Origin of the sequence: Duganella sp. 3397 (assembly GCF_031456625.1) — a bacterium.
Taxonomy (GTDB): domain Bacteria; phylum Pseudomonadota; class Gammaproteobacteria; order Burkholderiales; family Burkholderiaceae_D; genus Rugamonas; species Rugamonas phyllosphaerae.
Genome location: NZ_JAVDVB010000005.1, coordinates 626534 through 683162 on the forward strand (window position 1 = coordinate 626534; position 56629 = coordinate 683162).

52 protein-coding genes (2 of these 52 cut by a window edge) are annotated in these 56629 nt (G+C 64.6%); 15 read left to right on the top strand and 37 right to left on the bottom strand.

Annotated elements, in window-relative coordinates; genetic code table 11:
- Positions 1 to 838 carry the 5' portion of an aldo/keto reductase gene (locus tag J2X54_RS19135; RefSeq protein ID WP_310182665.1) on the bottom strand. It extends 263 nt beyond the left edge of the window, so 838 of the gene's 1101 nt are visible here — the first part of the coding sequence; its start codon is at positions 836 to 838; its stop codon lies beyond the left edge, outside the window.
- Between the two features lie 87 nt (positions 839 to 925).
- On the opposite strand from J2X54_RS19135, the gene J2X54_RS19140 reads away from it, so the two are divergent.
- Positions 926 to 1546, top strand: coding sequence for a TetR/AcrR family transcriptional regulator (locus J2X54_RS19140; RefSeq protein ID WP_310182666.1), 621 nt, complete (start codon positions 926 to 928; stop codon positions 1544 to 1546).
- Here the strand turns inward: J2X54_RS19140 and J2X54_RS19145 are convergent.
- The 8 genes from J2X54_RS19145 to J2X54_RS19180 all read right to left on the bottom strand — a co-directional run bounded on the left by J2X54_RS19145 (position 1543) and on the right by J2X54_RS19180 (position 11908).
- Positions 1543 to 2436, bottom strand: coding sequence for an NAD-dependent epimerase/dehydratase family protein (locus tag J2X54_RS19145; RefSeq protein WP_310182667.1), 894 nt, complete (start codon positions 2434 to 2436; stop codon positions 1543 to 1545). The genes J2X54_RS19140 and J2X54_RS19145 overlap by 4 nt on opposite strands.
- A 106-nt stretch (positions 2437 to 2542) precedes the next feature.
- Positions 2543 to 3304, bottom strand: a complete 762-nt coding sequence (locus tag J2X54_RS19150) for a GDSL-type esterase/lipase family protein (protein ID WP_310182669.1) — start codon at positions 3302 to 3304, stop codon at positions 2543 to 2545.
- Positions 3301 to 4590: an MFS transporter gene (locus J2X54_RS19155; protein ID WP_310182671.1), complete on the bottom strand. Its 1290-nt coding sequence runs from the start codon at positions 4588 to 4590 to the stop codon at positions 3301 to 3303. Before J2X54_RS19155 ends, J2X54_RS19150 begins: the two co-directional genes overlap by 4 nt.
- Before the next feature lie 41 nt (positions 4591 to 4631).
- Positions 4632 to 5618, bottom strand: a complete 987-nt coding sequence (locus J2X54_RS19160) for a sugar kinase (RefSeq protein WP_310182673.1) — start codon at positions 5616 to 5618, stop codon at positions 4632 to 4634.
- Positions 5611 to 7614 (bottom strand): DUF4962 domain-containing protein, encoded by a 2004-nt coding sequence (locus J2X54_RS19165; RefSeq protein ID WP_310182674.1) that lies wholly within the window; start codon positions 7612 to 7614, stop codon positions 5611 to 5613. The genes J2X54_RS19160 and J2X54_RS19165 overlap by 8 nt, the downstream gene beginning before the upstream one ends.
- A gap of 20 nt (positions 7615 to 7634) precedes the next feature.
- On the bottom strand, positions 7635 to 8408 hold the full coding sequence (locus J2X54_RS19170) for an SDR family oxidoreductase (protein ID WP_310182675.1): 774 nt from the start codon (positions 8406 to 8408) through the stop codon (positions 7635 to 7637).
- Positions 8409 to 8434: 26 nt separating this feature from the next.
- Positions 8435 to 9472: a LacI family DNA-binding transcriptional regulator gene (locus tag J2X54_RS19175; protein WP_310182676.1), complete on the bottom strand. Its 1038-nt coding sequence runs from the start codon at positions 9470 to 9472 to the stop codon at positions 8435 to 8437.
- 24 nt (positions 9473 to 9496) lie between these two features.
- Positions 9497 to 11908 (bottom strand): TonB-dependent receptor domain-containing protein, encoded by a 2412-nt coding sequence (locus J2X54_RS19180; RefSeq protein ID WP_310182677.1) that lies wholly within the window; start codon positions 11906 to 11908, stop codon positions 9497 to 9499.
- Positions 11909 to 12194: 286 nt separating this feature from the next.
- Between J2X54_RS19180 and J2X54_RS19185 the strand changes: the two genes are divergently transcribed.
- From J2X54_RS19185 to J2X54_RS19220, 8 genes are all read left to right on the top strand, one after another.
- On the top strand, positions 12195 to 13088 hold the full coding sequence (locus J2X54_RS19185) for an urease accessory protein UreD (RefSeq protein ID WP_310182678.1): 894 nt from the start codon (positions 12195 to 12197) through the stop codon (positions 13086 to 13088).
- 28 nt (positions 13089 to 13116) lie between these two features.
- Positions 13117 to 13419 carry an urease subunit gamma gene (locus J2X54_RS19190; protein ID WP_070246542.1) on the top strand — a complete coding sequence of 101 codons (303 nt, stop codon included), beginning with the start codon at positions 13117 to 13119 and terminating at the stop codon, positions 13417 to 13419.
- 14 nt (positions 13420 to 13433) lie between these two features.
- Complete coding sequence (locus tag J2X54_RS19195) at positions 13434 to 13760, top strand: urease subunit beta (protein WP_070246543.1); 327 nt, start codon at positions 13434 to 13436, stop codon at positions 13758 to 13760.
- Between the two features lie 11 nt (positions 13761 to 13771).
- Complete coding sequence (gene ureC, locus J2X54_RS19200; protein WP_310182680.1) at positions 13772 to 15478, top strand: urease subunit alpha; 1707 nt, start codon at positions 13772 to 13774, stop codon at positions 15476 to 15478.
- A 20-nt stretch (positions 15479 to 15498) separates the two neighbouring features.
- Positions 15499 to 16008 carry an urease accessory protein UreE gene (gene ureE, locus J2X54_RS19205; RefSeq protein ID WP_310182681.1) on the top strand — a complete coding sequence of 170 codons (510 nt, stop codon included), beginning with the start codon at positions 15499 to 15501 and terminating at the stop codon, positions 16006 to 16008.
- A 160-nt stretch (positions 16009 to 16168) separates the two neighbouring features.
- On the top strand, positions 16169 to 16849 hold the full coding sequence (locus J2X54_RS19210) for an urease accessory protein UreF (RefSeq protein ID WP_310182682.1): 681 nt from the start codon (positions 16169 to 16171) through the stop codon (positions 16847 to 16849).
- Between the two features lie 23 nt (positions 16850 to 16872).
- A complete protein-coding gene (gene ureG, locus J2X54_RS19215) occupies positions 16873 to 17520 on the top strand; it encodes an urease accessory protein UreG (protein ID WP_070246547.1) in 648 nt (215 codons plus the stop codon).
- Positions 17517 to 18077 (top strand): HupE/UreJ family protein, encoded by a 561-nt coding sequence (locus J2X54_RS19220; protein WP_310182683.1) that lies wholly within the window; start codon positions 17517 to 17519, stop codon positions 18075 to 18077. Before ureG ends, J2X54_RS19220 begins: the two co-directional genes overlap by 4 nt.
- A 346-nt stretch (positions 18078 to 18423) precedes the next feature.
- Here J2X54_RS19220 and J2X54_RS19225 read toward each other — a convergent pair whose 3' ends face one another.
- Complete coding sequence (locus J2X54_RS19225; protein ID WP_310182684.1) at positions 18424 to 19041, bottom strand: 1-acyl-sn-glycerol-3-phosphate acyltransferase; 618 nt, start codon at positions 19039 to 19041, stop codon at positions 18424 to 18426.
- A gap of 182 nt (positions 19042 to 19223) precedes the next feature.
- Here J2X54_RS19225 and J2X54_RS19230 point away from each other — a divergent pair, with 182 nt between their 5' ends.
- Positions 19224 to 20204 (top strand): MBL fold metallo-hydrolase, encoded by a 981-nt coding sequence (locus tag J2X54_RS19230; protein WP_310182685.1) that lies wholly within the window; start codon positions 19224 to 19226, stop codon positions 20202 to 20204.
- Positions 20205 to 20402: 198 nt separating this feature from the next.
- Here J2X54_RS19230 and J2X54_RS19235 read toward each other — a convergent pair whose 3' ends face one another.
- The 9 genes from J2X54_RS19235 to J2X54_RS19275 all read right to left on the bottom strand — a co-directional run bounded on the left by J2X54_RS19235 (position 20403) and on the right by J2X54_RS19275 (position 27323).
- Positions 20403 to 21461: an alkene reductase gene (locus tag J2X54_RS19235; protein WP_310182686.1), complete on the bottom strand. Its 1059-nt coding sequence runs from the start codon at positions 21459 to 21461 to the stop codon at positions 20403 to 20405.
- Positions 21462 to 21470: 9 nt separating this feature from the next.
- Positions 21471 to 21761 carry a helix-turn-helix transcriptional regulator gene (locus tag J2X54_RS19240; protein ID WP_070246420.1) on the bottom strand — a complete coding sequence of 97 codons (291 nt, stop codon included), beginning with the start codon at positions 21759 to 21761 and terminating at the stop codon, positions 21471 to 21473.
- Between the two features lie 98 nt (positions 21762 to 21859).
- The gene (locus tag J2X54_RS19245; RefSeq protein WP_310182687.1) at positions 21860 to 22819 is read right to left on the bottom strand and encodes a hypothetical protein; all 960 of its coding nucleotides are present in this window, start codon (positions 22817 to 22819) and stop codon (positions 21860 to 21862) included.
- Positions 22820 to 22843: 24 nt separating this feature from the next.
- Positions 22844 to 23740, bottom strand: a complete 897-nt coding sequence (locus J2X54_RS19250) for a hypothetical protein (protein ID WP_310182689.1) — start codon at positions 23738 to 23740, stop codon at positions 22844 to 22846.
- A 19-nt stretch (positions 23741 to 23759) separates the two neighbouring features.
- Positions 23760 to 24485, bottom strand: a complete 726-nt coding sequence (locus J2X54_RS19255; protein WP_310182691.1) for a hypothetical protein — start codon at positions 24483 to 24485, stop codon at positions 23760 to 23762.
- Between the two features lie 71 nt (positions 24486 to 24556).
- Entirely contained in the window at positions 24557 to 25525 is a 969-nt protein-coding gene (locus J2X54_RS19260) for a hypothetical protein (RefSeq protein WP_310182692.1), read from the bottom strand.
- 26 nt (positions 25526 to 25551) lie between these two features.
- The gene (locus J2X54_RS19265) at positions 25552 to 26469 is read right to left on the bottom strand and encodes a CsgG/HfaB family protein (RefSeq protein WP_310182694.1); all 918 of its coding nucleotides are present in this window, start codon (positions 26467 to 26469) and stop codon (positions 25552 to 25554) included.
- Positions 26466 to 26900, bottom strand: a complete 435-nt coding sequence (locus J2X54_RS19270; RefSeq protein WP_229255224.1) for a curli assembly protein CsgF — start codon at positions 26898 to 26900, stop codon at positions 26466 to 26468. Before J2X54_RS19270 ends, J2X54_RS19265 begins: the two co-directional genes overlap by 4 nt.
- Positions 26901 to 26921: 21 nt before the next feature.
- A complete protein-coding gene (locus J2X54_RS19275) occupies positions 26922 to 27323 on the bottom strand; it encodes a CsgE family curli-type amyloid fiber assembly protein (protein ID WP_310182695.1) in 402 nt (133 codons plus the stop codon).
- Between the two features lie 193 nt (positions 27324 to 27516).
- Between J2X54_RS19275 and J2X54_RS19280 the strand changes: the two genes are divergently transcribed.
- Complete coding sequence (locus J2X54_RS19280; RefSeq protein WP_310182696.1) at positions 27517 to 28557, top strand: hypothetical protein; 1041 nt, start codon at positions 27517 to 27519, stop codon at positions 28555 to 28557.
- Positions 28558 to 28571: 14 nt separating this feature from the next.
- Here the strand turns inward: J2X54_RS19280 and J2X54_RS19285 are convergent, their stop codons facing one another.
- The 4 genes from J2X54_RS19285 to J2X54_RS19300 all read right to left on the bottom strand — a co-directional run bounded on the left by J2X54_RS19285 (position 28572) and on the right by J2X54_RS19300 (position 32105).
- On the bottom strand, positions 28572 to 29723 hold the full coding sequence (locus J2X54_RS19285) for a HAMP domain-containing sensor histidine kinase (RefSeq protein WP_310182697.1): 1152 nt from the start codon (positions 29721 to 29723) through the stop codon (positions 28572 to 28574).
- A complete protein-coding gene (locus tag J2X54_RS19290; protein WP_310182698.1) occupies positions 29720 to 30106 on the bottom strand; it encodes a response regulator in 387 nt (128 codons plus the stop codon). Before J2X54_RS19290 ends, J2X54_RS19285 begins: the two co-directional genes overlap by 4 nt.
- A gap of 161 nt (positions 30107 to 30267) precedes the next feature.
- The gene (locus J2X54_RS19295) at positions 30268 to 31608 is read right to left on the bottom strand and encodes an MFS transporter (protein ID WP_310182699.1); all 1341 of its coding nucleotides are present in this window, start codon (positions 31606 to 31608) and stop codon (positions 30268 to 30270) included.
- A 128-nt stretch (positions 31609 to 31736) separates the two neighbouring features.
- Positions 31737 to 32105, bottom strand: a complete 369-nt coding sequence (locus tag J2X54_RS19300) for a DUF1304 domain-containing protein (protein WP_310182700.1) — start codon at positions 32103 to 32105, stop codon at positions 31737 to 31739.
- Positions 32106 to 32217: 112 nt separating this feature from the next.
- Here J2X54_RS19300 and sugE point away from each other — a divergent pair, with 112 nt between their 5' ends.
- On the top strand, positions 32218 to 32535 hold the full coding sequence (gene sugE / locus J2X54_RS19305) for a quaternary ammonium compound efflux SMR transporter SugE (protein WP_070246399.1): 318 nt from the start codon (positions 32218 to 32220) through the stop codon (positions 32533 to 32535).
- Here sugE and J2X54_RS19310 read toward each other — a convergent pair.
- The 3 genes from J2X54_RS19310 to J2X54_RS19320 all read right to left on the bottom strand — a co-directional run bounded on the left by J2X54_RS19310 (position 32532) and on the right by J2X54_RS19320 (position 37233).
- Positions 32532 to 33461, bottom strand: coding sequence for a succinylglutamate desuccinylase/aspartoacylase family protein (locus J2X54_RS19310; protein ID WP_310182701.1), 930 nt, complete (start codon positions 33459 to 33461; stop codon positions 32532 to 32534). The genes sugE and J2X54_RS19310 overlap by 4 nt on opposite strands.
- 137 nt (positions 33462 to 33598) lie before the next feature.
- Entirely contained in the window at positions 33599 to 33970 is a 372-nt protein-coding gene (locus tag J2X54_RS19315) for a hypothetical protein (RefSeq protein WP_310182702.1), read from the bottom strand.
- Entirely contained in the window at positions 33967 to 37233 is a 3267-nt protein-coding gene (locus J2X54_RS19320; protein ID WP_310182703.1) for a winged helix-turn-helix domain-containing protein, read from the bottom strand. The genes J2X54_RS19315 and J2X54_RS19320 overlap by 4 nt, the downstream gene beginning before the upstream one ends.
- A 180-nt stretch (positions 37234 to 37413) precedes the next feature.
- On the opposite strand from J2X54_RS19320, the gene J2X54_RS19325 reads away from it, so the two are divergent.
- Positions 37414 to 38502, top strand: coding sequence for a DUF1906 domain-containing protein (locus J2X54_RS19325; protein WP_310182705.1), 1089 nt, complete (start codon positions 37414 to 37416; stop codon positions 38500 to 38502).
- A gap of 10 nt (positions 38503 to 38512) precedes the next feature.
- Here J2X54_RS19325 and J2X54_RS19330 read toward each other — a convergent pair whose 3' ends face one another.
- From J2X54_RS19330 to J2X54_RS19340, 3 genes are all read right to left on the bottom strand, one after another.
- Positions 38513 to 38980, bottom strand: a complete 468-nt coding sequence (locus J2X54_RS19330) for a hypothetical protein (RefSeq protein WP_070246395.1) — start codon at positions 38978 to 38980, stop codon at positions 38513 to 38515.
- Positions 38981 to 39098: 118 nt separating this feature from the next.
- Positions 39099 to 39980 carry a pirin family protein gene (locus tag J2X54_RS19335; protein ID WP_310182708.1) on the bottom strand — a complete coding sequence of 294 codons (882 nt, stop codon included), beginning with the start codon at positions 39978 to 39980 and terminating at the stop codon, positions 39099 to 39101.
- Between the two features lie 19 nt (positions 39981 to 39999).
- Positions 40000 to 40599: an NAD(P)H-dependent oxidoreductase gene (locus J2X54_RS19340; RefSeq protein WP_310182710.1), complete on the bottom strand. Its 600-nt coding sequence runs from the start codon at positions 40597 to 40599 to the stop codon at positions 40000 to 40002.
- 113 nt (positions 40600 to 40712) lie between these two features.
- Here J2X54_RS19340 and J2X54_RS19345 point away from each other — a divergent pair, with 113 nt between their 5' ends.
- Positions 40713 to 41609, top strand: coding sequence for a LysR family transcriptional regulator (locus tag J2X54_RS19345; protein WP_310182711.1), 897 nt, complete (start codon positions 40713 to 40715; stop codon positions 41607 to 41609).
- On the opposite strand, the gene J2X54_RS19350 is transcribed toward J2X54_RS19345, so the two are convergent.
- Both J2X54_RS19350 and J2X54_RS19355 read right to left on the bottom strand, forming a co-directional pair.
- A complete protein-coding gene (locus J2X54_RS19350; protein WP_310182713.1) occupies positions 41606 to 42994 on the bottom strand; it encodes an MFS transporter in 1389 nt (462 codons plus the stop codon). The two genes, J2X54_RS19345 and J2X54_RS19350, sit on opposite strands and share 4 nt — an antisense overlap.
- A gap of 70 nt (positions 42995 to 43064) precedes the next feature.
- Complete coding sequence (locus tag J2X54_RS19355) at positions 43065 to 45878, bottom strand: ATP-binding protein (RefSeq protein WP_310182715.1); 2814 nt, start codon at positions 45876 to 45878, stop codon at positions 43065 to 43067.
- A 232-nt stretch (positions 45879 to 46110) separates the two neighbouring features.
- On the opposite strand from J2X54_RS19355, the gene J2X54_RS19360 reads away from it, so the two are divergent.
- On the top strand, positions 46111 to 46740 hold the full coding sequence (locus J2X54_RS19360) for a LysE family translocator (RefSeq protein WP_310182717.1): 630 nt from the start codon (positions 46111 to 46113) through the stop codon (positions 46738 to 46740).
- Between the two features lie 124 nt (positions 46741 to 46864).
- On the opposite strand, the gene J2X54_RS19365 is transcribed toward J2X54_RS19360, so the two are convergent.
- The 6 genes from J2X54_RS19365 to bcsE all read right to left on the bottom strand — a co-directional run.
- Positions 46865 to 47569 (bottom strand): YceI family protein, encoded by a 705-nt coding sequence (locus J2X54_RS19365; protein ID WP_310182719.1) that lies wholly within the window; start codon positions 47567 to 47569, stop codon positions 46865 to 46867.
- A gap of 427 nt (positions 47570 to 47996) precedes the next feature.
- Positions 47997 to 50660 (bottom strand): M1 family metallopeptidase, encoded by a 2664-nt coding sequence (locus J2X54_RS19370; protein ID WP_310182721.1) that lies wholly within the window; start codon positions 50658 to 50660, stop codon positions 47997 to 47999.
- A 32-nt stretch (positions 50661 to 50692) separates the two neighbouring features.
- Positions 50693 to 53161, bottom strand: a complete 2469-nt coding sequence (locus tag J2X54_RS19375) for a response regulator (protein WP_310182722.1) — start codon at positions 53159 to 53161, stop codon at positions 50693 to 50695.
- Between the two features lie 66 nt (positions 53162 to 53227).
- Complete coding sequence (gene bcsG / locus J2X54_RS19380) at positions 53228 to 54853, bottom strand: cellulose biosynthesis protein BcsG (protein WP_310182724.1); 1626 nt, start codon at positions 54851 to 54853, stop codon at positions 53228 to 53230.
- Positions 54850 to 55023, bottom strand: a complete 174-nt coding sequence (locus J2X54_RS19385) for a hypothetical protein (RefSeq protein ID WP_167359022.1) — start codon at positions 55021 to 55023, stop codon at positions 54850 to 54852. Before J2X54_RS19385 ends, bcsG begins: the two co-directional genes overlap by 4 nt.
- A 36-nt stretch (positions 55024 to 55059) precedes the next feature.
- Positions 55060 to 56629, bottom strand: the 3' portion of a protein-coding gene (gene bcsE / locus J2X54_RS19390; RefSeq protein ID WP_310182728.1) for a cellulose biosynthesis protein BcsE. It continues 89 nt past the right edge of the window; the window shows 1570 of its 1659 coding nt (coding positions 90-1659); the start codon falls outside the window, past its right edge; the stop codon is at positions 55060 to 55062.

A 56629-nucleotide genomic window follows, 5' to 3' on the forward strand; every position in this document is an offset into this window, starting at 1 on the left:
TTTGGAGCGTCCCCAGGATGCTCCAGTTCTTTTCGGTAAACAAGGTGTCGCCAAACGGGTTGGCGCCGTCGAGCCGTTTGTCTCCGGGTGAGCGCTGCTCGCCGTCCCGCGCGGCATCGCGGGGCAAGCCGGCGCTGCGCGGGTTGCTGCGCTCCACCGTGGCGCGGTCGTATTTTCCGGTCAGCAAACCGAAGGCCAACGGGCTCCATGGCACGATACCCATGCCAAATTCCGCCGCCAGCGGTACGAATTCATCTTCGATATCGCGATTGGCCAGCGAATAAAAGTATTGCAGGGCAATGGGGCCGGGCAGGCCGCGCACCGACGCCAGTGTTGCCAGTTTGGCCACGTACCAGGCCGGGGTATTGGAGACGCCCCAGTAGCGGATCTTCCCGGTCCGGACCAGCGCGGACATGGTTTCGAGCAATTCCTCTGCCGGCGTGACAGCATCCCAGACGTGGATCCAGTACAGGTCGATGCAGTCGGTTTGCAGGCGGCGCAGCGAACCTTCCAGTGCGGCGTGAAGATGCTTGGCGCCGTTGCCGCCTGCGTGCGGCCCCTGGCCGTCGGCAAAGCCCGACTTGGTAGCCAGCACGATGCTGTCGCGTAAGCCCCGTTCGGCGATAAAGGCGCCGAGCATTTCTTCGCTGCGCCCGCTGCCGTAGACGTCGGCGGTGTCGACAAAATTGCCGCCTGCAGCGACGTAGGCATCGAACACTGCGCGCGAGGCGTCGGTATCCGACCCCCAGCGCGCAGTGCCGAAGGTCATGGTGCCGAGGCAGAACGGGCTGACCGCCAGTCCAGAGCGTCCCAGCGTGCGATAGTCAGTGAGCGACATGTCTTTACTTTCCGAGTGATTGATAGGAAAATAGTACCCGACATCAGCGGGCTATACAATTAATTTCCTATCGATCACTAGAAATAAATGACTGACACCACACGTAAAAAGGGCCGGCCGCTGTCGTTCGACCGCAACGCAGCGCTGCGCAAGGCCATGCTGCTGTTCTGGGAACATGGCTACGAGGCGACGTCGCTGAACGACCTCACGACTGCGCTGGACGTCAAACCGTCGAGTATTTACTCCGCCTTCGGTGACAAGAAGGGACTGTTTTTCGATGCCATCGGCCTGTACCTGTCAGGGCCCGTGACGGCGGACACCATCATCGCGCAGGCCCCATCGGCGCACGCGGCGGCCAGCGAGTTGCTGCGGGTTTCGGCCATCGGTTTTACCGGCGCTACTACGCCTGCCGGGTGCTTGCTGGCCAGTTCCGCCATCAGCTGCTCGCACGCTGCGCGCGAGGTACGGCAGGCGCTGGGTGCGATCCGGGGCGCCATCGAGGACCGTTTGCGGTTGAAGATCGTGCAGTCGATCGAAGACCGGCAGCTACCGCACGAAACCGACGCCGCTGCGCTGGCCGCGCTGACCATGGCCGTAATCCAGGGCATGTCCACGCTGGCGCGCGATGGGGCGCCGCGCGAGAAGCTGCTGCTGGTGGCAGAGGTAGCAATGCTCGGCTGGCCCAAGCCAGCTGCGGTTGCGGCTTAGCGCAGCATATCGCGGGCAATCCAGTCGATCACCGAGGGACCATGCGGCTGCCATCCGAGCACCTCGCGCGCCTTCTTGCCGCGCACGCGGCTGTTGGAGCCCAGGCCGTACGACGCCATCTCGTAGCCCCATTCTTCCTTCGCTTGTTCCAGCGGCCAGTCCTGCGGCGCACCGAGGCCCAGCGCCCTGGCCATCGCTGCGGTCATGTCGCGAAACGCCGCTTCGCCGCTTTCCACGAAATAGAACGCGCCTGCCGGGGTCTTTTCCAGTGCCAGCAGGTACAGGTCCACCACGTCGTCGATATGAACGTTGGACCAGATGTTCTGGCCCGGCCCGACGTGGCGCACGACGCCGCTCTTTTGCGCTTGCTTGAGCAGGCGTGGCAGCTGCACGCTGTCGCGCGGCAGGGCGCCGTGGCCGTAGATCAGGGTGTTGCACAGCACGGCCGAACGGACACCCTGACCGGCGGCGGCCAGCACCAGCTTGTCAATGGCCACGCGCGCGGCCTTGTCGGCGGTCGGTGCCGGCAGCTGGTCTTCGTAATAGATCTTGTCGGTGCCCAGGCCGCCCGAGGCGTCGCCAACGATGCTCGAGCCGCTGGTGTGCAGGAATGGCTTGCCCGAACCGGCCAGGCCTTCGATGATCGCTTCGACGGCGGCGCGGTTGTCGCTGCTGGCGGCGTTGACAACGGCATCGGCGGCCTGGCTTTGGGCCACCAGCAGGTCGTGGTCATCGAGCGTGCCGACGATGCCGGCTACGCCGATCCTTGCCACTTCCGCCACCTGGTCCGGGCTGCGCACCAGGCCAACCACCTGGTGGCTAGCCTTGACCAGCCCCGCTGCGATCGAACCGCCGATAAAACCTGCCGCGCCTGTAACGAATACTTTCATGCCGTGCTCCCGTTGAATGAGGTGAAGCACCAAGTATGGGAGCGATCATCACGCACACCAAGACGCGCGCGGGCAAAGCTGTTTTGACGGCGGCGCAAGAATGCCGTTACGGCGCGGTCATCATCTGCTCCAGCAGCGGCTGCATCGCATCGGCCCACAGCTGGTAGCCGGCGGCGTTGGGGTGCAGCTGGTCGGGCATCACCGCGTCCGGAATCTTGCCGTCCTGGTCGAGGAACACGCCGGTGATATCGAGGAAGCGCACCGTCTTGCCGTCGTCCAGCTGCGCCAGTTCCTTGTTGACGGCGCGGATGGTGTCCATGCGCTTTGCCGCTTCGGCCACAAAGGCCGGCGTCACCGGGCCGCCAAAGCGGTCCCGCGGTCCGCGCGGGAACACGCCCAGCAGCAGCACCTTGGTGCCCGGCAGCCTGGCGCGCACCATGTCGACGATCTTGCGATTGGCTGCCGCGATATCGGCCGCGCTGTAATCGAGGCTGTTGTTGGTGCCGATCATGAGCACCGTGACCTTGGGCGCGATGCCATCGAGCTCGCCGTGCTCGATGCGCCAGATCACGTGCTGGGTGCGGTCGCCGCCGATGCCGAAGTTGGCCGGCTGGTACTTGCCATAGTATTTATCCCAGATCTCGGGCGCCTTGCGCCAGTTGTCGGTGATCGAGTCACCGAGGAACAGCAGGCCCACCGGCCCGCTTTTGGCGCGCGCCAGGTTGATCTCGTGCTTCTTGAGGAACTTGCCGTCGTCCTTCTTGGGCGAGGCAATGGAGGCGCTTTCGTGCGGATTGGTTTGCGCAAACGCCGGGTTGGCCAGCAGGGCCGCCGTGAGCAGCAGGGTACGGAAAATGGGTGACATCATGGAGTCTCCTTAACTTGGATGGCGTGAGGGCGCACCGGTTCGACGGCGCCGCCGAGCCAGATCGACAGGTACACCAGCGGCACCAGCGCGGCGCCGAGGACAAAGAACAGCGTGTAGTTGCCGCCAGCGGTGAGCACCGGCACCAGCTGCATGCAGCCGATCACGCCCAGCACGGCAGCCGTACCACTGACACCGGCCAGCGAACCGACCGTGCGGCCCGAAAAGAAGTCGCTGGGCAGGGTCTGGATATTGGTGATCGCCGCCTGGAAGCCGAACAGGATCACGGCAATCGACAGCACGGCGGCCAGCGGCGTGGCTGCTATGGCGGTGAGCAGCAGGGCCGGGAACATCACGATCAAGCCGAGGGCGATGACGAATTTGCGGGCGCGGTTGACCGACCAGCCGCGCGCCAGCAGGCGACCGCAAAACCAGCCCCCGGCCAAGGCGCCGATGCCGGCGCCCACGTACGGCACCCAGCCGAACAGACCGATCTGCTTGACGTCGAAGCCGAATTTTTCGTTCAGGTACAGCGGCAGCCAGCCCACGAACAGCCACCATACGGGATCGATGAAAAAGCGTGCAGCGATCACGCCCCAGCTCTGGCGGTGGCGCAGCAGTTCGCCCATGGTCGGTACATATTCGTCTGCGACCGCTTGCGTGGTCTTCTGGCCGCCGAGGATGTAGGCGCGTTCGTCGGCGGTAATCCATGGATGCGAGTCGGGGCCGGATTTGTACACGATCAGCCACGGCACGATCCAGATGAAGCCGAGTGCGCCGATCAGGATGAACGTGGTTTTCCAGCCCACGTACGCATACAGAAAGGCGACCAGCGGCGGCGCGATGATCGAGCCGACCGAGGCGCCCGCGCCGAAGATGCCCTGGCCCAGCGCCCGTTCGCGTACCGGAAACCATTCGGCAATCGCCTTGGTGGCGCCGGGCCAGTTGCCAGCCTCGCCCACGCCGAGCAAAGCGCGGAACAGAGCGAACGACAAGGCGCTGCGGGCGACGAAGTGCAGGCCGATCGACACCGACCACACCACGATCGACAGCAGGAAGCCGATGCGGGTGCCGAGCGCGTCGAAAATTTTGCCGAACAGCGACTGGCCGATCGCGTAACCGATCAGGAACACCGTGATGATGTTGGCGTAGTCGCGCTTGTCCAGCCCCAGCTCGGCGGCGATGCCGGGCCACATGACCGCCAGCGCCGAGCGGTCGATGTAATTGATGATGGTGGCGGCGGCGACCAGTGTGATCACCAGCCAGCGCAGCCCTTTTTTGGTTGTCATGCCCTTGTCTCCTTATTGGTTTATTTACGGGCGATGGTGGCTCATGGCGCAGGCGGCGCCATGGCCTCGGCCAGCTCCTCGCGCGTGGGCAGGCCGTCGCAGTCGCCACGGAACTGCACCTGGCGCGCACCGATGGCGTTGCCGCGCGCGGCGGCGTCGCGCAGCGAAAGACCCTCGAGCAGGGCGCTCAACACGCCCACCGCGAAGCCGTCGCCGGCGCCCACCGTGTCCACCACCTTTGCCACCGGCTGGCCGGGTACCGTGCCCCGGTTGGCGCCGTCGGCGTAGTAGGCGCCGTCCGGCCCCAGCTTGACCACCACCTGGCGCGCGCCGCGCTCCAGGTAAAAGTCGGCGATGCCGGCGGCGTCAGCGCGGCCGGTGAGCAGCTTGCCCTCGGACAGGCCCGGCATCACCACGTCGCTAAGTCCCGCCAGTTCGTTGATGATGTCGACCATCGCCGCTTCGGACGGCCACAGGCGCGGTCGCAGGTTGGGGTCGAACGTGACCAGGCGGCCAGCCGCGCGGGCCTGGCGCGCCATGGCGAACACCAGTTCGCGGCAGCCGTTCGACAGCGCCGGCGAGATGCCGGTCACGTGCAGCAGGCGCGCCTCGCGCCAAGGATCGGGCTCACGCAGGTCGGCCGGTGACAGCCGGCTGGCGGCCGAACCGCGCCGGAAGTATTCCACTTGCGGGTCGCTGCCGTCGTCGGTCATGGCCTTGAGCATGAAGCCGGTGGGGTAGTCGTGGTCGATGCGCACGTGGCTGCGGTCGATGCCTTCGGCGTCCATGAAGGCAAGCAGGTTGGCGCCCAGGCTGTCGTTGCCCAGCGCGGACAGGTAGCCCACGCGAAAGCCGAGCCGCGACAGGCCGACCGATACATTGAGTTCGGCGCCGGCGGTGGCGCGCTCGAAGTCGCGCACGTCAGCCAACGGTTTTGCTTCGCGGGCGATGAACAGGGCCATCGCCTCGCCTATGGTGACTACATCGGGCTTATGTTCGTCCTTGCGTTCATCCTTGCGTTCATCCATTAACAGGCCTCATGGTGGTGATGATTGACGTTTCGCGCGCAGCCGGCATCGAGATGCGCAGCACGGAGCCGCGCTCCTCGCGCGGGCCCTTGTCCACGTTGCCCGGCGGGCCGGCAGCGGTCACCACACCTTTTTCGACGACTGCCTTGGCGCCGGCGGTCTTGATGTCCACTTGCAGCGCGGCTGGTTTGCCGGCTACAAGATAGCGCTGCTGGCCTCTGGATGCAATCGTCGTGTCGCCGTGCACCTGCGCGGTGAGCACCACCGGGCGCGATGCGCGCAGGCGGTCGGTCGTGGTCCAGGCGCCGTCTTCGTACGTAAAACGGCGTTCCAGCTTGTCCACGCCCAGCTCCTGCCGGAACGCGCCGGTGAGGTCGGCCACGATTTCGGCGCGGTCGGCCGCCAGGTTGACGGTGGTGAGGCGGATCGTGTCGAGCCGCGCATACGGGTAGTCGGCAAACGCATCGTGGCCATGGCCTTCGTTGGCCTGGCCCTGGCCGTCGATCAGCACCGTGTTACTGAGGTTGCTGCGCGGGATGCCTGCGTATCCCATCGGGCCCGATAAATAGGTGCCGTTGGCGTACAGGATAAAGCTGCCGGCGTCCGGGTGCGAGTGGCCCATCGACAGGTGCCAGTCGGGCAGCTTGTCGAACAAGGTGGCTGCGTGGTGACCCTCGGGCGGGCCCGCGCGGAAGGCGAACGCGGTGGCCTTGTCGGTCCAGTCGCTGCGCCAGTACACGGTGCCCAGGTCGTCGAAGTGGTGGTGCGGCGCCAGCGCCGTGATCGGTGCGGGCGTAATCGACGCGTCGCGCCATTGCAGGGTCCAGAAGTCTTCCGCGCACACGTGGCCCAGGGACTTCATCCAGTCCGCCACGCCCTGCGCTTCGGCGCTCTTGAAGCGCGCAGCGAGGCGGTAGATCAGGTTGTAGTTGGAATGCAGCTTGCCGTTCGGGTGGGTGCGCGCCGCCTCGTCGCCGTGGCGCGAGCGCGTGAGCGGTCCCTCGAAGGCATCGCCGAAGTCGAAGATGTCCTGGCCATTGGGCGTGAGCGAGTGGGCCATGTACAGGTGGGCTTTTTGCAGCGCCGGGTGGTCGTACAGGTCGTCGCCGGCGGCGTGGGCAAAGGCGTCGAGCGCGTGGATAATCCACGGCATCGAGAACACCCAGTATTCCACGCCTTCGTAGAAATAGCCGTCGGGCGAGGCCACGTCCAGCACGCGCGAGAAGATTGCCCGCGACTGCGCAGCCCAGGTGGCAGCTTCCGGCACTTCGTCCCAGATCGCGTACGCGGCAATGGCCAGGCCGGCGATCGGGATGAAGCAGTGGTTCTGGCTGTACGAAAAGGTCTTGCCCGGCTTGGGCGCGAAGTGTGCAGCGAGCAGGCGCGCCTGGTGCGCCAGCTTGTCGCGGTAGCGTTTGCGCTCGTCTTCGGTCAGCACGTCGAACAGCAGATCGTAGCCCATGCCCAGGCCGTAGAGCAGGTGGCCGGCGGCCAGGTCCACGTTCGGCTTGCTGTAGGTGTAGCCCCAGACCGGGTAGCTGACCGCCGCTTCCATGTACTTGCGGGCAGCGGCCAGGTAACGCTCGTCGCCCTCGATGCGGTACGCCATGGCGGCGCCGGCGATGCCGATGGCCACCGTGTTCTGGGCGCGGCGCTTTTGCGCAGGCGAGGGCGCCGGGTCCTGCTTCATCGCTACCAGGCCGGCCAGGGCCTGCTGCCATTCGGCTTTATGGGTGGTAGTGGCCCGTTGTTTGAGGTCGGCCAGGCCGGCGCTGGTGATGAATACGCGTGGATGCACGCCGCGCAGTTCGGCGCGCAGCGGCGCCGGCCTGGCCTGCATCAGCGCCTGCAGCGGGTGCGGGCCGCCCTTGGCCTTGCCCTGCTTGGGGCCCAGCGCTTCGCGCGCATCTTGCGCCATCAGCTGGCCCGACGAAAGCACGGGCAAAGCAAGGGCTGCGGCGCCCAGAAAACGGCGTCGTGTGATCGATGGATTCATGGGGGTTCCTGGTTAGTCGCTTAGTAGAGTGCGAGGCCGCCGTTGACCTGGATGATTTCGCCGGCCAGGAAGGCGGCGCGTTCCGACGCCAGGAACACCACCACGTTGGCGACGTCTGCCGGCTGGCCTTCGCGCTTGGCCGGCGTGCGCTCGGCGATCGCCAGGCGGTTGGCGGGCGTATTGAAGGTATCGTGGAAGCGGGTGGCGATCAGGCCCGGCGCCACGCCGTTGACGCGGATGCCCAGCGGGCCTACTTCCTTGGCCAGCGCGCGGGTGAACGTGGCCACCGCTGCCTTCGATGCCGCGTAGTGCGACGAACCGGGGCCGCCGCCGTCGAAGGCGGCCAGCGACGACATGGTGACGATGGTGCCGCGACCGCGCGGCTCCATGCGCTTGAGCGCGGCCTGGCAGATCAAGAAGGTGCTGGTGAGGTTGAGGTTCATCGACTCGTTCCACAACGACAGCGGCATGTCGACCACGCGGCAGCGCTGGATCAGGCCACCGATGTTGGCGAACAGGGTGTCGATCTCGCCAATGGCGTGCTCCGCCTGGGCAAATACCTGTTCGGCCACGTCGGCATCGGCAACGTCGGCGCGGATGGCGTGGGCCTGGCGGCCCAGGGTGCGGATTTGCGTGACCACCTGCTCGGCTTCTTCTGCGCTGCTCCAGTAGGTGAGGACCACGTCGGCGCCGGCGGCGGCCAGTGCCAGCGACGTGGCCTTGCCGATGCCCGAGGCGCCGCCCATGACGAGGGCTTTTTTGCCGGTGAGTTCAGTGCTTTGCTTGAGTTCCATGTTTGTCTCCGTATAGATATGCAAGGTCAGGATTGCGGTGGTGTGGCGGTGGATGAACGGACGATCAGCTCGGGCGCGAACAGCGCGCCGTCAGCGGGTTCGTCCGGCGTCAGGATGCGTTGCAGCGCGGCGTCGGCCATGGCCTGGATCGGCTGGCGCAGCGTGGTCAATGGCGGATCGTGTGCGGCGCAGAAGAAAATATCGTCGATGCCGATCAGCGAGATATCGGCCGGAATGCGCCGTCCCATTTGTTTCAGGCCTACGCCCACGCCGATGGCCATCATGTCGTTGATCGCAATCGCCGCCGTGGGCCGCGCCGACGACGTGACGATGCGCGACGCCGCGCTGCGGCCAAGTTCGAACAGCCGGGTGTCGCCGTGCAGGTCGGTGGGACCGTCGGTGGCGTCGGCAATGATCAGCTCACCGACGATGCCGGCGGCGGCGGCCGCCTGCTGGAAACCGCGGATACGCTCCTGGCGGTTCAGCGTGTACGGCGGCGGCGTCACCAGCGCGATGGCGCGGTGGCCCAGCATGGCCAGGTGTTCCACCGCCAGCGTGGTGGCGGCGGCGTTGTCCATCGAGACGGTGGCGATGCGCTGGTCCGAATCCTGGTCGCGCTTGATGTCGAAGGCGACCACCGGGCAGCGCGAGGTGATCGCCGCCAGGTGCTCGGTATCGCTGAGTGCCGAGCCGGTGATGATGCCTTTCACCCCGTACGCCAGCAGGTCGGCCATCACGCCGCGTTCGCGCTCGGGATCGCGGAAGGTGCTGAAGGTCATCACGTGGCAGTGGTGGCGGGCGGCGGCCGCCTCCACGGCGCACGCCAGCGCACCGAAGAACTGGTTGGCCAGCGACGGCACCAGCAGGCCGACCATCGAGGCCACGCCGGTCTTGAGCTGGCGCGCGGCGTTGTTGGGCCGGTAGCCCAGCTGCTCGATGGCCTGCTGGATCTTGGCCTGCGTGTCCGGCCGCATCTGGCCCATGCGGTTGTTGAGGAAATTCGAGATGCTGGACGGGGAAACCCCCGCCAGGCGCGCGACATCCTGAATTTTTGGTTCGCTCATGGTGTCCTTGAGTTGAGCGGCTGGTCAGAAATTGACGTCCAGCCGGGCGGTGTAATAGCGGAATGCGTCGCGCGCTGGCTGCCAGCCATACGAGCGTATATCGGGGCCCGACGTCTGCTTGAAGTTCAGGAAGCTGCCGCCGTTGCCCACCGAGTAGTGGTGGTCGAACAGGTTCTTGATACCGACCGACAGCTTGTATTTTCCACTGCGGCCGGCGATCGAGGCGCCCAGGTCAACGATAGCATGGCCGGGCCGTTTCAGGCTCGGGTCCTGGCTGATCGCGCCCTGCACCTTGGACTGCGCGCGCACGTTGGCGTTGATCGCAGTCTTGAAGCTTTTGATCGGCAGCGTGTACTCGCCGCCGACATTGGTTTTCCACTTGGGCGAGTTGGGCATCAGGCCGCCGCTGGCGTCGCGCAGGAAAGCGCCCGGCACCAGTTCGTTGGGCACGGTGCAATCCTTGGCGCCGCTGTAGCAGGGGCCCTGGCGCCAGTTCACTACCGTGGCGCGGGTAAAGGCGAGGTTGGCCGACAGCAGGAAGTCGCGCGTGAGCAGGGCCGAGGCGTCGGCCTCGAAACCCTGGGTCTGGATCTTTGGAATGCTGTACAACACGCTGGCCTGGCTGCCGTCCGAGAAGCGCTCGGTGGCCGACGTCTGGTAGTCGCGGAAGCGGGTCTTGAATACGGCCAGGTTGAGCGTGGCGCGGTTGTTCCACAGGTTGGCCTTGAAGCCGGCTTCGTAGCTGGTGGCTTCCTCGGGCGCCAGCGGCAGGCGCTTGAAGACGTTGACGTTGTTGGCGCCACTGGTCATGTCGTAAGCGACGCCCTTGGTGCCGGTGGAGGCGGTGCCGTACACCATGGTGTTGGGCGTGAGCTTGTAGCCGTAACCGAGCTTGCCGGTCACGTAGTTTTCGTGGTGCTTGGGCGCGTTGTAGTAGTTCTCGCCGGTGTGCACATTGTTCGGCGCCGACGACAGCAGGCTGTCGATGGTGTGGAACATGTAGTCGTTCGATTCACGCGTGAGGCGCACGCCGCCGGTGAGCGTATGTTTGGGCACGAAGTCCCAGCTGCCGTTGAAATACAGCGCGCGGTTGAGCACCGACGACGAGGTCTCGTAGTTGGTCCAGCTGGTCTCCTTGACGAACGGATTGCCGCGCCGGTAGGTACGGTCGATGCTGGTGCGGGCGATCCACAGGCCGGCCAGGTAGCGGAAATTGCCGCTGTCCGGCGACGTCAGGCGAAACTCCTGGCTGGTCATCTTGGTGTCCATGGTGCCGTTGATCTCGGGCCGCTCGTTGATGCCCGACGGTTTGCCGAAGTGGTCGAGCTGGTAGAACGTGGATACCAGGTCGATATTGTCGTTGTCGCGGAAGTCGTTGGACTTGTTGTTGTCCACCGACGTGATCGAGGTGAGCGCATGGCCAGCCATCGGTGAGCTGTCCGGGAACAGGTAGTTCACCCGCACGCCGATGCCGCGATCGGTCGCTTCCAGCCCGGTGGGCGAGTCGTTGCGGATGGTGGTGTTGAACTGCGAAACGTTAATGCCGCGCAGCACCTCGGTGTTCGACAGCGCCTTGTAGTTCTTGTTGTACAGGTAGCCGACGCCTGGTCCGATCGAATTGATCGCGGCGGTGTTCCCGGTGCGCAGCGTGTGGTCGTAGCGCGGCGCCAGCTGCACGTCGAGGTCCGGCGTGACCTGCCACTGCACCTTGGCGAAGAAGGTCTTGCCGCCGGAGCCGTTCTGCATGCTGTCGGTGGTGAGGTTGTAGAGCAGGCCAGGGAAATTGGTCTTGCTGGCGAACAGGCGCACACCGACGGTATCGGACATGCGTCCGCTCACGGACGTCTGCACCCGGTACTCGTCGTCGCTGCTGCGAAACAGCGAGAGCTTGCCCTTCATCGGACCGGCGCCGATCGGTTTGGTGGTGATCACCACCGCGCCGGCAATCGCGCTCTTGCCGAACATGGTGCTTTGCGGGCCCTTGAGCACCTCGACACGCGCCACGTCGGACTGGTCGCGGAAGGCCTGCTGCGCCTGGGCGTACGGCATGTCGTCGACGATCACGGCCACATCGCCCTCGATGCCGATGTTGTTGGACGTGGTGCCGATGCCGCGCATATTGATGCTGTTGGTGCCCACCTGGGTGCCGGTCGAAATGGTCAGGGCAGGGGACAGATTGACGATGTCGTCGAACTCGCGCACGTTGTTGCGCTCCAGCGCTTCGCCGGTGAGCACCGAGATCGATTGCGGCACGTCTTCGAGCTTTTCGATGCGGCGGTTGGCCGACACGACCACCTGTTCCAGCTGCGGCGCAGCAGCCTGGGCGGCCTCATGGGCCTGCGTGATGGACGACAGTTGCAGCAGCGCCAGGGCGGCAGCCATGGGCTTCATGTTGGGATAGCGCGGCAGCTGGCTGCCGGAATGCGTTGTGACCATCGGTTGTCTCCGTTGTGGTTTTTATAAGTGCGCTCTGACTGCATCGATGCACCAGATGGACGATCCGTTCGGTCTGAGCCTTACTAAATCGATTTAGTGCAACGATTTAGTAAGCATATAGGAATCGATTTCGATGTCAATATTTATTTTTTAGCGTGAGAATTGCGCCACATTGGTGCGGACGCACCTTAATGGTGCGTGGCGTGTCTAAAACCGCTACGAATGTTTGTCGCTCGCTGGCACGCCGTTTGCATACGACACGACATTATTTGTCGATGAAACCCTCATGCCAGATTGCACCGCACCGAGCGAACGTCTCACCAGGCCAGCCAGCCAAGCCGGCGCCTGGCAGGCCAGCCTCACGCTCGGCTTTGCGGACGATGGCGGTACCACGCGCCTGTACAACAACCGCCACCACGGTCCGCTGCGCGTCCAGAAGGCGCTGTACCCGGAAGACGCAAAAGTCTGCCACGCCATCGTGGTCCATCCGCCGGGCGGGGTGGTGGGCGGCGACCAGCTGGCCATCGATATCGGCGTGGGCGACCGCGCGCACGCGTGCATCACCACGCCCGGCGCTGCCAAGTGGTACCAGGCCAACGGCAAGCGCTCACGCCAGACCGTGCACCTGCACGTCAACCAGGACGCGGCGCTCGAGTGGCTGCCGCAGGAGACCATCTTCTTCGACACCGCCGACGTGACCCTCGACCAGCACGTGGAGCTGGCGCTTGGCGCCACCTACATCGGCTGCGAGATCCTGTGCATGGGCCGGCGCGGTTCGGGCGAGGTGTTCGAGACCGGCACCATCACCCAGCGCAGCAGCATCCGTCGCGAGGGCAAGCTGCTGTGGTGGGAGCAGGGCGCCATGCTCGGCGGGCAGCTCGATAGCCCGCTGGCGCTCGGTGGCCATACCGTGTGCGCCACGCTGATCGCGGCGGGCAAGGCGCTGCCGGCGGCGCAGATGAATCAACTGCTGGCCGACATCCGCGCCGACATCACGGCCGACGGTGCGGTCAACGGCGGGCATCGGTTCGGCGTTACCCATACCAGGGGCGTGCTGGTGGCGCGCCACCTGGGCGACGACAGCGAGACCGCGCGCCGCCTGATGCTGGCCGTGTGGCGTCGCGTGCGCCCGCAACTGCTCGATCGCGCAGCCATCACGCCGCGCATCTGGCAGACCTGAACAAGAATACGAATATGACTGGAAGCACATGGAACTGACACCAAGAGAAAAAGACAAGCTGCTGATCTTCACCGCCGGCATCGTGGCCGAACGGCGCCTCGCGCGCGGCCTGAAACTCAATTACCCGGAAGCGGTGGCGCTGATCACCTGCGCCATCATGGAAGGCGCGCGCGATGGCAAGACCGTGGCACAGCTGATGTCCGAGGGGCAGACCATTTTGTCGCGCCAGGATGTCATGGAGGGCATCCCCGAGATGATCCCGGACATCCAGGTCGAAGCCACTTTCCCCGACGGCAGCAAGCTTGTCACCGTCCACAATCCCATACCCTGAACGAGGAGATCGCGATGATTCCCGGTGAATATCGACTCAAGGACGGCGAGATCGGTCTCAATGAAGGCCGCGAGACCGCCACCGTGGTGGTGACCAACCAGGGCGACCGCCCGGTGCAGATCGGCTCGCACTTCCACTTTTTCGAAGTGAACACGGAGCTCAAGTTCGAGCGCTGGAAGGCTTACGGCAAGCGCCTCAACATCGCCGCCGGCACCGCCGTCCGCTTCGAACCGGGCCAGCAGCGCACGGTGGAACTGGTCACGCTGTCGGGCGACATGGAAGTCTATGGCTTCAGCGGCAAAGTCATGGGAAAACTCGATCCAAATCCCCCTAAAAAATAAAAAAGGCAGACATGGCTACAATCTCGCGCCGCGCTTATTCGGAGATGTTCGGTCCCACCACTGGTGACCGTATCCGCCTGGCCGACACCGAACTGTTTATCGAAATCGAAAGAGACTACGCCATCTACGGCGAAGAAGTGAAATTTGGCGGCGGCAAGGTGATCCGCGACGGCATGGGCCAGTCGCAGCGCTGCCGCACCGACCCGCTGGTGATGGATACCGTGATCACCAATGCTGTCATCGTCGACCACTGGGGCATCGTCAAGGCCGACATCGGCCTGCGCGACGGCATGATCGCCGCCATCGGCAAGGCCGGCAACCCTGACATCCAGCCCGGCGTGGACATGATCATCGCGGCCGCCACCGAGATCATCGCCGGCGAAGGCAAGATCGTCACCGCCGGCGGCGTCGACACCCACATCCACTTCATCTGCCCGCAGCAGATCGAAGAAGCCCTGATGAGCGGCGTGACCACCATGATCGGCGGCGGCACCGGGCCCTCGGCCGGCACCTCGGCCACCACCTGCACGCCGGGACCGTGGCATTTGCACTCGATGCTGCAGGCGGCCGACGCCTTCCCGATGAACCTCGGTTTTCTCGGCAAGGGCAATGTAAGCCTCCCCGCGCCACTGGAAGAGCAGGTACGCGCCGGCGCCATCGGATTGAAACTGCACGAGGACTGGGGCAGCACCCCGGCCGCCATCGACAACTGCCTGACGGTAGCCGACGAGATGGACGTGCAGGTGGCGATTCACAGCGACACACTCAACGAAGGCGGCTACCTGGCCGACACCATCGCCGCCTTCAAGGACCGCACCATCCACACCTTCCACACCGAAGGGGCGGGCGGCGGCCACGCGCCCGACATCATCGCGGCCGTGGGCGAATCGAACGTGCTGCCATCTTCCACCAATCCCACCCGGCCGTTTACCGTCAACACGCTCGACGAACACCTCGACATGCTGATGGTGTGCCACCACCTCGACCCGGCCATCGTGGAAGACGTGGCCTTTGCCGAATCGCGCATCCGCCGCGAGACCATCGCCGCCGAAGACATCCTGCACGACATCGGCGCCATCTCGATGATGTCGTCCGACTCGCAGGCCATGGGCCGGGTGGGCGAAGTGGTGCTGCGCACCTGGCAGACCGCGCACAAGATGAAAGTGCAGCGCGGCTCGCTGCCGCAGGACTCGTCCGACAACGACAACTTCCGCGTCAAGCGCTACGTCGCCAAGTACACGATCAACCCGGCCATCACCCACGGTATCGCGCATGCAGTGGGCTCGGTCGAAGTGGGCAAGATCGCCGACCTGGTGCTGTGGAAGCCGGCGTTCTTCGGCGTCAAGCCATCGACCATCATCAAGGGCGGCATGATCGCCGCCGCGCCGATGGGCGACCCGAACGCCTCGATTCCGACGCCGCAGCCGGTGCACTACCGGATGATGTTCGGCGCCTTTGGCGGCGGCCTGAAAAAGTCGTTTACGTTTGTCTCGCAGTCGGCGTTCGACGACGGCATCGGCGAACGGCTCAAGCTCAATAAAACGCTGATCGTGGCGAAGAATATGCGCGCGCTGCGCAAGTCCGACATGATCCACAACGACCTGGCGCCAAAAATGGACGTCAACCCCGAAACCTACGAAGTGCGCGCCAATGGCGAACTGCTGGTCTGCGAAGCGGCCAGCGTGCTGCCGATGGCGCAGCGTTACTTCCTGTTCTAATCCTGTTCCAAGTAAGCGATATGTTCACTTTCCATACCAAAATTTCAGCGGCCGAAGCCGGCCCCATTGCAGCCCGGCTGGTGCTGCCGTACGAACTGCGCGAAAAATGCCGGCTGCGCGCCACGCTCGACAACGGTGAGGACGTGGCCGTGTTCACCTCGCGCGGCACCGTGCTGCGCGACGGCGACCTGCTCACCGGCGAAGACCGACGCGTGATCGCGGTGGTGGCGGCCTTTGAGCCGACCTACAAGGTCACCTGTGTGGATGCCCACACGCTGTTGCGCTGTGCTTTCCACCTCGGTAACCGCCACACCCAGGCCCAGGTGGGCGACGGCTTCCTGCGCATCCGGGCGGATGCAGTGCTGAAGGAGATGCTGGCGGGGCTGGGCGCGGCGGTGGTCGAAGAGATGGCTGCGTTCGAGCCGGAGTCGGGCGCCTATGGTGGCGGCCATGGACATCACCACGACAACCATCCGCTGGCGCCGATACCGGTGCGTCAAAAAATCCATCGCCCTGGTGACGCCAATTGACAGCCCCAAATCCGTCGTCCTGCATCAAAGGGAATCCAATTGACATGCGGACCGCAGATCCGTCATCCTCGCGAACGCGGGGATCCATGCTGAGCCGGAATGCACGCGGTCTATGGGTCCCCGCTTGCGCGAGGACGACGGATCTGAAGGCGGCCAAATAATGCAAGCGTCAGCACTGCTCAACCTCCTGCAATTCGCCAGCCCCGCGTTACCGATCGGCGCCTACAGCTACTCGCAAGGCCTCGAAGCGGTGCTGGAAAACGGCACGGTCCACAACGCCCCCACCGCGCGTGCCTGGATTTTGCGGCACCTGCACGAAGTGGTGGCGCAGTGGGAGGCGCCGATTGCCTGGCGCCTGATGCAGGCATGGACCAACCGCGACTGGCAGGGCGTGGACGACTGGAGCGAGCGTTTCATCGCCTCGCGCGACAGCGCGGAGTTTCGCGCCGAAACCATCCAGATGGGCTACTCGCTCACCAAGCTGCTGGCCGAACTCGATATCCTCGACGCCGAAGCGAAAGCCCGCCTGCAGCGCGAGCCCGAAGTGGCGCTGCCAACGGCATTCGCCTGCGCGGTGGCGGCGCTGAAGATTCCGCACGACGCGGCGCTCCTGGCCATGCTGTTCGCGTGGGCCGAAAACCAGGTACTGGTGTGCGTCAAATCGGTGCCGCTGGGGCAGGTGGCGGGGCAGCGCATGCTGCTGTCCTTGCGGGACGATATCGAGACGGCTGCCCGCTACGCGCAAACCGTGCAGGATGACGCCATGTGCAACTGGGCGCCCGGCCTGTCGCTGCTGTCGATGCAGCACGAGGTCCAATACAGCCGGCTTTACCGATCATAAATTTTAAAAACGAGATAAACGATATGAGTCAAATCACCTCCAATCCCCTGCGCGTCGGCATCGGCGGCCCGGTCGGTTCCGGCAAAACGGCGCTGTGCGAAATGCTGTGCAAGGGCATGCGCGATCATTACGACATGGCAGTCATCACCAATGACATCTACACCAAGGAAGACATGGAGATCCTGCTGCGCGCCGACGCGCTGCCGGCCGAGCGCCTGATGGGCGTGGAGACGGGCGGCTGCCCTCATACTGCAATCCGCGAGGATGCCTCGATCAACCTGGAAGCGATCGCCCGCATGCAGGCCGATTTTCCCAACCTGGACCTGATCCTGGTGGAGTCGGGCGGCGACAACCTGGCCGCCACCTTCAGCCCCGAACTGTCCGATCTGACCATTTACGTGATCGACGTGGCCGGCGGCGAAAAAATCCCGCGCAAGGGCGGCCCCGGCATCACCCGCTCCGACCTCCTGATCATCAACAAGACCGACCTGGCGCCGCACGTGGGCGCGGACCTGGACGTGATGGCGCGCGACGCCAGGCAACAGCGCGGCAGCCGGCCGTTCATCTTCACCAATTTGCGCAGCGGCGACGGCGTGACCGCCGTGATCGACTTTATCCGTGAACAGGGCCTGCTCGGCCAGACACCACACTTTGCCCAGGAGATCCAATGAAACGCACCGTCAAGATACTCGTTCCAGCGTTGACGCTGGCGCTGGCAAGCACCGCCGCCGTCGCCCATCCACAGGCAGGCGCGCACGCGCACGGCTTCCTCGATGGCTTTACGCATCCGTTTTCCGGCATCGACCACTTGCTGGCGATGCTGGCGGTCGGCGTGTGGAGCGCGCGCCAGTCGCCCGGGCAGTGGCTGCCGCCGACATTTGTCGGCATGGCGATGGCCGGTATGCTGGCTGGTGCGCTGGGCATGGCGCTGCCGGGCCTGGAACTGGGCATCGCGCTGACGGTGGCGGCGCTGGGGGCGCTGATCGCCCTTGCCGCGCGCTTGCCGGCTGCGGTGGGCGTGGCGATGGTGGGCGCGTTCGCTTTCCTGCACGGCAATGCGCACGGGCTGGAACTGCCGACTGTGCCGGCGGCATTTGGTTTGCTGGCAGCGAGCGCGCTGCTGGTCTACGGCGGGCGCCTGCTGGGTCGCGCGGGCCCGGCGCTGGCGGTGAAGTTTTCCGGCGCGGGAATTGCCGCCACCGGCATGGTGCTCGCTGCAGCAATCTAACCCGCAATACCAACCGGGGTCGGACCCCGTACGGGGTCCGACCCTAATGCCGTTAAGTTAAGCTCAGCGTACCCGTCGTACCCGCGAAGGCGGGTACCCAGGTTCTACGAAATTCGTCGAAATGCACGCCAAATTGGGTCCCCGCCTGCGCGGGGACGACGTTTCGATGCTAAAAAAATTAAAACTTCAGCTTAACTTAACGGCATTAGGGTCCGACCCCATGGGTCTCAGGGGTAAATAGCGCCCGTACGGGGTCCGACCCCATGGGTCTCACGGGTAAACAGCGCCCTGTGGGTCCGACCCCAAGCGGTACGGCATGCGTTGTGGCGAAAGAGGCCTTGGGGGGTCAGTTACGTGGCTCCGCGCGCCGCTCGCCGAGGATGATCGGCGCCGCATTCTCCGGGTGCAGCCCCTGGTGGCCTTCCAGCACCGCGCGGATCGTTGCCATGTCGGCCTCCTGGTCGCCGGTCAGGTACACGTGATCGACCAGGCTCAGCGTCTTGGTCGGATAGTCCATGAACACCAGCACCAGCGGCACCTTCGCTTCCCTGGCCAGGTGGTAAAAGCCGCTCTTCCAGTTGGGCCGGTACGCGCGCGTGCCTTCGGGCGTGATCCCTACCCAGTAATAGTCGGCGGCGTTCATGCGCTCGGCCTGGGCCTTGATGGTGCCTTGCGGCGCGCCGCGCTGGACCGGCTCGCCACCGAGCCAGCGGAACCACGGTCCCAGCGGCGACTTGAACAGCGAGTCCTTGGCCAGAAAACGGAACGGCTGGTCCATCGCCCACTTGCCCAGCAGGCCGATCGGGAAATCCCAGTTCGACGTGTGCGGATAAATCACGCAAATGCCACGCGGGCCCGGCAGGGGGCGGAACAGTACCTTCCAGCCGAACAGGTTCAGTACGCGCAGCGCCAGGCGCTGACGCAACCTTGGCAGCGCCGCTGCCTGTAGTTCGAATTCGCTCATGTCATGCACCCTGTATTGGTTTATTTATACTCTTGACATGGCGACATCTTCCTCGTCAAAAAACTCGGCGCATTCTATATTGGCCCCGGATGGGGGGCAAGTTATTCATCCTTTTGAGGCAGGTGTTGGCGTGCAGTTACGGTAAGCTGTCAGGTTCCAAAATGCCAACAATAAGGAAAATCATGTCGCACATCGTACGTTCGTCCCGCTTCCGGTCCCGGTCCCTGCTGGCTGCCGCGGTCGCCGCCGTGTTTGCCGGCGCCATGGCGCCAGCCCAGGCTGCAGCACCGTTCGCCAAGTTCCAGGCGCCAGGTTTCTATCGCACCACGCTCGGCGACTTCGAAGTGACCGTGCTCAACGACGGCACGCTCGACCTGCCGGTGAGCAAGCTGCTCAAGCAGCCGGAAGCGAAAACCAAGGCGGCGCTCGATAAATCGTTCCTGAAAGAGCCGCTGCAAACCTCGGTCAATGCCTTCCTGATCAACACCGGCAGCAAGCTGGTATTGATCGACACCGGCGCCGCCGGCCTGTTCGGCCCCACCGCCGGCCAGCTCGCAGCCAGCCTCAAGGCCTCCGGCTATACGCCGGACCAGGTCGATGAAATCTATATCACCCACATGCACAGCGACCACGTCGGCGGCCTGGCCAGCAAGGACCAGCGCGTATTTCCGAACGCCATCGTGCGGGCCGGCAAGCAGGATGCCGATTACTACCTGAACCAGGCCAACCTGGACCAGGCCAAGCCCGACGACAAGTCAGCCTTCGAGGGGCCGATGGTGTCGCTCACACCGTACGTCAAAGCCGGAAAATTCCAGCCGATTACCGCCAATGGCGAGCTGGTGCCCGGCATCCGGTCGCAATTCAACGGCGGCCATACGCTGGGGCATATCAGTTACGTGGTGGAGAGCAAGGGACAGAAGCTGGTGTTGCTGGGCGACCTGCTGCACGTACAGTCGGTACAGTTCGACGATCCGAACGTCGGCATCGTCTTCGATACCGACAGCAAGGTGGCGATCAAGGAGCGCAACGCGGCGTTTGCGGCAGCGGCCAAGGGCGGCTACCTGGTCGGCGCGGCGCACCTGTCGTTCCCGGCACTGGGCCACGTGCGCGCCAGCGGCAAGGCTTACCAGTTCGTGCCGGTCAGCTACACGCAGCCACGCTAAACCCGCACGGCGCAATGCTTTGGGGTCGGACCCCGTACGGGGTCCGACCCCATGGGTCTCGGGGGTAAACAGCGCCCGTACGGGGTCCGACCCCATGGGTCTCGGGGGGGTAAACAGCGCCCGTATGGGGGCCGACCCCATGGGTTTCGGGGGGGAACAGCGCCCGTACGGGGCCGCCCCCTTCACTGGGATGCGCGTTTAAGCGGCCAAAGCGGGGTAGTCGGTATACCCTTCGGCCGACGGGCCATAGAACGTTTCGGCATTCCACTTGTTCAGTGGCGCATCGATTTCCAGGCGGCGTGGCAGGTCCGGGTTGGCGATGAAGTCCTTGCCGAAGGCCACCGCGTCGGCCGTGCCTTTGTCGAGCAACTGCTGGGCGCCGGCCTTGTCCAGGCTTTCGTTGGCGATGTACACGCCGCCGAATTCCTTCTTCAACAGCGGGCCCAGGCTGTCTTCGCCCACGGCTTCGCGCGCGCAGATGAAAGCGATCTTGCGCTTGGCCAGCTCGCGCGCCACGTAGCCGAAGGTGGCTGCCGGGTCGGAGTCGCCCATGTCGTGCGCGTCGCGGCGTGGCGCCAGGTGCATGCCCACGCGGTCGGCGCCCCAGACGGCGATGCAGGCATCGGTCACTTCCAGCATCAGGCGCGCGCGGTTTTCAATCGGGCCGCCGTAGTTGTCGGTGCGCTGGTTGGTTTTGTCTTGCAGGAACTGGTCGAGCAGGTAGCCGTTGGCGCCGTGGATTTCCACACCGTCGAAGCCGGCCTTCTTGGCGTTTTCCGCGCCCAGTTTGTAGGCGGCCACCACGCCGGCCAGCTCTTCCGTGTCCAGCGCGCGCGGCACCGGGTAAGGGCGCATCGGGCGCAGCAGGCTGACGTGGCCTTCGGCCGCGATCGCGCTTGGCGCCACCGGCGCGTCGCCGTTCAACAGGCTCGGGTCGGAAATGCGGCCCACGTGCCACAGCTGGGCGAAGATCACGCCGCCGGCCGCGTGCACGGCGGCAGTTACCTGTTTCCAGCCTTCCACCTGCTCGTCGGACCACAGGCCCGGCGTATCGGCATAGCCGACGCCTTGCGGGGTGACCGAGGTGGCTTCCGAGAGTATCAGGCCGGCGCTGGAGCGTTGCACGTAGTACTCGGCCATCAGGGCGTTCGGCACGCGGTTGCCGCCAACGGCGCGGGCGCGGGTGAGCGGGGCCATGACGATGCGGTTTTTCAGGGTCAGGTCGCCAATGGTGATCGGGTCGAAGAGGGTAGGCATGTGTTTCCTTTATAAGGTCATTTGGTCGATGAAAGCCCGGATCGTGGCTTCATCACGTTGAAAATAATTCCACTGGCCCACGCGGTGCGACGTGATCAGTCCCGCCTTGAGCAAGATCGCCAGGTGGGCCGACACGGTAGACTGCGACAGCCCCACGCGCTGGTCGATCTGGCCCGCGCACACGCCATTGCTGAACGGATGCGACTGGGTTGGAAAGAACTGCTCGGGGTCCTTCAGCCACGCCAGGATCTGGCGCCGCGTGGGATTGGCCAGGGCTTTGTGGATCGCGTCGATATCCATATCGTCTTTTTACGATGTCAATATCGTGATCTTACGATATAAATGGAAAACGTGCTGGCGACTGCAGCAACCGTGCGGCCGCCAGGATAGCGAGGGGTTTATTGCTGGGCGATCACGCCCTGGTTGCCGCCGCCGGTCTGGACCAGGCTGGCATCGAGGCGCTGGCCGTTCTGGCGGATGGTGGCAATATTGTTCAGGTCGGCTCCTGTAGCGCCGTTCTGGCGCACCGCTGCCGTATTGAAATTGCCGCTCTGGGTGATGCTGAAGTCGCTGCTGCGGCCCAGTTGCTCGGTCTTGGCCCCATTGCGGTTGCCGGTCTGGATCAGGTCGCCCCGGCTCGCCTCGGCAGACGTGCGGATGGTGGCAAGATTGTCGGCGCCGTTCTGGGTGATGTTGTAGAGCGTGAACCTGGCATCCTGGCTCGAGGCATTCACCTGGTTGTGTTCGCCAAACTGGGCAATGTCGTGCAGGGTGTAGCCGGAGTCGGCTTGCTCGATCGTGATCTGGTGGGCTGCGCCGTCCTGGCTGGTGTAGGAGTTGGAGTAGCCGTTGCGCCGGTTGAAGACGTTGAGGGTATTGTCGTCGCCGGTCTGATCGGCGGTAAAGCCGTTGGTGAAGGTGTTGGCGGCATCGCCGTCGATCCGGTTGTTACTGCCTGCCTGGTTGATCCACGTCGACGTTTCACCCGCCGCATCCTGGCGTACCGCCGTGACGTTGGCGGCGCCTGACTGTGCCAGCATGATGATGGTGCGCTGGTCACTGCGCTGGCTTGCGGTGGCCTGGTTGGCGTCGCCGGTCTGGCGTATTTCCATGCGCAGATCGGACGCTTCGTATTGCCACACCCCGCCGCTCCGGCTGTCCGGATTGCCCACCAGGTTGTTATTGCCGTTCTGGATCACCGTGACATACACGCCGTCGCCGTTATCGGTCTGGGCGATGTAGGCGCGGTTGCCGACGCCGTTCTGGCTGGCGCTGGCGTTGTTGACATCCTGGGCGGCGCACAGCTGGCACAGCGTGGCCAGCAGCGCTGCACTACAGGCCGAGAGAGGTGGTTTCATGATAACTCCTGGGGTGGGGGGAAATCAGCGCTGGACGATGTTGCCACGGTTGCCGTTGCCGGCCTGGGTCAGGTTGAAGCGGTGGTCGGCGCCGTGCTGCCCGGTGGTGGCGACATTGCGATCGCCGACCTGGGTGATGAAGCCGTCACTGACTACGGCGGCGCTGGTCAGCGTGACCAGGTTGTCGGCGCCCACCTGGCTGACCAGTGCGCTCGTGCTGAACGAGGCTTCATGGCTGCTGGCGACCTGGTTGCGTTCGCCTAGCTGGGCGATGTCGACATAGGCGTAAAACGCGTTGGCGGCGTAGTCCCGGACCAGGTTGGACGCGCCGTTCTGGTCGATGTAAGGGCCGCCGTATCCGCTGTAGCGGTCCACGACCGCGATCCGGTTATCGGCACCGCTCTGGACGGCATCGAAGCCGTGCGCACCCGAGCCGATACTGTCGCCGTCCACCCGGTTGCGCTCACCGCGTTGGGCCACGCGGGTAACGGAATAGCCTGCGCTGTCCTGGCGCACGGTGCTGAGATTGTCGTTACCACCCTGCTCGAGGTAGAACAGCGCGCGCCAGCCGCCGAGCTGGCTGAGCGCAGCCTGGTTGGCTTTGCCGGTCTGGCGCACCTCGGCCACTTGCACGTCCGAGTCGGTTTGCAAGATGCCGCCGGTTTGGATGACCGGATCGCCAACGAGGTTGTTGGCGCCATTCTGGACGATCAATGCCGAGACCTCCGCCCCGGCATTGATCTGGGCGATATGGGCGCGGTTGCCGGCGCCGGCCTGCGTGGCAATGGCCTGGGGCCCCTCCTGCGCCAGCGCTGGCGGAGCGATCAGAACAGTGCAGGCTGCAACAACAGTGGCAACAGCGGCGGTGGCAAGCGCACTGGCCGACGGCGCGCAGCGCTCGGCGGGTGGATGGTTTTTCATATGGTCTCCGATGGTGGGATCAGTGTTGCAGAATGAAGCCCTGGTTGCCGGTGCCGGACTGGCTGGCGCTGGCAGTGGCGCCGTTGCCCAGTTGCGTCACGCTCATGCTGTTGAACTGGCCGGTGTTGGAGATGCTGGCGCGGTTGTCGGCGCCTTGCTGGGTGATCGACATGCCGTCGGTCATGTACGCATCGGTCTGGGTGATCTCGGCCAGATTGCGCAGGCCGGTCTGGCTGATACCGATGCCGGAGTAATAGTCGAGGTATTGTTCCACCCTGGCGCGGTTGCCGTTTCCTTCCTGCGTGACCACCGGCCCGGCGAAGCCGCCGGCACGCTCGACAATGACAATGTCGTTATCCGTTCCGGTCTGGCTGGTCTGGATCAGGAACGGGAACACGCTGTCCTGCAGCAGTTGGGCCGAGTTGCGCTGGCCGGTCTGGCGGGCGACTATGCCTGACAATAGCGTGTCCTTCTGGCGCGCGACGGCAACGTTGTCGTTGCCGCGCTGGGTAATCTCCGCCGAGGTAATGTAGGCCGCTTCCTGGCCGAGGTTGGCCACATTGCGGCTGCCGGTTTGGGCAATGCGGGCTTCGACGCTGTCCGAATCGATCTGGGTGATGCCCGCCAGGTTGCCGGCGCCGGCCTGGGTGATATTGGCGCTGATTTCCTGCGCCGTGGCGGCGGGAACCAGCAGCGACCATTGCAGCACGATCGCAGCAATGGCGGCTTTGAGCAGGGCGTTCATGTCGTACTCCTTCAAAGACAGGGTGAACAGGGAACCCCTCGTGGGGGCTCCCTGCGGCGTAACGCTAACGATCAACGTTGTACGATGGTTGCGCGGTTGTTGTTGCCGGTCTGGGCGAGGGCGGCATTGCCGTTGTTACCCAACTGCATGATCATGGCCACGTTCGGTTGTGCGGCGGTCATTGCGGTGCCGGCCTGGGTAATGGTAGCGGTGTTCAGGTTGCCGAGTTGGCGGATCTCCGATTCGTTGAAGTTCTGGGTCTTGTTGACGGTCGCCAGGTTGTTGTTGCCGGTCTGGGTGACGATCGAGTTGTTGCGCATGCCGCTGTTGCTGACGGTGGCGCGGTTGTCCATGCCGGTCTGACGCACCGTCATGTTCTGGGTCTCACGGGCGTTGTTCTGCACCATGTTGGCTTCGTTGCGCATGCCATTCTGGTAAATGGAAGGGTTCGAAGCGTAGTCGAGCACTTGCTGGACATTGGCCACGTTGGCCGTGCCTTGCTGCTCGACCACCGGCGAGGTGTTGGTGGCGCGCTCCTGCCGCACCGACAGCTCGTTGTCCGTGCCCACCTGGCGCGTGTTCACGGTGCCGGTCGCCACCTCGAACTGCGCGAACTCCGCGAAGTTGCTGGTACCGTCCTGGCGCGCGCTGATGTTGGCGGTGGTCACCGCTTCCTGGCGGGCCACCACCTGGTTGTTGTTGCCCAGCTGGGTAAAGGCCGCCGTGCTGTTCTGCACGTCGTCCTGCGCCACGGCGGCCTGGTTGGCGTTGCCGTTCTGGCTGATGGTGGCGGTGACGTTCTGCGAATTGCTTTGCATGATGCCTGCTGCGCCACCGGGCGTGCCCACGGTATTGTTATTGCCGGTCTGGGTGACGGTTGCGATGGCGTTCTGGGCGCTGGCCATTTGCTCGATGTTGGCCAGGTTGTTGGCGCCGTTCTGGCTCAGCGTGGCGCGGTTGCTTTGCGCGGTGGCAGGTTGCAGCACGCACATCAGGCTTAGGGCGGCGGCAACGGCGCCGGAAATGATGGTGGTTCTCATGACAGTCTCCTCTGGTTGGTTGGGTACTACGGGGTGAAACGCTGTGGTTCTGTAATGGGTGCAGGGGCAGGGGCAGTCGCAGCAGGCGGGGCATGGGCGGCCAGGTGCTCGCCGGCGTAGCGCTGCACCACCGGGTTCGACCACTGGGCCGGGTCGGCCAGCGCCCAGTTCTGCTCGCGCACGCCCTGCACGATCAGGTGGCCCAGCGCGGCGGCGATCGCTTCGCTCACGCACAGCTGCGCCGGTTCGTTGCGGGTCATGCCCGCTTCCACTTCCACCAGGTCCTTCACGCTGACGAACTTGAAAAGGCTCGGGTGCAGCTCGTACGAATAAATGGTCTTGGTGGTGGAAACGCTTTGCAGGATCTGGCCGCCGCGGATATCGACCGTGCGCAGGTTGACGGTGACCTGGTCCACCCGGTACTGCGACGACATGCCGATGCCGAGAAAGCGCGCGCCCGCGCCGCCGGTGCGCACATTGCTTTCGTAGGCGACGATACCGCCTTCGATCAGCACCGAAGCAGCGAGCAGCGGCGGCATTTGCACCGGCGGCGTGTCGGCCGGTTGCGGCATTTCCAGGGCGCGCACGATCTTGCGTTCGGTGAGCAGGTTCTGCAGGTTCTCGCGCTCCACCGGCACGAACCAGCCCGAGTCCTTCAGCGCCTTGACCAGCAGCGACGAAGCGCCCTGCGTGACGGCGGTGGAAAACGAGCTGTCCGGCGACGGCTTGTACTGGCCGGTCTGGTCGCGGATGCCGTACACGGCCACGGCAATCTTGCCCTTCGGTGGCGGCAGTTGCAGCAGGTCGCGGCTGGCGGCGGTGAGCGTGGTCAGTTGCGCCACCGATCCGGCCTCGTCGCGCGGCGTTGACGGCGGGTGCGAGACGGCGCAGCCGGCGCCGGCCAGCGCCACGGCCAGCAGCACGATAACTGCGCGCGGCTTCATTGCGACACCTCGAACGAGGTGGACGTGCCGGTGGTTTTATCGACGGTGGTGATGCGCAACATGCCGCCGCCCAGGTCGGTGACGGTGATGGTGAAGTTCGACGTCTGGAAGGTGCCGGGCAGCAGCTTGCCATCGGGGCCGGTGAGCTTGGACGTGGCGGCCGACGCCAGCTGCGAGAGCACCGTGCGTTCGAGTGTCTGGTTGAACTGCGCCAGCGGCGACTGGTCGAGCAGCGACGAGTAGCCCAGCCCCCCCTTGTCCACGTGCTTGTTGGTGGCGGTGGCCAGCGCCAGCAGGTGCTGGCCGTTGGCCGGATAGCCGCCGAAGGACGGGTTCACGGCCTGGTACACCAGCTCGGTGGCGTGGGTGTTGCAGTGAAGGGCGCCGGCAAGCAGTATCAGCATGCCAGTGCGAAATGTACAGGTGCGCATCGGAGTCTCCTTGTTGTGAGGTCAGAATTCATCGGGCGCCAGGTCGGCGTCGTGGAACAGCTTGCGTTCGGCGTCGGTACGCTGCACGGTGGCCCACACGTGCTGCACGGCATTGGCGGCCAGCTCGGGCAAGGCCGCGCGCGCCGGCGGCAGGCGCAGTTGCAGCACGGTGCGCTGCGCGTAGTCGATCCACACCTCGCTGCCGAAGCGCGCCGACGGCCGTTCGCGGATCGCCAGCGTGACCTGGTCGCTGCCGTCCTGGTCGCGCCACGCCGCCAGAAAATGCTGGGAAAAATCGTGGCCGGAGGTGGTGATCGTCTGCACCGTGACCACGCCGGTCGCGCGCGGCGGCTCGGGGGCGGCAGCGAATGCGCGCATCGAAAACAGCGCTGTTGCCGCAATAAACATGACGCGTAAAAACATGTGATCCTCGCTGCCGTTGGGGCCGTAATGGCCGGGTGGTCAGTCGAGTATAGAAGTCGCGTTCGCCTCAAATTTGACGACGATCACGCGCGGGGACGATATGATTTTGTGGGGGAAAGGAAGTGGAAAAACGTGCTTGAGCCCGTGAAATCAATTAGTGTAGAGGTATCGAAAACGGCTCGGGGAGCATCTCATGTCCAACCATTATCTCGACGTTGCCATCGGCTTGTCGTTCACGTTTCTGGCGGTCAGCCTGCTGTGCAGCGCCACCCGCGAAGCGATCGCTTCGCTGTTTCAGACCCGTGCCAAGGTGCTGCTCGACGGCGTGCTGACGATGTTGCACGAATCGGCCGCCAAGCCGCGCCTGCGCGGCGTGGGCCCGTCGATCGCGCGCCTGCTGCGGCGTGACGACTGTTTCGGGCTCGACCGCCTCGGCGATGCCTCGCTGGCGGCCGACGTCATGCGCCATCCGCTGATCGTCGGCATGGCGCAGCGCGGTCGCATGCCGTCCTATATCCCGGCGCCGATTTTTGCGCGCGCGTTCGTGTCCACGCTGATCGCCCGCTATGGCAAGGCCCACACCGCGCAACTGCTGCTGGCCAGCACCGGCAACGACGGCCTGGCGCGCACCCTGCTGGCGATCATGGGCGAAGGGCCTAACGACGCGGCCGCGCTGGAAAACGCCGTGCGCATCTGGTACGAGACGGTGATGGAACGCATCACCGGCTGGTACAAGCGGCGCTCGCAACTGGTGCTGTTCTGCGTGGGTTTGTTTTACGCGGGCGCGATGAATATCGACGCGCTGGTGCTGAGCCAGCGCCTGTGGCAGGACGACAGCGTGGCGGCCGAACTGGCCAAAACCAGCGCCGAGACCATCGCCGCCGGCCGCGTGAAAGCAGACCCAGCCGCCACCCCGGCACAGGCGCTGGGCCAGGCCGTCGCGGCGCAAAAGGCGATCGACAAGGTGGCTGGTTTGCCGGTCGGCTGGCCGTCGTCGCGCTTCGAGAATTCAAGCGGGCAGGGCGCAGCGGCGTGGATGCTGGCGCTGGGGTTTGCGCTGCTGGGCTGGATAGCGACCGCGTTTGCCTCGTCGCTGGGGGCGCCGTTCTGGTTCGACGGCGTAGGCTGGCTGCTGGCACTGCGCGGCACCGGCGTCAAGCCGCCGGTGGAGTCGGTGCCGGCGACGGCGGTGACGGTGTTGCCGAGTTTGACGACAGCGGTGCGCGAAAACTAGCGCCGCCCCGATTTTCAGTCGCCGCTGCGACGCAGCGGTGTCTGGCGTGGCAGGCGCACGGTAAAAGTCACGCCGGCATCCTCGTGCGAGCTGACCGAAATTTCACCATCGTGCGCACTGACGATCTCTTTGACCACGTAGAGTCCCAAGCCCAGGTTTTGCATGCGCGCCCCCACCCGTTCGCTGGCCGGGCGGATGGCGAAGCGCTTGATCGGATCGAACAGGGTGCGTAATTTGGTCTGGGAGAAAATTTCGGCCTGGTTGTTGACTTCATACACAACCTCGCCGGCAAGTCCCATGATCGATACGCTGATCGGGCTATCGGGGGTACTGTGTTGAATGGCATTGGAAATCAGGTTGGAAAATGCCTGGGCCATGCGTTGTCCATCCCATGTCCCGACCAGGTCACCGCCTGCGCTCAGTTCGAATTTGCGGTCGGGATTGAAGGTTTTGGCTTCATCGATCGTGTGCTGGCAGATTTCCAGCAAATTGACCGTGCGCGGATCGATCGGGATGCCTTCCCCCAGGTGCGTGGTCGAGAAGTCCAGCAGGTCGCGCACGATGGCGTCCATGCGTTTGGAACTGTTGAGGATGCGCAGTCCCACCTTCAATGCCTTCGATGGCAGTGTCTGGTCCATCAGCAGCACCTGCGCGCCCATGCTGACCGCGCCGAGCGGTGTGCGCACGTCGTGCCCGAGGATTGCCAAAAACAGGTTTTGCGCTTCCCGCAGCATTTTTGCGTAGCGCGCCATCGACTCGGTCTGCGCCTGGTCGATTGCCTCGTTAAAGCGGATCATGTCCTCGATGTCGCCAGGCGATGTGATTTGCTTGTGCTGCGCCCACAGACGTAAGACGCTGGAGCGCAGCGCCCTGAATTCCGCCATGACATGTTCGCCGGAGAATCCTGCCGCAACCCGTTCTTCGGCGTGCAGCTGGGCGGCTGTATCGCCCGCGAGAGCGACCGCCAGGCCTTTGGACTTGGCAATGCCCTGGTGCTCCGACTGCGGCGTATCGAGGTCTTTTGCAATCACCCGCAACACTGCGCTTGCATGGTCGCGCAGTTCGACCCTGGTGGCGTCTTCCAGTGGCGCCAGCGATGCGGCAAACTCTTCCCATTCCTTGAGGATGGGTTCCATCTTTTCCAGAATGAAGGCAGACAGTTTCATGGCTTGCCTCCGGCTGCCTGGGTGGTTGTCGCTGGCGTTACCAGCTTGCCGACCTGCTCCATCAGGGCCTCTGCCAGGAACGGCTTATTGATGAAGCCATCGTAGCTGTCCCCGTGCGCCACGGTCCTGCGCAGGGAGCCGCTCATGAGCAGGATAGGCAGGTCAATGCGGCTGTGATCGGCCCGCACCAGCGCGCTGAGTTCCAGGCCGGAGCGGCCAGGCAGCACGCAGTCGGAGATCAACAGGTCGGGCTTGCGCTCGGCTATTTTGAGCAAGGCCTCTTCGGCGCTATGAGCTATCTCCACCTGGTGGTGATATGTTTCCAGCACCATGGAACAGGTTTCCGCCAGGTCCACGTCGTCTTCGACCACTAAAATCATCATGCCATTCTCCGGTGATTGCCTTGTACACCGAAGAAATGATCGGACGGGGAAGCAAACCCACACGCAGTGTCGGCTTATTGAGCGGTACTCTCTGTACGCTTGCGTACATTGCCTTGGGTAGTGACTTTTCCGGTAGCTGACGTCACTGGTCAGCCAGTACGTCACTGCAGCGTCCCTTCTTTTGCACGCAGCGTTGCGGGCAGGGCAAACAGCACGATCGCCGCGCCGGCGACACAAAGGCAGCCAATCGCATATAAAGCTGGCGTGGTACTGCCCGTCGCATCCTTGATACGGCCCACGAGTACCGGGCTGACCATGCCGCCCAGTTGGCCCAGGGTATTGATCAATGCGAAACCGCCTGCCGCACCCACACCAGTGACGATTTTCGGGGGCAGTGCCCAGAAGGCCGGGACCGATGCGATCACACCTGCTCCCATGACGGCCAGGGCAGCAATCAATACCGCCGTGTTGTGTGCGAAGATGCCGGCGCTGAAAAAACCGGCGGCGGCGAGCAGCATCAGGACCATGACATATTTGCGTCGTTCGCCGGAGCGGTCGGACAGGCGGCCAACCACCACCATGGAGATTGCACCGCACAGGTACGGGACCGCCGTCAGCAGGCCGATGGTTGCCGGATTGGTCATGCCCGACGCGCGTATCAGGTGCGGCGCCCAAAAATTGAGGCCGTAGGAGCCCATCTGGATCAGGAAGTACACCAAGCACAGGGTCAGAAACCCCGGCGTCTTGAGGGCGCCGAGCAAGGAGTGGCCCTGGCCGCCGATCGAACGGTTCTGCTCGTCGATGCGGCGCGACAGCAGTGCCTGCTCGTCCCGGGTCAGCCAGGTGGCGTCCACGATGCGGTCCTTCAACACCTTCAGGACCAGGAAGCCAAGAAATACGCACGGAATGCCGCCGACCAGGAACAGCCAGTGCCAACCGCGCAAGGTCAGCAAGCCGTCCAACTGCGACAGGATCAGTCCGGCGCCCGGCGCTCCCAGCACACCGGCAAACGCCGACGCCAGGCACAGGGTCGACGTGATGCGGCCCCGGTAGGCAGAGGGAAACCAGAGCGTCAGGTAGTACAGCACGCCGGGCGCAAAGCCGGCCTCCAGGGCGCCGATCACGAAGCGTAAACCATAAAACTGCCACTCGACCTGGACGCACGCCATCAGGGCGGTGGCAATTCCCCAGGACACCATGATGCGGGCAATCCAGCGCCGGGCCCCCACCTTGTAGAGCATCAGGTTGCTCGGCACTTCGAACAGGACGTAGCCGACCACGAACAGGCTGGCGCCCAGACCATAGGCCGTATCGCTCAGGCCGAGATCGGTTTGCAGGGCAAATTTGGCGAAGCTGACGTTGATGCGATCGAAAAAGGCAAACAGGTAGCAGACCATGATGAGCGGCATGATGTGCCACGCCACCTTGCGCACGATGCGCGCTTCCTCGATTGCCGAGGCAAGAGCCGTTGTTTCGGAGTGAACAGATGATGACGTCGACATGGAGCCTCCTGATGGAATGCTTGAAAGCATTCTGCCGCTCAGAGTGTCGACGTCTTCCCGTGTTTGCTCCGTACGCTAGCGTACATTGCAACTTGCAATTAACTTCGGCGATTGACCACTTCTGCAGGTCAGCCGGCGCTAGCGGCGAAATGCAGAGCCAACGCCACCACCGCGGGCAAGGTCTGGATCAGCAGGATGCTGCGCTTGACCGTCAGGCCGCCCCACACGCCGGCCACCGCCACGCAGCAGAGGCCGAATACGGTGAAGGCCGAGCCCACCACGCTGTTCGGATGGGCAAAGCCGACCACCAGCGCTGCAACCAGGAAACCGTTGTAGCAACCCTGGTTGGACATGCCGGCGCGGACGATTTCCGCTTTTTCCTGCGACAGGCCGAACACTTTGCGCCCGCGCGTATCGAACAACACGGTTTCCAGCAGGACGATATAAATGTGGATCAGCGCGACAAAGCCGGTGACGATCTGGGCCAGTAACTGCATGGTTGCTCCTGTTATTGTTAAGCAATGATTATCTCCGAGATTGTTGCTGATGGTATAGTTTTATGTTGCGCGCTGATTGGCAGGGACCGCCTTGCTGCGTACTGGAGACTTTATGACCTGGATTATCCTCATCATCGCCGGCCTGCTGGAAGTGACCTGGGCCATCGGCCTGAAATACACGGCCGGCTTCACCAAGCTGATGCCCACGCTGTGGACGCTGACCGCCATGCTCGGCAGTATCGGCATGTTGGGCCTGGCGCTGCGCACGCTACCGCTGGGCACCGCCTACGCCATCTGGACCGGCATTGGCACGGTCGGCACCGTCATCTACGGGATCGTCGCGCTCGACGAACCGGCCAGCGCCATGCGCCTGGCCTGCATTGCCATGATCATAGGCGGCATCATCGGCTTGAAACTGACCAATGCTTAAAAAGCGGGATTGGCGCGGGTGAGGTAATACCACTCGGCGCCGGCCGCTGCTGCGCTGTCGGGGAACAGGATGCGGCCGTCGAACCCGGCCAGCACCGGGGTGCCGTCGGCCCGCGTGCCGATCTGCTCGCCCTTGGCGACAGCGTCGAAGCTGCGCCAGGGCTTTGAGAACACATCGTCGGCCGAAATTTTATCGACCACGGCCACCATGGTCAGCGCTTCCATGGCCCGCGCAGCGACTGGCGCGGGTGGCGTGCCATCGGTCATGCCCAGGAAGGCGAGCGTGTTCAGAATGGCGCGATAGGCTACTGTCCGCGCTTGGGGGTCCTGGTGCTGGCCGCATTCGAGCGTGAGCGCATAGCCGCCGGTGCCGCGCATGTATTCGGTGGTGCCCATGTCGTAGCGCAGCACGGTTTCAAGCTGCGATTCATCGCCGAGGCGGCGCCGCACGCCATCGCCATACGCGCGCAACCACCCATCTACAAACCGCCGCACGCCCAGGTGGCGCGCCAGCGCGCGCTCGGCCTGTTCGTGCTGGAACGGTTCGAGCGCGCCGGTGTTGTTACGGGGGCCGACCATCACGAACGGCTCGCCGGGCGCGTTGAAGGAATGCAGGTCGAGCAGCACATCGTGCTGCGCCAGCAGCGGGCACAGCCAGTTGGCGACATGGTCTTCGAAGTCTTGCGGATGCGCGGTCGGGAACAGCTTGCGGTTGAGATTGCGGTCGCCATTGCGGCTGCGCCTGGCGTAGGCGAGGGGATTGGCGATGGGGACGAAAGTGACGCGGCCGCTGCGCAGAGTCAGCGTGCCGCTGTCGAGGTCGGCCATCACGCGGGTGATGGCCTCGGTGCCGCAGGTTTCGTTGCCGTGGATGGCGCCGGTGATGATGAGGCTGGGGCCGGGGTTGGCGCCAGTGTGCTCTGCCATTCCGAAGTCATTTGGGTGAAACAATTTAATTTTACTTAGCTTTGAAGAGTTGGTGAACTGGTATGGCGAGAAGAGATGGAAAGCGTCAGATCTGGCGCCAGCTGCTTATCTCTGCGCTTCATCGGGAGATGGATTTTTCATTGTACATCTGGATCATTTCTTACTTGAGGGTCGTGGGCGAAGCTGTGTCCCAGAGTCTTGTTGGTAAACTCGAGATTCAGACTGATCCAGCAGCAGTGGGTATTTGCATCGCTCACGGTTAACAGCTTGCCGCTTTGGCTGATCGAAGGAACGCTAATCTGGTTGAGTTCTGCCGGTGTGACTTCCAAGCCACTAAATACGATATCTTCACCGTACGTGTCGACAATTTGATAATTGATCACGGTATCTTTTTGTACTACCTTGGGCACGGCCGGTTCGCAACGTACTTCATATCCTTCTTCATCGTTCTTCTTTTTGACCCATACCTGTACATTGATAAATGGGGTAATGGAATAAGCTACAGTCATGGCATCGCTTTCTTTGGTGGGTGGGTGGAGATATATTCAAGGTAAGCTGGGTGAAGGTAAGCCATCGCAGCAAGCTTTTCTTTTGCGGATGTGGCGTCTTCTGGGCGATTCATGCAAGTATTTGCCTTAACCCACATGACCAGGATCTTGAAATCCATGGTGTTATGAATTAAAGGAGCAAGCGCTGCACGTGCAGTTTTGCATGATTCCTGATTGTCCGTAGTTTTTAGCTGACGGATATCCGCTGCAAGAAGCAATGTGTCGATCCAAGCATTTCGTATTTCTGGGTCGCTCGAAGTATTCGCCATTAGACCCTGCAGCTTCGACTCAGCTACTTGTAATTCCAAGCTCGCTGCTGGAAGATCATGTAGGCGAAGCATTGCTTCGATTATTCGCTGCGATATTATTATTGAGGTTATTTTGAAGCTTTTATTTTTTTGATTGGCAGAAATTAGTTTCTCAAATTTTTCCTGCAATAGGCTAAATTGAGCTAAATCAACTGATGGATTCGGTTTTCTTGACAAGGAATCATATAGGCGGAGTTCTGAGATTGCTAACAGACGCTGCCAAATTCTGTTTGTAGGGTCGAGCGCGACCGCTTTTACATACAGCGAGTAAGCTTGTTTTGCGTTTTCATGGGCCTCAGAAAGATTGCCCATCGCTTGTTTAAGTTCCGAGCTCCGCGACCAAGCAGCTGCCAACTCTTTCACCCAAACAGTGGCGCTTGGGTCAGCGTTATTTAGTTTCTGAAGCAGCTCCAGTTGGCGGGCGTAAAGCGTTTCTGCGGCGGATAACTTACCCAGTTGTATCTGAGCTTGTGCTTGCCACGAAAGGCTATCCGCGAGATCTGCAATTAGCTGATTGTTCGTTGGCAAGTGTTTATAGGCCTTTGTCTTCAAATCCACTGACAAGGAAAATTCCGCAGCAGCGCGGTGGGCGTTGCCGTACCTTAGCGCTACACTACCTAAACTATTATGAGCATACGACTGTTCTACCCAACTATCTACATTGGATGGGTCAAGCTCAGCTCTTTTGTTTGCATAATCACGATATTCTTCAAAGTAGCGCGTAGCATTACTCCAGTCACGTTTGTCGAAATAAAGCTGGCCTAGCCAAAATGAATTTTCTCCAGCAATCTTCAACAGCGCTGCATCAATATGCCCAGCTTTAAATTGGTCCTTGATAATGGTCCTGGCTGCCAGCATCGCAGACTCGGCAGCCGTAGGGTCGGTTCGCGCAAGCCGGACTTCCGCGATGATCTGCAAGGATTTTGCACGCTGGATTGCGTCGCCTCCATCGTTGGCGCGACCTGGAGACGATAAATAGTTAAAAGCGCGTGTGCTGACGCTGTCGAGCAAATCGAGCTTCCCCAACGGCCTCAATTTCTCGACAAACTCCCCCAGCATAAATCCCATCAACCCCTCGGCCTCGGTCCGGTGCGCCTCGGCCTCCACCTGTGCCGACCGCGCCTTCAGTCCCATCCCTGCGGCCAGCAACGCCAGGCAGGCCATCATGATCATCACGCCCAGGCGCAGGCGCTCGGCGCGCCTGGCGCCGGCCAGCGACAGGTCGATGAAGCCGCGTTCCTCGGCCGTGAAGCTGAAGGCCGTGGTCGTTACCAACTCGCGCGCCTGGTTCGCCTGCGTACCTGACGGCAGCAACATATCGCGCTTGCGGCCGCTGTCTTGCCAGCGCCGTGCCTGCGCGCTGATGCGGCTGCGGGTTTGCAGCGACTGGCGGTGTTCTTCCACCCAAGCCACCACGCGCGGCCAGCGCCGCAGCAGTGCTTCGTGGGCGATGCCGAAGGCCGGGGCGCCGCCGTGCAGGTCGCTCACGAACAGGTGGGCGTCCACCAGCGCTTGCACCAGTTTTATCTCGTCGTCGTTGGTGACATCGGACCACGGCACGCGGCGCGAGGTGACCGTGGTATCGTCTTCGGCCACCAGCACCAGACGCGACAGCAGTTGCGGCAGGGCCGCGATCTGCGCCGGGCCCAGGCTCGAGATGACTTGTTCGGCGCGGGCGCCGATGGCGCCTTCCAGGCCACCCATGGCATGGAAGGCGGCATGGGTCAGCTCGCCGCTGTCGGTGCGCTGGCGGTAGAGTTCTTGCAGGCAGTATTGCAACAGGGGCAGGGTGTCGGGGCCGGACCGAGCCGCGCTGCACAACACGTCGTCGAGCGCTTCGCCGTGTTCGTCCACCGTGTAGCGCAGCTGGGCGGCCTGGGCCGGGTGGCGCACGATCTGGGCGATGTCGGCGCTGCCGGGCGGCGCCAGGTCGAAGTGGCCGCCGCGCAGTTTGACGTTCATCAGGACCGGATAAGCGGTCAACTGCGGGTAAAAGTCGTTGCGGCACGCCAGGATCAGCAACAGGCAGCCCGAGCGCGCCAACTGGTCCAGCACGTCGATGAAGACTTCGCGTTCCCCGGCAGTCACGTGCGGCAGGCGGAAGATCGCTTCGAAGCGGTCGACGAACAGCGCCAGGCGCAGGCTCGGCAGTGCGGCCTGCAAGTGGGCGATCAGGCCCGGCATATCCTGCGCCATGTAGCTTGCCAGCGCGGCCGCGCTGGTGTTTTCGAATAACTGGCGGCCGTCGATTTCGGCGTCGAGCAGGGTGCTGCCCAGGGTTTCAAGCAGGCCGGACTGCCCCATGTCGGCGCAATCGATCTGTACATGGTCGGTGATCGTGATGCCTGCTTCGGCCGGGGCCGCGCCCGCTTTCAGGGCGGGAATCAGTCCGGCCTGGATCAGCGAAGTCTTGCCGGCGCCTGACGGCCCCAGCACCACGACCATCGCACACGCAGCCTGGACTTGCTGAACCACCACCTGCACCAGGCGGTCCACGCTGACCTTGCGGCCGTAGAAAATCGCCGCGTGCTGTTCCTCGAAAGCTTCCAGGCCACGGAACGGCGAGGCGTGGATCCAGCTGCCCTGGCTGACGTCATCCTCGTAGCTGAGCTCGGCCACCAGGCGGTAGCCGCGCTTGCGGATGGTCTCGATATAGCGCGGATCGGAGGCCGAATCGTCGAGCGCACGGCGCAACTGGGTGATGATTTTATGCACTGCGTTGTCGCTGGCCGGAGTCTCGCCCCAGCAGGCGTCAAGCAGGGCGTCGGCCGCAATGACGGTGTGCGGATGCCGCGTCAAATGTAACAAAACATCCATCGCGCGCGGCTCGATCTGCCTGCTGAGTTCACCCGAGTTGAGCGTATTGGTGGCGGGATCGACACGCCATTGGCCAAAGCGGAAGCTCTTATGGTTCAAACTGACCTTTTACGCAAAAAATTAAATCGATATTAATCAAGGACTTATGGACAAGAAGGTTTCCAGAAGGCCGGTTTCATGCTGCGCGGGTAAAGTTCTTTCATCCCTGCATGATTTTTGAGAATATAACATTAAGCTGGAGAAACTATTAAACATTCTGCTTACCCTGTTGCATTAAGTGTGACATCAGCACGCAGCGCGCCGCTGGGCGCCAGCGATCCGCATCCCAACGATGTGCGCGCCGAACTGCATCGGATCGCGGTCAGTCGCGCCTTCGCCCACGCTGGCGCCAGCTGCCAGTTGCTCGATTACCTGGTCAGCCACCGCCACGCGCAGCTCTACAGCGCTTACTCGATCGGGGTCGAGGTATTCGGCCGCTCGCCGGCTGCCTTCGATCCCGCCGACGACCCGGTGGTCGGGCTGCAACTGGTGCGCTTGCGGAGCAAGCTCGGCCAGTACTACGCCGGCGAGGGGCGTGGCAATCCGCTGCGCATCCGCATACCGGTGCACGGCTACCGCGTGCGCATCGAGCGCGCCGAGCCGGAGCCTTTGGCTGGTCCGATGCCACGTCTGCGCGCGGTTCCCGCGCCTTCATCCACGATTCCTGCAGGAGCACCCATGGTTGTCATGACCGGCGTCAAAGCCGCTTTCGAACTGACGCAGCACGCAATAGCAATCAAGCAACAGGGTGTCGATTTTGCCATCCGCTACTACAGCCACAGCGCGGGCAAGAATTTGTCGATGGCCGAAGCGCGGGCGCTGACCGATGCCGGCATCCACATCGGCGTGGTGTGGGAGACCATCGGCGCCCACCTGCATTCGTTCAGCCGGGCCCAGGGCATGGCCGATGGCGCCGCCGCTTATTTGATGGCGCAGTCGGGCATTACCCAGCCTTCCGGCTCGGCGATTTATTTCGAGGTCGATTGCAATCCCAATTCCGACGATATCGCCGGTCCGATCACACGCTATTTCGAGGGCGTCAACCAGGCGTTCAAGGCGGCCCGGCCGGGCGAACCGGTGTACCAGGTGGGGGTGTACGGTTCGGCTGCCTGTTGCGAGGCGATGGTCAGTGTCGGCCTGGCCACGCTGAGCTGGCTGGCGCCGGCGCCGGACAACACACCGTCGGCGCCGGAAGCGCCGAAGTTCGAGTCGTTCAACCTCAAGCAGCTGGCGCCGGCGGTGCTGCCGGTCGATGATGGCCGCCGCATCCATGTCGAACTGGCGCGCAGCAATGAGGGCTGGCCTACCGGCTTCTTCCAGATCCTATAAATCAGGCGCTTCAGGCTTTCATGTCGATGACGTCGAAAGGCGAGTGAGTGGAGGAGAGGAATGCCATCACGCTGCGGGCGCGTTCGGCGATGTCGTCGTGGCGGGTGCCGGCCACTTGGGCGCGCAGGCCGGGAATCACTTCGGTGATGTGGGCGCTGTCGTAGGCGTGCACCAGTTGCACGGCCAGCTCGGTGGCGCGGCCGCGGTTGTGGCGCATGCGTTCTTCCAGCACGGCCAGCAGCGCGCGCTGCATGCGCGGCGTGGGATTGTCGATCTGGCCGAACACCAGCGGCGTGTTGGCAATCGCCTCGCACAGGCGCTGTTCGATCTGGTCGGGTTTGACGTAGGACGCAATGTCGAAGTAGGCGCCGTTCCAGCGCGTGCGTTCGTACGGATGGCCGGGCGGGAAGGACGATACCGTTTCAAAGCCGAGCATGTAGCTCAGCTTGCGCAGCCATTTCAGGAATAAGGGGTTCATCGGCGTATTTTATCCGAGATTAACCCGGCAAACGGTCACGGTCATGCTTGCGCCGCCGCATGGGGTCGGACCCTGGACAGGCTCCGACCCCGGTTGGCCGCGGTTGGTCATGTGGGGTTCATGCGTGCGTTTCTTCGCCCAGCTTGCCGCCGCGGAAATCCTCCACCGCCTGGAACACCTCGGCCTGGGTGTTCATCACGAACGGGCCGTATTGCGCGATCGGTTCGTTCAGCGGCTTGCCCGCCACCAGAATGAAGCGGCTGGCGTCCAGCGCGTGGACGTTGATGCCGTCCGCGCCCTCGGTGTTGGCCAGGATCGCCATGCGCCCGGCCGCCACGTCCTTGTCGCCCACCCGTAGCAGGCCGCGATACACGAACACGAAGGCATTGTGCCCTGAAGGCAGCACCTGGCTGAACGACGCGCCGGCCGGCACCTCGACGTCGAGGTAAATCGGTTCGGTCACCTCGCGCTGCACCGCCCCCGCCACGCCGTGGCTGCTGCCGGCGATGACCTTGACCTGGACACCGGCGGCGGTGAGAAAGCGCGGCAGCTCGTCGCCGTTGAAGTCGCGGTACCACGGTTCGCGCAGCTTGTCCCTGGCCGGCAGGTTGAGCCACAATTGAAAACCTTCCATCCGGCCTTCCTGCTGCTCGGGCATCTCGGAGTGGATCACGCCGCGACCTGCGGTCATCCATTGCACGCCGCCGTTGGTCAGCAAGCCCTCGTTGCCGGCGCTGTCGCGGTGGCGCATGCGGCCCTCGAGCATATAGGTCACGGTCTCGAAGCCCCGGTGCGGATGGCTGGGGAAGCCGGCGATGTAGTCGTTGGCTTCGCCGCTGGCGAAATTGTCGAGCATCAGGAACGGGTCCAGACGGCGTTGCAGCGGCTGGGTGACCACGCGGTTGATTTTCACGCCCGCGCCATCCATTACGGCCTGGCCGGCCAGCACGCGTTCCACGCTGCGTTCGCGGGTGACGGTATCGCTTGCTACGTTGTTCATGGCGCTGCTCCTTTTAAATTCAAACCAGTACTGCGTTGATGTCGGCGTCGGCCTGCGCTTGCGCCTTGGCCACCGCCTCCGGACCCATGCCCATGCCTTCCGCGTACACGAACTGCACATCGGTCATGCCCAGGAACGCCAGGAACATCTTCAGGTGCGGCAGCTGCGTGTCGCTCGGACCATCGCGGTGAAAACCGCCACGGGCGATTGCGACATACACTTTTTTACCGGTGACCAGGCCGACCGGTCCGGTGGCGCCGTATTTGAAGGTGACGCCGGCGCGGGCAATCGCGTCGAACCAGGCTTTCAGTTGCACCGTGATGCCGAAGTTGTACATCGGCGCGCCGATCACGATGGCGTCGGCCGCCTGCACCTGGGCGATCAGGGCGTCGTCGAGCGCCACGCGGGCCGCCTGTTCGGCGCTGCGCTGGTCGGCCGGGGTGAACAGCGCTTGCAGTGCGGCTTCGTCCAGCACCGGGTGCGGGTTGGCGGCCAGGTCGCGGCGGGTAACGACGGCGCCGACGTTGGCGGCCTGCAGTTTGGCGACGATGGCGTCGGCCAGACGGGTCGATTCGGAACCGGTGCTGCGGGCGCTGGAGTTGATTTGCAAGATATTCATGGTGGGGCTCCTGGTGTTGGTTAGGTGCTGCGATGGAGTGACTTTAATCGTTTCAAAACCAATGCGGAATCCCTTAAAATGGATAACATTAACTCACCAGTGGAACAATCATCATGGATATCGATCCCGCCGACCTGCTGCTGTTCGCCCGCATCGTCGAATGCGGCAGTTTCAGCCTGGCGGCCGAGCGCGTGCAGCTGCCCAAGTCCACCGTCTCGCGCCGCATCTCGCTGCTCGAGGGCCACCTGGGCGAGCGCCTGCTCCAGCGCACCACGCGCAAGCTGGTGCTGACCGAATTCGGTTCGATCCTGCTCGAGCACGCGCGCCGCGTGGCCGACGAAACCGAGGCGGCCGGCGCGCTGGCCCAGCACCGCCAGGGGGCGCCGAGCGGCTTGCTGCGGGTGTCGATGCCAGCCGATTTCTTCGACCTGGGGCTAAGTGAAATAGTGGCGGGGTTTTTAGCCAGATACCCGGCCATCTCGCTGGAGCTCGACCTGTCGCCGCGCCGGGTGGACCTAGTGGCGGAAAACTTCGACCTGGCGATCCGCATGGGCGACCTGCCTGACGACGCCACGCTGGCTGCGCGCCGCATCCTGCGCAGCGGGCTGGGACTGTACGCCGCGCCCGGCTACGCCAGCGTGCGCGGCCTGCCCGAGCATCCCGATGACCTGTTCCGCCATGATTTACTGAGTCTGCCGCCGCGTATCAACGGCCTGGTGCGCTGGCCGCTCACGCGTGGCAAGGTGCTGTGGGAGCGCGAGCTGCCGGTGCGGGTGCTGGCCAATTCGCCGGAGCTGCTGATGCGCATGGCCAGCACCGGCATCGGCATCGGCGCATCCACCGAACCGATCGCGCGGCCTTACCTGGAGCAAGGCAAGCTGGTGCGGGTGCTGCCCGAATGGTCGTTCCCGCAGGTGACGGCGTGGGCGGTGTTCCCGGGGCGGCGGCTGATGCCGGCCAAAACCCGGGTTTTCCTCGATGCGCTGGAGGAAGCGATGAAGGACTATTAGTCGGCTTCCGCAGCAAACGCCATCCGCGAGAAGCTGGCGATGCACGCCACGCCGGCAAACGCCGCGCCCAGCATCAGCGCGTAGCGGGTGCCGTTGGCAGCCGAAACGGTAAAGCACCAGGCCACCAGCGCGGCGCCGGTGGCTTGGCCGGTCAGGCGGGAGGTGGCGACGATGCCGCTGGCGCTGCCGGCGCGCGACTTGGGTGCGCTGCCCATGATGGCCTTCAAATTGGGCGCCTGGAAAAAGCCGAAGCCGATGCCGCACCACGCCATGCGCCAGCCGATGTCGAACGCGGTGGGCGCTGCCGGCAGCATCAGCATGGCCACCAGGCCGGAAGACAGCAGCGCCAGGCCGATACCGCCGAGGACACCGGGCGAATATTTATCGCTGAGGCGCCCGGCAATCGGCGCCATCACCGCCACCAGCACCGCCCACGGCGTCATCAGGAATCCCGTCTCGATCGGCGAGCGGCCCAGGGTGTGTTCGAAGAAGAACGGCAGCGACACGAACGCCAGGCCCTGCGCGGCAAAGGTGCACATGGCGGTGAGCGACGACAGCGCGAACAGCGGCCGGCGGAACAGGTCCACCGGCAGCATCGGCGCCGAGTGGCCGGCCTGGCGCCGCAGCAGCAGCACGAAAAACAGCACGGTCAGCGCAATTTCCGGCGCCAGGGTATGCCAGCTCTGCAGGTGGGCGCCTTCGCCGAAGGCCAGTATCAACAGGCCAAACGCGAGCATGTTGTACACCACGGTGAGCACGTCGATCTTGTGGCCGGCCAGCGCGGTGGCGGGCAGCGCGCGGCGCGCCATGACAATCGCCAGCAGGCCCAGCGGCACGTTGATGGCGAACAGCCAGGGCCACGAGGCCACCGCCAGGATCAGCGAGGCGGCAGTGGGCCCGATGGCGAACGACGTGGCCACCACCAGCGAATTGAAACCGAAGCCACGCCCGGCCAGCTTGGCCGGATAGATCGCCCGCAGCAGCGCGGTGTTCACTCCCATCAGCGCCGCGCCCCCCACGCCCTGGAACAGCCGCGCCATCACCAGCGACGGCAGCGACCACGCCAGCGCGCAGGCCAGCGACGCCAGCGTAAACATCGCCATGCCGAAGATGGCCACCTTGCGGTAGCCGATCACTTCGCCCAGTGCAGCGAAGGGGAGCAGGGTGGCGACCATCGCCAGCTGGTAGACATTGATGATCCAGACCGAGGCGGCCGGGGTGGCATTCAACTGCTCGGCAATGGCCGGCAGCGCGGTGTTGGCGATCGCCGTGTCGAGCGAGGCCATGCCCACGCCGATGGCGACCGAGAGCATGGCCCAGCGCCGGGCATCGGGCGGCAGGCCGTCGCGGTCGGCCAGCGAGGCCGGGTTGGTGGTAACACTCATGCGCATCCGATGCTTGCTGTGACTGAGGCCGTCATTGTCGCGCAAAACCGCCGCGCTTGCAGGCGACGTTTCAGTCGGCCGCAGCGACCGTGGACGACGCCTGCAAGTCGCTACAGGCCTGCTCCAGCGCCGCCTCCAGCTCCACCAGCATGGGCGCCACCTGGTCGAGGCGGCCGGCGTTCGCTGCCGCTTCGAGCTCGGTGCACAGCGCGTGCAGGTGGTTGGAGCTCAGGTAACCGGCGCTGCCCTTCAGGGCGTGGATGGCGGCGGCTGCCGCTTGCGCATTACCGGCGCGGACGGCAGCGCGCGCGGTGCGCAGGCGGCGCGGCGCTTCGTCGAGGAAGGCGTCGGTAATGCGCTGCAAGTGCTTGTGCGACAGGCCGGCCAGCGGCATGATCTGCACTCCCTTGCCCGATTCGGTGCATTCGTTCGCGCGCGCAGGCGCCACGCCGAACTGGGCGTCCAGGTCAGCCTGGCGCGCGCCCGGCAGCAGCGCCGGATCGACCGCGCGCAGCGTGCGGCCGCGCGCCAGGTGCAGCGCGATGATCTTTTCGATCTGGTCGTACAGCAGCCTTTCATCGACCGGTTTGCTGAGGAAACCGTCCATGCCCACGCCAAGATAGCGGGCGCGGTCATGGTCGCTGGCGTTGGCGGTGAGGGCGATGATGGGAATGCCGGCATCGCGCATGCGGTAGTCCTCGTTGCCGCCGGCGCGGATCAGGCGCGTGGCCTGTTCGCCGTCCATCATCGGCATGCGGCCGTCCATCAGCACCAGGTCGTAGTCCGATTCGGCCAGCGCATGCAACGCCTGCAGGCCGTTTTCCACGATATGGATGTCGTGGCCCATGTTTTCCAGCAGCGTGCCGACGATGATCTGGTTGGTGCGCACGTCTTCGGCGCACAGGATGCGCAGGCGATAGGCGTGGTATTCGCGGTGCGGTCCCGTGTCGGGCCCGGCCAGCGGCGCCGCGCCCAGCGCCAGTGGCAGGGTGAACCCGAAGGTCGAGCCCACGCCCACGCGGCTCTCGGCGGCAATGGTGCCGCCCATCAGCTCGACGAGCTCCTTGCAGATGGCCAGGCCCAGGCCGGTGCCGCCGTAGCGGCGCGTGGTGGAGTGGTCGGCCTGCTCGAACTTCTGGAACAGGCGCGGCATGGTATCGGGCGGGATGCCGGGGCCGGTGTCGATGATGTCGAAGCTGACGCTGGCGAGGGGACGGCCGGCGACGGGGGCGAGCGCGGTGGCGTGCAGCCGCACCTCGCCGCGGTCGGTGAACTTGATGGCGTTACCGAGCAAATTGAGCAGGATCTGGCGCAGGCGGGTGGGGTCGCCGCGCACGAAGCGCGGCAGGTCCGGCGCCAGCTCGCAGCGCAGCAGCAGGCTCTTGGCGTCGGCCTGGCCTTGCAGGATGCCGATGGCGTCGTCGATCAGCGCGATCAGGTCGAAGTCCACGGTTTCGATCGACAGCCGGCCGGCGTCGATCTTGGAAAAGTCGAGGATGTCGTTGAGGATGGCCAGCAGCGATTCGCTGTTTTGCAGGCCGATACGCAGGTATTCCTCGGTACGGCCGCGCACCGACTGGTCGCGCATGGCGAACTTGATCATGCCGATCACGCCGGCCAGCGGGGTGCGGATATCGTGGCTCATGGCCGAGAGAAAATCGATGCGATGGCGGCTCACCACCTCGGCGTGTTCCTTGGCCTCGGTCAGTTCGGCGGTGCGTTCCTGTACCCGCTGTTCGAGCGTGTTGCGCAGCAGGCGGATCTGGTCGGCCAGCGCGAAGGCCAGCAGCACGCCGTCGAGGGTGCCGCCCAATAGTGTAAACAACTGGGCGTTGGTCACCAGCGCCGGGATCAGGCCCACGTTGGCCGGCAGGATCACCAGGCTCGGTAGCAGGAGCGCCAGGAAACCGAGCACGAAGAAGCGCGCCGGCTGGTAGCCGCGCCGCCACACCACGATGCCGGTCACCAGCGCCATCGACACCCAGATCGCGATGACGATGGTGGCGATGGTATGGGCGTAGCTGAGCGCGAAAAGGCACGAGGGCAGCGTCAGCAACGGCAGCACGATATTCACGCGGCTGAGCAGGAACAGGCGCGGCGCGTTCTCGCGCAGGCGCAGAAAATTGGTGTAGAACAGGGTGCTGATCACCGGCAGCAGGAAGAACGGCACGTAGTGCCAGTGCAGGTTATGCCAACCGAACATGTCGGCCGACAGGTGGAAGGTCATGCCCCATGCCACCGCGTAGCACAGCACGTACAGCGAGTAGTACAGCGACGAGCGGTCGCGCGTGATCGAATAGATGAAGAAATTGAACACCGCCAGCGCCATCAGCGCGCCGATGGCGCCGATGATCAACACGTTCTCGCGCGCCACCAGGCGCTGATAGTCGGTGCGCGGCAGCGCGGTAAACATCGGCGTGCGCGCGTAGTAGGGGCTGGAGAAGCGGATCAGCACCGGGTAGCTCTTGCCCGGTTCGAGCTGCACGCCCTTGCCGTAGTGGAGCAGGTAGTCGTGCGGCTGGCGGTAGCCGGTTTTCAGCAGCCGCACCTTGCCGTCCGGCTGGTACAGGTAGATGTCGACCACGTCGATCAGGGTGTCGTTGGGATCGAGCACCCAGTCGGTCAGCACGCCGTCGTTGTGCAACTCCGCCACCAGCCAGTAGCCGCCACCGAGCAAATCCACCTTGGCGGCCGGGCGCAGGCCGGCGACCATGGCCGGCAGCGCAGCGGCGCTGGCTGGCGCCAGTTCGCCTTCGTCCAGGTACAGCTTGCCGTCGCGGGCGATGTCGATGGCGACCTGGGTGAGCGCGATGCGCGGGAGCTGGGCAGGCGCCTGGGCGCGAACCTGGCCGGCCAGGCATAGCGCCGCGAGCAGCAGCAACATCAGCGGCAGCGAGGGCGACAGGTGGCGGAGGACTCGGCCCGCGAAGGCGCTAAGCGCGTGGTACATCGTGCAAGCTTTGGTTATTGATATGGATGGATGCCGAGCCGCCGTTGCGGACGCAGGAATCCGGTCATTTTATACGAGAACATATTGGTTTCAGAAAATATGATGTGGTTGTAACATAACAATGCGACAGTTATCATCACCGCTTCCAGCCCTTACCGAGCCCCTCATGTTAATTTCGCCAGAACAGTTCATCGGCTTTCTCAGCGCCGCCTTGCTCATCACGATTTCGCCGGGACCGGACAACCTGATGGTGCTCAGCGTGGGGGTCTCGCGCGGGCGCCGCCAGGGCATGGTGTTCGGTATCGGCTGCGCGCTGGGCTGTTTGAGCCACACCGTGCTGGCCGCGCTGGGCGTGAGCGCGCTGATCGCCGCTTCTCCCACCGCGTTCGGCGCACTGAAGATCATCGGCGGCGCTTACCTGGTGTGGCTCGGCATCGGTGCGCTCCGCAGCCGGGGCGTGGCGCGCGTGGCGCACACCAGCCTGCAAGACGAAAGCCTGGGACGGCTGTTTGCCAAGGGCCTGCTCGCCAATGCCATCAATCCGAAGGTCGTGCTGTTCTTTCTGTCGTTCCTGCCGCAGTTCGTGGCGGCCGAACGCGGCGATGTGAGCTGGCAGACCGCACAACTGGGCCTGCTGTTCACGGCCCAGGCGGCGGTGCTGTTTTCGCTGCTCGGCTATTTTTCCGGTGCGGTGGGCGCGTGGATCAACCGCCATCCCGGCGCCGGCACGTGGATGGACCGGGTGGCGGGGGCGGTGTTCGTGGGCCTCGGACTGAAACTGATTATTTCGCGCTGAGGGCTCTTAAAACGTGCGCGTGTCATCACGCCGTCATGTTGAGGGGAGATACTGATCTCGCTCTTTCAAGTCTCTCCCGATTTGAAATCCTTCAGCCCGCGCCGTTTGTGTCGCGGGCTTTTTTTTATCTGGCAACCAGGGTGAAACGCAGTTCCATCCGGTCTTCCACGGCCATCGCGCCGCCCATCACCGAAAACGGCACCAGCCCGAAATCGGTCTGCTTCAGATCGACCGTGCCGCTCACCGTGATGGCGCTGCCGTCGCGGGTGAATATCACGGGGATGCGATAGTCGCGGGTGACGCCGTGCAGGGTGATGGCCACGCGCAGCGGCTGGTCGTCGGCGATGCGCTCGGCGCGCACGGTGACGACAGGGTAGCGGTCGGCATCGAGCACCTTGGTCAGCATATTGGTGCGAGTGCCGGCCACCGCTTCCGGCGATGGCTGCTTTTCCAGCCCGGCGACCTGGCGCAGCGCCGGCTCGTCCACCGTCATCTGGTCGAGGCGGAACTGGAACTCGGCGCGGTTGTGCTGCGGCGCGACGCTGCCGGTGATGGTGCGCGCGGCCACCACGTGATCGTGGCCCAGGCGCGCCAGCACGCCGCCGCGCCGCACGGTCACGGCGATCAGCGAGCTGGCGCTGTCGATGGCCAGTGCGCCTGTTGCGGGCGTGGCTGGCGGCGCCGCCGTTGCCGAGGCGGCAGGGGCTGCGGCAGATGGGACGGTAGTGGGCGGTGGCAGCGGCGCGCAGGCTGCCAGCACTAGCGTCAGCGCCAGCGTGCAAGCTGGCTGGCGCTGGCGAAATCGGCTGCGCAAGAAAATCGATAACATGGTTACTCGCTTTAGTGTGAACGTCATGGGCTCGTCATATTGCCCGATTATGATGCCAAGCGCTGGTCCCAGCATCTTCCAGTTGGTCGCCGTGTCCAGGTTGGCACGGGAATTCACGGAACATCGCTCAGCGGGCTTGCCGGTGGCCTGAAACACCGGCACCAACCTTTCTTCGATTCGCCCTTCCCATGGCAGGCTTCATGCAGTTTAATGAAGTCCTAAGCCTGTCCTTGCGATTAACTGGCAAAGTAATACCTGTAGCGCGCGGTCAAACCAGACGCCCGGCTGCCGGACCTTCATTCCGGCACAAATTCAGTCCAGACGGCACAGGCATCCATGTTAGCCGCCGGACCACCGGCCATCCCCACGCTTTCGAGCGTTTTGCAACCAGCACCCCCGTAAAGGTGGCGCTGGTTTTTTTTGCCTGTTACTTTTGCTGCGCCAGCCAGGCGTCGATTTCCGGCAGGCGCTCCTTGCGCACCTTGATGCGGTACTGGATCGAGGCAATCGCGACCTTGACGTCGCCGCGCGCATCGGCCGCCAGGTGCTGGTCGGCGTAGGCGTTCAGCTTGTCCACCATGGCCGGATCGGCCGAGTGGCGGACCAGGCCGGGGTAGAAGCGGCTGCGCGAGGTGGCGTCGATTTTCTTTTCCACCTGCGCGCGGTGCGCCATGGCGAAATCGAACGCCAGGTCGGGATGCTGGCTGGCGACGTGGCTGATGATGCTGGCGCTGTTGGTGGCCCCGGCTTCGTCGGAGAGCGCCAGGTCCAGCGCGCGGCGGGCCAGCGCCGGATCGTGGCTGGCGCCCAGCATGCCATATTGCTCGGCCTTGATCATGGCGGCCTGCTCGTTGCGCGCCTCGGCCAGCAGCGCATCCCAGGTGGCGGCATCGGCGTTGGCGGCGATCACGCCCAGGATCGGGCGGCGCAAGGCCACCGGCATGGCGTCCTTGTCGCTGTCGCGCAGCGCGTAGCGGCGGCGAGCTTCGGCCAGCACCGCCGGGTCGTCCATCTCGCCCAGGGCGGCGATCAGCGTGCTGCGCAGGTTGGCCACCGGCGCCGCTTCGCCGGGCGCCGCGGTCCAGCCCACGCGCGCCAGCACCGGCGCCAGGCGCGCGCGCGCAAAGCGCTCAAAAGCGGCGCGCTGCTCCGGCCGGCCCTCGTAGCTGGCGTGCAGGCCGGCCAGGGTACCGGCGATGTCTTCCCACACCTGCGGCGCGGCATCCACCGGCGTGGTGGCCACCAGTTGCAGGTAGCTGGACGCCGGCATGTGACCGGACATGCCCAGCGCACCGGCGTCGGCCAGCAAGCCCATTTGATCGATGGCCGGCAGGTCGGCGAAGCGTTTTGCCAGCGCGGCGAATCCCTTGCTCGTGTACAGCGTGCGGTAGTAGCCGCTCTGACCGGCGTTGACCAGTACCGCGCCGCATTCGGGCAGCGTGATGGTGGCCTTGCCGTCGGCGACCACGGTGCGCACGGTGGCGCCGCCCACGGTCCTGGCGATGACCGGCACGCGCCAGCTCAATGGCTTCTTGGTGGCGTCGTCCTTGGAAAATTCGCCCTGGGTGAGGGCGATGGTGGCCTTGCCGTTCTTGCACACGGCGTCTGCCACGCGGATCAGCGGCACGCCCGGTTGCAGCGTGAAGTCGTGGGCGATCGCCGTCACCGGTTTGTGGGCCGCCTTTTCCACCTGGCGCCACAGGTCGTCGGATACCGTGTTGCCATACGCGTGCTGGGCGATGTACGCGCGCACGCCGCTGCGCCAGGCGTCCGCACCGACGTAGTCTTCCAGCATGCGGATCACCGCCTCGCCCTTCTGGTAGGTGATGTTGTCGAAGGCCTGGCTGGCCTGTTCGACAGTGGCGATGCGCTGCACCACCGGGTGGGTGGATGCAAGGGCGTCGCTGGCCATGGCGCCTTCGCGCGTGTGCACCGCGTGCAGGTGCCAATCCCATTCGGGATGCAGGCGTGCGGTGGTGCGCGATTCCATCCACGATGCAAAACCTTCGTTGAGCCACAGGTCATCCCACCAGGCCATGGTAACCAGGTTGCCGAACCACTGGTGGGCAATTTCGTGGGCGGCGGTGACGAACGTCCGCTCGCGGTTTTCCTGGGTGGCGGTGCGCGGGTCGAGCAGCATCGCGTATTCGAAGGTGAAGATGGCGCCCCAGTTTTCCATGGCGCTGAAGAACTGGCTTTGACCCGGTGCGGCGATGTTGTCGAGCTTGGGCAGCGGGTACTTGACGCCGAAGTAGTCGTTGTACTCGCGCAGCACGTCGCGCGATGCGTCGAGCGCAAACCGGGCCTGGCCCACGTTGCCCTTTTGCGTGATCACGCCGATCTCGGTGCCAGCTTCGGTGGTGGTGGCGCGCTCGAATTCGCCCAGGCCGAAGAACAGCAGGTAGGTGGACATCTTGGGCGACGTGGCAAAGCGCACCAGTTCGCGTCCGTCGGCCAGCCTGGTGGTCGCTGCCACCGGCATGTTCGATACCGCCATCTGGCCGGCGGGAATGGTAGCCTCCAGCGCGAACGTGGCCTTGTAAAACGGCTCGTCCCACGACGGGATCACGCGCCGCGCTTCGGAATTTTCGAACTGCGTGTATAGCGCGCGCTTGGTGGCGCCGCCGTTCTGGTAGTCGAGCGCGAACAGGCCGGCGGCCTGGGTGCCGATCAGGCCCGTGTAGTCGAGCTTGAGCTGGTAGCTGCCAGGCTGCAGCTGGCGGCCGAAGCGGAAGGTGGCGGTCTGCTTGTCTGCGTCGAGATCGATGCCGATGGCAGCTTGGGCCGGCTGACCGGCGCCGGCGCTGAGCGCGGCGCTGGAAAATGCCAGGTCGGCAGCGTTGAGCACCAGGCGGTCGGTGGCCTGCGTGACGGTGAGCGAGATGACCACGCTGGCGCTGAAGGTGCGGGTGGTGGCGTAGGGCGTGAGCGATACCGCGTAATGCGTGGGCACGGCATTGCGCGGCAACTGCGTGGTTTGCCGGACGGCCGGCTGCGCTGCTGCCGGTGCTGCATGGGAGTTTGCCGGGGCCAGTACCGGAGCCAGGGCCAGCGCCGCCATCACGGCGATCGACATCGAACTGCGTTGCATGTGTTTCCTTTTCTTGTTAATTGAGCCAGACCTCAGTTCAGCCACACCCTGAGCAGCGACAGCAGCTGCGCCACATCGACCGGCTTGGTGATGTAGTCGGAGGCGCCGGCGGCGATGCATTTGTCACGGTCGCCCTTCATGGCCTTGGCGGTGAGCGTAATGATGGGCAGCGAGCGAAACCTGGCGATGCGCCGGATTGCGCGCATGGTGTCGTAGCCATCCATTTCCGGCATCATGATATCCATCAGGACGATCTCGATGGACGGATCGCGCTCGAGCACTTCGATACCGTCGCGGCCGTTCTCCGCGAATGATACCTGCATTTGCTGGCGTTCGAGCAGCGACGACAGCGCGAAGATATTGCGCACGTCGTCGTCGACGATCAGCACCGTGCGTCCGGCCAGGCCGCCCTCGGCTGCACGCACATCGTCGAGCAGCTGGCGCTGGGCTGCGGTCAGGTGCTGCGGCGACCGGTGCAGGAACAGCGCGGTCTGGTCCAGCAGGTGCGCGGGCGAGCAAGCCACGCTGATCACCATGGCGTCGGCGCCGGCGCTGGTGGTTCGCTGTTGCAGCCGCGCGCGATCGGTATCGGCGGCAGAATCGGCATCGGCATCGGCAGCGACCATCACCACCACCGGCAGGTCGCGCAGCGCGCGGTTGGCGGCGATGGCGTCCAGCAGCGCGAAGGCGCCGCTGTCGGGCAGCGCCAGGTTCAGCGCCATGCAGTCGACGTGCTGCTCACGCATGGCCGCGAGCGCGGCCATGCCGCTGTCCACCGCCACGATCTCGAGGTCGTCGGCCGCGAGCAGCGCCACCGTAGCGGCGCTGGCGGCCGCGTCGTGGTCCACGAGCAGCAGGCTGCGCCTGCTACCGGCGGCAAAGCGGCGAATGTGCGCAAACAGGTCGCGCAGCGCCGCGCGGTCCGCCGGCTGGTACTGGTAGAGATCGAGGTACAAGCACACGTACGACAGGGCGCCCAGGCGCAGCGCCTGCTGGCGGTCCTGCGCCTGTTCGCGCCGGTTCGACAGCGCGTGTACCGGAATGTGGCGGGTTCCGGGATCGCGTTTCAGGCGCGCCAGCACGGTGAGACCGTCGATATCGGGCAGGTCGAGGTCGAGCAGGATGGCCGAGGGCAGGTAGTCGCGCGCCAGGCTCAGGGCCGAGTCGCCGCTGGCCGTCACCACGCCTTTGAAATGCTGGGCGCGCGCCAGGTCCAGCAACATCGCGGCCAGGCGTTCATCGTCGGCGATGATCAGCAGGGACGGATCGCCGGGCGCGAGCAGCGCGCGGTCGTCGTGGTGGTCATGGTAGTCGATGTCGTCTGGCGTCTGCTCGTGCGGCAGGAATGGCGATTCCACGGGCTGGGCTGCCACTGCGTTGACCACCGCTTTCGGCGCCGGCACCGTTTCCGCAGCGACGAAGCCGGCGCGGTGCCAGGGCAGAAAGAGGGTAAAGGTTGACCCCCCGCCCAGCACCGATTGCACCCGGATCTCGCCGCCCAGCAGGCGCGCCAGTTCGCGCGAGATCGACAGCCCCAGGCCGGTGCCGCCGTACTTGCGGGCGGTGGAGCCGTCGGCCTGCTGGAACGCCTCGAAGATCAGTTGCAGCTTGTCGGCCACGATCCCCACGCCGGTGTCGGTGACGGCGAACGCCAGCACCGCGTGGGCGTGGCACAGGGCGGGGTGGTCGCTGGAATAGCCGGCGTCGGCCAGGCCGATGGTGAGCGCCACGCGCCCATGCGGAGTAAACTTGAAGGCGTTCGACAGCAGGTTTTTCACGACCTGCTGCAGGCGCGTGGTGTCGGTCACCAGGCTGGCGGGCAGGTCGTCGTCCAGCGCGATCGAAAAGTCCAGGTGCCTGGCTTCGGCCATGTGGCGGAAGGTCCGCTCGACGTAATGGTGCAGGTGTTCGAAACGGTATTCCGAGAACTCCAGCGTGACGGTGCCCGATTCGATCTTGGACAGGTCGAGGATGTCGTTGATCAGCGTGAGCAGGTCGGAGCCGGAACCATGGATGGTGCGGGCAAATTCCACCTGTTTGCCGGAGAGGTTGCCGTCCGGATTGTCGGCCAGCTGCTGCGCCAGGATCAGGAGGGAGTTGAGCGGCGTGCGCAGCTCGTGCGACATATTGGCCAGGAACTCTGACTTGTACCGCGACGACAGCGCCAGCTGGGTAGCCTTTTCTTCCAGTGCCAGCTTGGCCTGCTCCACCTCGACATTCTGCTCCGACAGCAGGCGGGCCTTGTCCGCCAGTTCCTGGTTGGTCTGGCGCAGCTCCTGCGCCAGCGATTGCGACTGCGTGAGCAGCGACCCGGTGCTGCTGCCGGCGTCCAGGACCGCGCCGTTGGCCATGATCTGGTTGAGCGTCGCGGCCACCTGGCCGGCCACCCCGGCCAGGCCGGACGGCATGCGTGCGCTGAAGTCGCCGTCTTGCAGGGCGCGCAGCGTTGCGAGCACCAGCCTGGCGTCGATCTTGTCGCCCGGTTCGGTCATGGGATTCATCGGTGGTCATCCTCGGGCAGGGCGGTACAAACGCATATTGTAGCAATCCCGCCAGCACCCGCCGCTTCAGCGCCCCGGATCGTAGGCCTTCCACGGCTCGGTGCCGAGCTTCAGCATGTACTTGCCGTGGTATTCGAGCATGGTGGAACCCTCGTTTTCGGCAACGTAGGGCGTCAGCGGCAGGCCGGCCAGGTAATCGGACGGCGCGAAGCCGGCCGCGTCGAACGGCGGCTTGTCCAGCATGGCCGAGACAATGTGCGACAGCGCCAGGTAGCTGGTGGCGTCGTTGACGTGCACGGTGCCACCCAGCGCATGCGCGCCCGGACCGATGACCTTGATCGCGACCGGCACGTTGGTCAGCGCGGGCGTCGGGATATCGCGCAGGCCGGCCACCTGCATCTTGTCGCCGCGCACGGCGGCACCGTGCTCGGGCACCACCACCACCACCGCGCGCCGGCCGCTGCGTTCGAGCTGGGTCATGAATTGCCCGATGTCGTCGAGCAGTTTCGCCGCGCGGATGCGGTAGGTGCCGCTGCTGTCCTTGCCGGCGTTGGGACCGTTTACGAAGTGGTTGCCGTCATGCAGACTGATGGTGTTGTAATACAACGCCACCCGCGCCGCGCCGTCGCTGGCGCGCGCCGTGGCCCAGCGGTTCAGCATGGCGCCATCGTCGTACACGGCCGAATCGTCGAAAGCGCGCAGCGGCGCCGGCACGCCGGCCAGCGGCGTGGCTGCCACAGACAGGCCCTGCTTGCGCAGCAGGCCGATGAAGTCGTCGAAGTGGCCGTCGTGGTTCATGGCCATCTGCTGCGTGAAGCCGGCTTTTTCCAGGCCGGGCATCAGCGCGCAACGGTCGCCGGGGGGATCGTAGATGCCGGTGTGCGACTGCTGCCCGCACGGGCCGCGCATCAGGCGGATCGCCGCCGGGCCACTGTACGAGGCGGCCGAATTGAAGTGGTGGAACAGCAGGTCGGCCTGCTTGAGCACCGGGTGCTGGTCCAGTCCCACGGTCTGCAGATCGTCCCACGACAGCGAGCAGATATGGATGAAGATCAGGTCGAACGGCGTGCTGTTCGCTGCCGGCGGCTTGAAGGTGGCGCTGCGTTTGCCTTCGCGTTCGAAGAATTGTTGCAGCGCCAGTTGCGGCGTCTCGCCCGCAACTGCGCCCGGCGTCTGCACCGCCACCGCAGCCAGCACCGGGGCCTGTTCGGCCTGATTGGCGCGCAACTGCTGCAATCCCACCGCGCACAACATGGCCGCCGTCAGCACGCCCAGGCGCAAATAGCTGGCGGCAACGCGGCAGACTACCCAGATCAGCACCAGCAGTGCAACAAGTTCCCATTGGATGAAGCGCCCGGCCAGCTCGACCAGGTAGCCCGGACTGAAGCTGCCTACCAGGTGCGCTTGCGACCACAGCCGGTTGAACGGCGGCAGGAAAGAATCGTAGTAAAGCAGGCTGACCGCAGCCGGAACGGCCACGATGTTACGCAAGGCGCGCAGCCGCGCGCTGCGCAACGGCAGGCTCAGCAGCGCAAGGAGGGCCAGGTTCGCCAGCGGGTGCAGCCCGATCAGGCCGCGCCAGAACAGCAATAGCTTGGCGATGAAATAAAAGCTCCAGCCACCCAGGGCCAGGCGTGGCGGCGGCGAAGGCACTTCTTCCTCGGCGGCGCGTCCGGACAGGGGATCGGTCAAAGCGCACGCCCCTCGCTGTCGGATTGGGTGGGCGGCGTGTAGCGCTTGATCAGCTGCGGCTTGAAATGACGGCGCTGATAGCGTTCGCGCCATTGTGCCAGCGGGGTGCGCAGCCGGTGGCCGCAAACCAGGCCGATGGCGAAGATGGCAAGCATGATGATCAGGTTCATGGTGTATTCAGTATTCTGTCAGATGGCAGGTGGTGATCAAGGCGCCGTCCAGGCGACGGTCAGCCTGGAAGCCAGCGGCAGGGGGCGGCGCGAAGCGGGCGCGACGGCGACATGGCGCTGCGGCGCTGGGCCGTTGTTGGTCGTACCCGCAACAGGTGCCGAAGCCAGCGCCTTGCCCGGTTGCTGAATGGTGGTGGCGGCCAGGGCCGCGCCCAGGTCGGCAACGCCGCGCGCCCGCCGGGCCAGTGCGGCGCAGGCATCGGCAATGTCGCGCGCGGTGGGGTAGCGGCTTTCGACGCTGAACAGCTCGCTCAGCGGCAGGCGCAGCAGCGACTTCATTGCAGCGGCCAGGTCGGCCTCGCGGCAGGCGTACAGGAACAGGTAGACGGCGTCGGCGTCGGCCGTGACGAGGTCGCCGGCACGGCGGGTCTGGCAGTAGCGCAGGGCGTCGAGCGGCGTCAGGCCCTTGACCAGGGTCAGCCTGACCATGCAGCTTTCGATGCGGTATTCCTGGCAGCGCTGCATGCTGGACTGCACTGCCGCCAGGAAGGCATCCGGCGCCAGGTAGCCTTGCTGCTGTTCCGGCATGGCGGCAGCCACTGCCATCTCGTACGAGGCCGGCAATTCATGCTGGAAGACCTGGTCGCGTACTGCCACGCACAGGCTGCTCACGCGCGACAGGCTGATGCCATCCGGCATCACCAGGTTCGCGCCCAGGTGCATCAGCAGCGCTTCCTGGCTTTGCCGCATGTGCTGGTGCAATTCCCGCACCACGATCTTGACCCGGCGGCCGCAGCTGCGGCGCAGGTCCAGCACGGTGCGCGCCAGCCCATCGAAGCTGGCGCCGCCGTCGAACGGCAGCATCAGCGTGGCGCTGGGGTGGATCGCCGCCTCGGCCTGCAAGGTGGCGGCGTCGTCCAGCAACTGCCATCCGGCCCCGGCGGTTTCGCCGGCCAGCAGCGCGCCGCGCAGCGCCAGCATGTGCAGGGCTTCGTCGGCTGCTGGCGCGGCGTTGCGGCTCGCTTGCGGCGGCGCCAGCCGGCAGGCGCCGGCGTCATCGACCAGCAGTGGCTGGATCATGTCGCTGCTGACACCGTCGGCATGGTGCCAATGAAACGTTTGCCAGGTTTGCTGGCCCTGCCTTCCGCACAGGCGGGCGATGCCGCCAAACAGCGCGGCGCACGGGCGCAGCACGCGCATCGGGTCAAGCGCGTCGGCCTGCGCGCTGCGCAGCACCAGCACCAGGATCTTGTTGTCGCGCTCGGCCCAATCGCGCAGTTGGCGGGCCAGCACCAGGTTGTGCTGTACGTCCTCGCCGAACAGCACGTCGGCATGGTCGAGCAGCACGGTGGTTGAATGTTGGTGAGCTTGTCGGCCAACCTGGGCCAGCTCTTCGGCCAGCCGCGCAACTTGGCCGGCGCCGCCGGGGAAGGCCGATTCGAACATGGTCAGGTGGCCGCTTGCCAGCTGCGCCGCGAGCGCGCCCGCCGGGCCGCAGGCCAGGATCTCGCCCAACTGCCGGCGTGGTGCGACCAGGCAGACGCCCTGCGCGTCAGCCTGGCCCAGCGTGGCGTAGATCAGGTGGTCGAGCCGGGCCAGGCCGTCT

Coding starts and splice junctions, on each gene's coding strand:
- J2X54_RS19140 (WP_310182666.1), top strand. CDS start 926: ATGACTGACACCACACGTAAAAAGGGCCGGCCGCTGTCGTTCGACCGC.
- J2X54_RS19145 (WP_310182667.1), bottom strand. CDS start 2,436: ATGAAAGTATTCGTTACAGGCGCGGCAGGTTTTATCGGCGGTTCGATC.
- J2X54_RS19150 (WP_310182669.1), bottom strand. CDS start 3,304: ATGATGTCACCCATTTTCCGTACCCTGCTGCTCACGGCGGCCCTGCTG.
- J2X54_RS19155 (WP_310182671.1), bottom strand. CDS start 4,590: ATGACAACCAAAAAAGGGCTGCGCTGGCTGGTGATCACACTGGTCGCC.
- J2X54_RS19160 (WP_310182673.1), bottom strand. CDS start 5,618: ATGGATGAACGCAAGGATGAACGCAAGGACGAACATAAGCCCGATGTA.
- J2X54_RS19165 (WP_310182674.1), bottom strand. CDS start 7,614: ATGAATCCATCGATCACACGACGCCGTTTTCTGGGCGCCGCAGCCCTT.
- J2X54_RS19170 (WP_310182675.1), bottom strand. CDS start 8,408: ATGGAACTCAAGCAAAGCACTGAACTCACCGGCAAAAAAGCCCTCGTC.
- J2X54_RS19175 (WP_310182676.1), bottom strand. CDS start 9,472: ATGAGCGAACCAAAAATTCAGGATGTCGCGCGCCTGGCGGGGGTTTCC.
- J2X54_RS19180 (WP_310182677.1), bottom strand. CDS start 11,908: ATGGTCACAACGCATTCCGGCAGCCAGCTGCCGCGCTATCCCAACATG.
- J2X54_RS19185 (WP_310182678.1), top strand. CDS start 12,195: ATGCCAGATTGCACCGCACCGAGCGAACGTCTCACCAGGCCAGCCAGC.
- J2X54_RS19190 (WP_070246542.1), top strand. CDS start 13,117: ATGGAACTGACACCAAGAGAAAAAGACAAGCTGCTGATCTTCACCGCC.
- J2X54_RS19195 (WP_070246543.1), top strand. CDS start 13,434: ATGATTCCCGGTGAATATCGACTCAAGGACGGCGAGATCGGTCTCAAT.
- ureC (WP_310182680.1), top strand. CDS start 13,772: ATGGCTACAATCTCGCGCCGCGCTTATTCGGAGATGTTCGGTCCCACC.
- ureE (WP_310182681.1), top strand. CDS start 15,499: ATGTTCACTTTCCATACCAAAATTTCAGCGGCCGAAGCCGGCCCCATT.
- J2X54_RS19210 (WP_310182682.1), top strand. CDS start 16,169: ATGCAAGCGTCAGCACTGCTCAACCTCCTGCAATTCGCCAGCCCCGCG.
- ureG (WP_070246547.1), top strand. CDS start 16,873: ATGAGTCAAATCACCTCCAATCCCCTGCGCGTCGGCATCGGCGGCCCG.
- J2X54_RS19220 (WP_310182683.1), top strand. CDS start 17,517: ATGAAACGCACCGTCAAGATACTCGTTCCAGCGTTGACGCTGGCGCTG.
- J2X54_RS19225 (WP_310182684.1), bottom strand. CDS start 19,041: ATGAGCGAATTCGAACTACAGGCAGCGGCGCTGCCAAGGTTGCGTCAG.
- J2X54_RS19230 (WP_310182685.1), top strand. CDS start 19,224: ATGTCGCACATCGTACGTTCGTCCCGCTTCCGGTCCCGGTCCCTGCTG.
- J2X54_RS19235 (WP_310182686.1), bottom strand. CDS start 21,461: ATGCCTACCCTCTTCGACCCGATCACCATTGGCGACCTGACCCTGAAA.
- J2X54_RS19240 (WP_070246420.1), bottom strand. CDS start 21,761: ATGGATATCGACGCGATCCACAAAGCCCTGGCCAATCCCACGCGGCGC.
- J2X54_RS19245 (WP_310182687.1), bottom strand. CDS start 22,819: ATGAAACCACCTCTCTCGGCCTGTAGTGCAGCGCTGCTGGCCACGCTG.
- J2X54_RS19250 (WP_310182689.1), bottom strand. CDS start 23,740: ATGAAAAACCATCCACCCGCCGAGCGCTGCGCGCCGTCGGCCAGTGCG.
- J2X54_RS19255 (WP_310182691.1), bottom strand. CDS start 24,485: ATGAACGCCCTGCTCAAAGCCGCCATTGCTGCGATCGTGCTGCAATGG.
- J2X54_RS19260 (WP_310182692.1), bottom strand. CDS start 25,525: ATGAGAACCACCATCATTTCCGGCGCCGTTGCCGCCGCCCTAAGCCTG.
- J2X54_RS19265 (WP_310182694.1), bottom strand. CDS start 26,469: ATGAAGCCGCGCGCAGTTATCGTGCTGCTGGCCGTGGCGCTGGCCGGC.
- J2X54_RS19270 (WP_229255224.1), bottom strand. CDS start 26,900: ATGCGCACCTGTACATTTCGCACTGGCATGCTGATACTGCTTGCCGGC.
- J2X54_RS19275 (WP_310182695.1), bottom strand. CDS start 27,323: ATGTTTTTACGCGTCATGTTTATTGCGGCAACAGCGCTGTTTTCGATG.
- J2X54_RS19280 (WP_310182696.1), top strand. CDS start 27,517: ATGTCCAACCATTATCTCGACGTTGCCATCGGCTTGTCGTTCACGTTT.
- J2X54_RS19285 (WP_310182697.1), bottom strand. CDS start 29,723: ATGAAACTGTCTGCCTTCATTCTGGAAAAGATGGAACCCATCCTCAAG.
- J2X54_RS19290 (WP_310182698.1), bottom strand. CDS start 30,106: ATGATGATTTTAGTGGTCGAAGACGACGTGGACCTGGCGGAAACCTGT.
- J2X54_RS19295 (WP_310182699.1), bottom strand. CDS start 31,608: ATGTCGACGTCATCATCTGTTCACTCCGAAACAACGGCTCTTGCCTCG.
- J2X54_RS19300 (WP_310182700.1), bottom strand. CDS start 32,105: ATGCAGTTACTGGCCCAGATCGTCACCGGCTTTGTCGCGCTGATCCAC.
- sugE (WP_070246399.1), top strand. CDS start 32,218: ATGACCTGGATTATCCTCATCATCGCCGGCCTGCTGGAAGTGACCTGG.
- J2X54_RS19310 (WP_310182701.1), bottom strand. CDS start 33,461: ATGGCAGAGCACACTGGCGCCAACCCCGGCCCCAGCCTCATCATCACC.
- J2X54_RS19315 (WP_310182702.1), bottom strand. CDS start 33,970: ATGACTGTAGCTTATTCCATTACCCCATTTATCAATGTACAGGTATGG.
- J2X54_RS19330 (WP_070246395.1), bottom strand. CDS start 38,980: ATGAACCCCTTATTCCTGAAATGGCTGCGCAAGCTGAGCTACATGCTC.
- J2X54_RS19335 (WP_310182708.1), bottom strand. CDS start 39,980: ATGAACAACGTAGCAAGCGATACCGTCACCCGCGAACGCAGCGTGGAA.
- J2X54_RS19340 (WP_310182710.1), bottom strand. CDS start 40,599: ATGAATATCTTGCAAATCAACTCCAGCGCCCGCAGCACCGGTTCCGAA.
- J2X54_RS19345 (WP_310182711.1), top strand. CDS start 40,713: ATGGATATCGATCCCGCCGACCTGCTGCTGTTCGCCCGCATCGTCGAA.
- J2X54_RS19350 (WP_310182713.1), bottom strand. CDS start 42,994: ATGAGTGTTACCACCAACCCGGCCTCGCTGGCCGACCGCGACGGCCTG.
- J2X54_RS19355 (WP_310182715.1), bottom strand. CDS start 45,878: ATGTTGCTGCTGCTCGCGGCGCTATGCCTGGCCGGCCAGGTTCGCGCC.
- J2X54_RS19360 (WP_310182717.1), top strand. CDS start 46,111: ATGTTAATTTCGCCAGAACAGTTCATCGGCTTTCTCAGCGCCGCCTTG.
- J2X54_RS19365 (WP_310182719.1), bottom strand. CDS start 47,569: ATGTTATCGATTTTCTTGCGCAGCCGATTTCGCCAGCGCCAGCCAGCT.
- J2X54_RS19370 (WP_310182721.1), bottom strand. CDS start 50,660: ATGCAACGCAGTTCGATGTCGATCGCCGTGATGGCGGCGCTGGCCCTG.
- J2X54_RS19375 (WP_310182722.1), bottom strand. CDS start 53,161: ATGAATCCCATGACCGAACCGGGCGACAAGATCGACGCCAGGCTGGTG.
- J2X54_RS19385 (WP_167359022.1), bottom strand. CDS start 55,023: ATGAACCTGATCATCATGCTTGCCATCTTCGCCATCGGCCTGGTTTGC.